We start from the raw sequence: 57,196 nt of genomic DNA on the forward strand, positions 1-57,196 counted from the left end.
GGACTGCGTCCCGACGACGGCTCGCTGGTGGAACTCCGCCAGGGTCGTGGCTCCGACGTACGTGCAGGAACTGCGGACGCCGGACACGATGGTGTCGAGCAGGTCCTCGACGCTCGGCCGCTCCGGGTCGAGGTACATCCGGGCGGTCGAGATGCCCTCGCCGAAGAACCCCTTGCGGGCTCGCTGGAAGGGCGTGTCCTCCGCGGTACGGAGCTTGACCGCGCGGGCGGACGCCATCCCGAAGCTCTCCTTGTAGATCCGGCCGTCGCTGTCGCGATGCGGGTCGCCGGGCGACTCGTAGGTGCCGGCGAACCACGAGCCGATCATCACGCTGGACGCGCCGGCTGCCAGCGCGAGCGCGACGTCGCGCGGATGCCGGACTCCCCCGTCGGCCCAGACGTGCTTGCCGAGCTCGTGGGCTCTGGCCGCACACTCCAGGACGGCCGAGAACTGCGGCCTGCCGACGGCGGTCTGCATCCGGGTCGTGCACATCGCACCCGGACCGACGCCGACCTTCACGATGTCGGCGCCGGCCTCGACGAGATCGCTGACCCCATCCGCGGTGACGACGTTGCCCGCGACGACCGGCACCTGCGGATCCAGGGCCCGGACGGTCCGCAGTACGTCGATCATCCGCTCCTGGTGTCCGTGCGCGGTGTCGATGACGAGTACGTCGATGCCGGCGTCCAGCAGGGCTTTCGCCTTCTGCTCGGCGTCGCCGTTGATGCCGATCGCCGCCGCGACCCGAAGGTTGCCGGAGGCATCGACCGCTGGTTCGTAGAGGGTCGCGCGCAGCGCCCGTTGCCGGGTCAGGATGCCGACGATGCTGCCGTCGCCGTCGACCACCGGCGCCAGCCGGTGCCGGCCGTCGTGCAACTGGTTGAAGGCGTCCTCGGCCGCGATCCCGGCCGGCAGCGTCAGCAACTCGCGGGACATGATCCCCTCGAGCTGGGTGTACCGGTCGACGCCTTCGCAGTCGGCGTCGGTGACGACTCCGACCGCACGGCCGTTGTCGACCACGATGACGGCACCGTGGCCGCGTTTGGGCAGCAGGTTGAGCGCCTCGCCGACGGTCCCGGTCGGCGTCATCACCAGCGGGGTGTCGTAGATGGTGTGCCGCTGCTTGATCCAGGAGACCACCTCGGTCACCACCTCGACCGGGATGTCCTGCGGGATCACCGCCAGCCCGCCGCAGCGCGCGATCGTCTCGGCCATCCGCCGGCCCGACACGGCGGTCATGTTCGCCGCGACGACCGGGATCGACGCCCCGGTCCCGTCCCCGGTCGACAGGTCCACGTCCAGCCGCGACGAGACCGCTGACCTGTTCGGCACCAGGAAGACGTCGTTGAAGGTCAGATCCTGCTCCGGAACCCGCTCACCAAGAAACCGCACGCCGAACTCCTCACCCGTTGGGAGCTCTCACGGTACCCAGTTCGGTGATGCGGGAGCAGCGATTGCACCTTTCTGCACGCCGTGGTGACGATCAGTGGAACAAGAGTCGCTGGCGGTAGCTGGGCGTCGTCTTGTCGTAGTACCGGCCGACCCAGCTGTCGTCGGGGCTCAGGTACGCCGTGGCGTCGGCGGCGTGGAACTTCTGCACGAGATAACGGAAGTAGAAGTGGTTGAAGACCCGCATGAACTCGCCGAGATAGATGTCGGCCACCCGGCTGTCGCCCTGGATGATCAGCATGTTCTCGTCGTTCTCGTGCACCGACGGGTCGCTGAAGTTCCCCGACCCCGAGATCACCAGCGGCTTGTCGCCGAGCGGATCGATCAGCATGAACTTGGTGTGGGTGTACTGCACCATCGGGTTGAGACCGGTGAGCTGTTCCTTGGTCCAGCGGTCCAGGATCGCCGTGTGCAGGAACGAGCCGACTGCGACCTTGACGTCGTGGTCGGTCTCGAAGCGCACGCCACCAGGGCCCTGCTCCTTCTCCAGCACGAGGTAGCGCATCACGTCCGACTCGGGGGCGACCGCCGCGGCGATCTTGTCGTGCACCCCGAAGGCCGCCGTCATGAAGAAGGACTTCTTCGCCTTGGCCGCCTCCCCGGCGTACCAGTCGATCATGTCCAGCGTCGTGCGCGGACTGAAGATCGGCGCGACTCCCGCCGGCGGCGGAATGCTCGGCGTCGGTGTGGCCTCCGTATCGGCCGGACGCAGGCGGTCGTACTGCGGATCGACCGCGATCCGTTGCCAGTAGTCGAAGTACTGGTTCGCGATCTGCGCGTCGCGGACCAGATGGCCGACGTTCGACTGGCCGAAGACGCCACCCCAGGTGATGTTGGTCGAGCCGGTCCAGACCTCCTGCGGAACGCCGTCCTGCAGCAGCACCAGGAACTTGTTGTGCGCGATCGCGCTGTTGGACTTGCGCGGAATCATCGCGTCTTCGAGCCCGGCCGCCTTGATCGCCGGCTCGCTCTGCTGCCAGACCTTCTTCCGCTTCGGATCGTCGCTCGGCTTGCCCCGCCGGTCGTAGACGATCTGTACGTCGACTCCGCGCGCGACGGCAGCCGCAAGCGCCTCCAGCACGGGCGGATAGGTGAACTCGTAAACCGCACCCCGCAACGCGAACCCGGGCCCGGTCGCCTTGTTGATGTACGCGAGCAGCGCCTCTTCCAGCCCCCTGGACAACCAGTCGTACGCCGGATCGCTGCGATCACCTTCTCGCGGCGGCCGGCCGAACTTCTGCGCATAGGCCTGGCTACCGGCCACTCCCCGGTTGAAGTGCACGGCGTGCCGACCGGTGTCGACGGACTCCGTCATCACCTTCACGGTCACGTCCTGGCGTACTTCGAGGTTCTTCGGCTTCCCATAGAGGGCCACCACGCGGTACTCGTAAGGGCGGCCCGGCTTGGCCGTGTAGTCGCCCCAGAGGAAGCTCTGCAGCGGATGTTCGCGCAGGCTCACCGAGGACCCCGGCGGAATCCCGGCCGACAACTCCTTGAACACCTTCATCCCGCGCAACCAGTACCGCTCGTTCTCGACCGGATCGAACCGCTCGATCGCGAACCCCAGCAGGCCTTTCGTCCGCGCCTTCGGCAGGTCCAGCCCGAGCAGCACCACATAGGTGCCCGCGATCGCGTGCACCTTCAACCCTCCCGCGACACCCGCGCGACTACGCATGACTCCCCCAAAGCCGATTCCCCAAGGCAACTGGTCGTCACCGCCAGTCACCACCCTGTTCTGACGGTACTGCGCGGAGTCGGGCATAGCGAGACCTCGGATGATCGCGCCGCTCAGCCGGTTGGAATACTTGGCTCGGTGGATTCAGTACTGCGTTCCGCTGTGGCCGGCGATGTCGAGAAGGTCGCGGAGCTCCGAGCCGTGGTGATGCGGCCCGATCTGGAACGGCTCGGGCGCTACGACGAGCAGCGGGTGAGGCAACGGCTGCGGGACACGTTCTCGCCGCAGTACTCGTCGATCATCGAGGTCGGCGGGTCGTTCGCGGGGAGCGTCACTGTGCGACCGGTCGACGACGGATTGTTGCTCGAGCACTTCTATCTGGCTCCGCCGTTCCAGGGCCGCGGGCTCGGATCGTCGCTGTTGCGCGACTTGCTGGAGCGCATCGACGCCGACGGTCTCCCTGTCCGGTTGAACGTGCTGCAGGGCAGTGCGGCCCGGCGGCTCTACGAGCGCCACGACTTCGTGGTGGAGTCCGAGGACGCGATCGACGTCTTCATGGTGCGCCTACCTCGCAGTACGAGCTAGGTCGCGGGACCACCGCCGTACCCGAACTCGTTGCCGTCCGGGTCGTTGTAGGTGACCTTCCGTACGCCGTTGTCGTAGGTCTCCCGCTCGACCGGCTCGATTCCGCGCGCGCTGATGCCGTCGATCACCGGGTCCAGGTCTTCCAGGAACACCGTGTTCACCGCATGACCGGCCCGCTCAGGCGCCTCGATGATGTAGACGTAGCGATGCTCGGCGATCTCCCACACCGCCTCCTCGTCATTGGGCAAGAACGCCGGCGGCCCACCCAGGAACCGCTCGTACCACGCCTTCGCCGCCCCGATCTCCCGCACCGCGATCCCGGCAAACAAGTCAATCGTCATCCTCTCAGTACACCCCACCACCGGCTCTCCGCGAAGCGCGTCCCCGCCAGGCCGAAGGTCGATCAGTTGTAGAACCGGCGGGCGCTGGTGCCGATTCGGGTGACGTCGGTGCCGTAGATGTGGAGGGAGATGGCGGTGGTGTCGCCGGTGTTGTGGACGCGGTGGATGTCGCCGGGGGGCGCGAAGCCCCTGACGTCGCCGGTGTGGTTGTCGCTGCGGCCGACCAGGTTGAGGTCGGCGTCGTACAGCTCCTCGTGCTCGGTGCCCTGGATGACGCCGAAGACGCACCAGGTCACGTGGTCGTGGATCCGCGTCAACTGCCCCGGCCGCCAGACGAGCGCGATGATCGAGAACGAGCTGTCGGGTTCGACGTACAAGGTGTGGCTTGTGTACCGATCGGGTGAGCCGAGTCGCTGCTGTGCCGTCAGTACTGCGGGAGTCGGCAGGTGCCGGCGTAACTGGTCGGCGACGAGCTCGGCTGTGCCCGACCAGTCGGTGCGGGCAGCGACCGCCGTACGGACGCCATCGATGAGTTCGGTCATCGACGCACTCGCTCGGCACGGCTCGTCACCGGGGCGGCCAAAGAGCTGCACTACTCGCAGCCGACGGTCAGTCACCACCTCGCCCGGCTCGAGGCGGAGACCGGTGCGCAACTACTGCAGAAGGTCGGCCGCGGCGTGCGGCTCACGCAGGCAGGGCAACTCCTCGCCGACCGCGCCGCCGAGATCATCGGCCGGGTCGACGCCGCCGATGCGGAACTCGCGGCTCACGTCGGGCTCACCGCCGGGCGGGTCCGGTTGGCCGGCTTCTCTTCGGCGATCGGATCCTTCGTACCCCGAGCGGCGGCCGCCCTCGCCGCCGGCTACCCGGGCCTGCAGATCACCCTCACGGACACCCATCCGATCGAAGCGCTCGACCTGCTGCGCGCGGGCCGGATCGAGGTCGCGATCATCTTCCGGTACGACGAGAGCGAACCCGAGCCGCCCGGCGTACGCCTGCATCACCTGCTCGACGACCCCATCTACCTGCTCACTCCGAAGCGCGTGAAGAACCTGGCCGCTCTGCGCGACGCCACCTGGATCGCCGGTTGTGAACGTTGCCGCAGTCATCTACTTTCCGTCTGCGACGCCGAGGGCTTCGAACCCGACGTCCGCTACACGACCGACGACATGGTCGTCATGCAGGAACTCGTCGCAGCCGGCCTCGGCGTCACCACCATCCCCGGTCTCGCCCTCCAGGCCCACCGCACCAAGAAGATCGTCGCCACCCGGCTCCCCGGCTCCAACCGCCACGTCTACGCCGCCACGTACGGCGAACCCCCCGACCCACCCGCCACCACCGCCCTCCTCACAGCCCTGACCCAAGCCACCGCCGGCTAGCTCCGATCCCCCGGGCCGTCATCAGCTGAACGAGTGCGGGCGGATACGGCAGGCCCGTGGCCATCACCGCCCGCCGCGTCCTCGTCAACGGCGGGCCCGGAATCATCGCCTGATCCACCACCACCGGCAAAACCCCTCACCGTCATGTGCGCTTTCCGGCTCGGCCACCGCAGAGGGCTAGTGGATCCACTGGGGGGCACGGGGGACGGACCCCAGCGTGTCGACCAGGGTGTTTCACGGGCGCGTGGCGGACGAGACGTCGACATGCTGGTGTGCGTCCAGGGAGCTGGTTTCGCTCGGACCTGGATGTCTTCGTGCCGGTTCCGATTGAGAGGCAGTGCGTGACATGACCACGCTCGAACGGCAAGTGAGCCATGCGATCCGACCGTTCACCGTCCGTTTCCGCGACGCGGCGCTCGACGATCTGCGCCGCCGGCTGAGGGCGACGCGCTGGCCCGCCCGGGAGCTCGTCGGCGATCGCTCGCAGGGGGTGCAGCTGGCCACGATGCGGGCGCTGGGCAAGTACTGGGAGAAGGACTACGACCTACGGCGAGTGCAGTCCCGGCTGAACGCGCTGCCCCAGTTCACCACCGAGATCGACGGCGTGAACATCCACTTCGTCCACGTCAGGTCCAAGCATCCGGACGCGCTGCCGCTGATCATGACTCACGGCTGGCCGGGATCGGTCATCGAGATGCTCGACTCCGTCGGCCCGCTGACCAACCCGACCGCGCACGGCGGCACTCCGGCGGACGCATTCCATCTCGTGCTGCCGTCACTGCCGGGGTACGGCTTCTCGGCCGAGCCTGCCGAGGTCGGCTGGGACCTTGTGCGCACCGCCCGGGCCTGGGCAGTGCTGATGCGCCGGCTCGGCTACGACCGCTACGTGGCGCAGGGCGGTGACGTCGGCGCCGGTGTCACCGACGCGCTCGGACGGCTGGGCCCGCAGGGGCTGGTCGGCATCCACACCAACCTGCTGGTGCCGGCGCTCAACGACCCCACCTCGCTGCCGGACGACACCGAGGAGGAACGCGCCGCGCTCGCCGCGATCAAGGTCTTCCAGACCAGCGGCAACGGGTACTTCGTGGAGATGGCGACCCGGCCGGAGACGATCGGGTACGCGCTGCTGGACTCGCCGTCCGCGCTCGCCGCCTGGATGATCGACCACGACACCGACGCCTACTACAAGATCGCCGGCGCCTTCGTCGACGACAACCCCTCGGGCAACCTCACCCGGGACCACATCCTCGACGACATCACCGCCTACTGGCTGACCGGCACCGGAGCGTCAACGGCCCGGTCGTACTGGGAGGCGTACGGGCCGGACGCGCCTGCCGCGGGCGGCCCGCCGCTGCCGGATCCACGGGTTCCGGTCGGGTTCAGCACGTTCCCCGGCGAGATCTGGCGGACACCACGCAGCTGGGCCGAAAAGGCCTACCCCACGCTCAACTACTTCGGGGTAGCGGAACGCGGCGGCCACTTCGCTGCCTGGGAAGAGCCGGAACTGTTCGCGGCGGAACTTCGGGCCGCGTTCCGTCCACTGCGATAGCCGCAGGCCACGAACCCGAACACCGCAGCCACGCCGACAGTGGCGCGCAGCGAGCTGAGTGCGCCGCCCGTACATCGAACCTTGAGGTGGAGAACCATGACTTCGTCCGCATCCCAACCCACTCGACGGCAGGTGCTGCAGGGCGGCCTCGCGGCCGGCGTCACCGTCGCCGCGTACGCCGCGCTCGGCCAGGCGCCGGCGAGCGCGGCACCGTCCACCGGCCCGACCGGGATTCGCCCGTTCCGGGTCGCGATCCGGCGTGAACAGGTGGCCGACATGCGCCGCCGCATCGCCGCAACCCGGTGGCCGTCTGCCGAGCTCGTCTCCGACCGCTCGCAAGGCGTACAGCTGGCAACCGCTCAGGCCCTGGCCCGGTACTGGGCGAGGAGCTACGACTGGCGGCGGTTCGAGGCGAAACTCAACGCGCTGCCGCAGTTCACGACGGAGATCGACGGCGTCGACGTGCACTTCATCCACGTCCGCTCGCGGCACCGCAACGCACTGCCGCTCGTCATGACCCACGGCTGGCCCGGCTCGATCGTCGAACTGCTGGAGACGGTCGGCCCCCTCACGAATCCGACCGCACACGGCGGCACGGCGGCGGACGCATTCCATCTGGTACTGCCGTCGATCCCGGGCTACGGCTTCTCCGGCAAACCGACCGAACTTGGCTGGGACACCAACCGAACGGCCCGCGCCTGGGCTGAACTCATGCGCCGCCTCGGCTACACCCGCTACGTCGCCCAAGGCGGTGACGTCGGCGCGGCCGTCACCGACAACATCGGCCGCCTGGCACCCGCGGGACTACTCGGCATCCACCTGAACCTGCTGGTCCCGGCGTTGGCCGGCACCGGCACTCTGCCGAAGACGACCGACGAGGAGAAGGCCGCACTCGCCGCACTCCAGGTCTTTTCGACGAGCGGCAAGGGCTACCTGGTCGAGCAGTCGACGCGGCCGCAGACGATCGGTTACGCACTGCTGGACTCCCCGGTCGCGCTGGCGGCCTGGATGCTCGACCACGACACCGACAGCTACCTCAAGATCTCCCGCGCCTTCCGCGGCGGCTCGCCGTCGGGCAACCTCACCCGCGACCACGTCCTCGACAACGTCTCGGTGTACTGGCTGACCGGCACCGGGGAGTCGGCTGCCCGCACCTACTGGGAGAGAGCGCAGACCGCCGCCGCGGGCCGCACCCCTGCGCCGGTGACCGTCCCAGTCGCGTTCAGCGCCTTCCCGGGCGAAATCTTCCAGGCACCGCGCACCTGGGCCGAGAGCAGCTATCCGACCCTCAGCTACTACAACAAGCCCGCGCGAGGCGGACACTTCGCCGCCTGGGAGGAGCCCGAAGTGTTCACTCAGGAAATTCGTGCCGCCTTCCGATCACTTCGCTGACCCGAGTAGCGCGGCGGACGACCAACCCCGGCCGGAGGACCGGCCCGAAAGTCAGGAGCAGCAGGACATGGGTGCGACAGAACAATTCCACATCAACGAGGTCTCCCCGGCCTACTGGCGGGTGACCTTCGACAACGGCCCGGTCAATCTGCTGGATCCCGACACCGTCGAGCAGCTCGGCGCGCTCATCGGACGCATGGAGAACGACCCGGACCTCACGGTTGTCGTCTTCCGCAGTGACAAACCGGGGTACTTCATGGCCCACTGGGATTTCCTGGCCGACACCGCCCGCGTGGCGGGAATGCGGCCCGGCCCGACGGGCCTGCATCCGTACGTAGACAACTTCGTGCGGCTGAGCAGGCTGCCGGTAGCCACGATCTCGGAGATCCGCGGGCGGACCCGTGGCGCCGGCAGCGAGTTCGTTCTCGCCACCGACATCCGCTTCGCGTCGGAGAAGGCGGTCCTGGGGCAGTTCGAGGTCGGTGTCGGCGCCGTCCCCGGCGGAGGTCCGATGGCACGGCTGGGGCGCCTGGTCGGCCGCGGCCGTGCGCTGGAGATCCTGCTCGGCGGCGACGACATTCCCGCCGACCTGGCCGCTGAGTACGGCTATGTGAACCGGGTCGTCCCGGACACTGACCTCGAGGCTTTCACCGACGCGTTGGCCCGCCGAATCGCAGCCTTCGACAAAGTCGCGGTCAGCGGCATCAAGAAGCTCGTCGACGCGGCCACCCTGCCAGGCGACGAAGAATTCGCGGCCGGGCTTGCCGCCTACTTCGCCACCGCGGGCCGCCCGCAGCACCGGCCCTTCGTCCAGCTCCTGCTCGACAAGGGACTCCAGCAGCCCGACGGCATCGAGGTCAACCTCGGTGCTGCGATCGGAGAGCTGCAACAGACCCCGTCGGCCGGCTGAAGTCATCGAACCGCCTGGTGCGCGTGAGCCAGGTGGCCGTCGTCGCGGGTCCTTCCCCCTGTACGGCGGAGTGGCGGACTTGCCCGCCTCGCATGGCAAGATCGGGTGGTGCAGATCGGGATGCTAGGGCCGTTCGAGGTTCGTACCGGCGACGGCGTCCTCGCCGAGGTGCCGGGGGCTCGGTTGCGGGGACTGTTGGTGGCGTTGGCGCTCAGGCCGGGGCAGGTGGTTCCGAAGGCGACGCTCGTCGACTGGATCTGGGGTGAGCAGCCGCCGGCCGAGGCTGCGAATGCCCTGCAGCGCTTGGTTTCCCGGCTGCGAAAGGTGCTGCCGATCGAGGGGCATCCGGACGGCTACCGGCTGGCCGTGGAGCCGGACGCTGTCGACGCCGTACGGTTCGAGCGCCTCCTCGGTCAGAGCCGCGGCGGCGAGCGGATCGAGCTGCTTCGCGAGGCGCTGAGCTTGTGGCGTGGCGATGCGCTGCAGGACATCGGTTTGCAGGACAGCGGCGCGTTCGACGCCGCGGTCACCCGGCTCGAAGGACTACGCCTGGCGGCCCTGGAGGACCGGTTCGATGCGGAGATCAGCCTCGGCCACGGCGCCGACCTGGTCACCGAACTGACCGATCTGGTCGCTGCCCACCCTGTCCGGGAACGGCTCGTCGCAGCGCTGATGCGTGCCCTCGTTGCGGCAGGACGGGACTCCGAAGCACTGGGCGTCTACCAACGCACGAGAGAAGCCCTGGCCGACGAGCTGGGCGTGGACCCATCGGCGGACTTGTCCGCAGTGCACGTCGCGTTGCTGCGCGGCGAATTGAGTAAGCCCGCGGACGCCGCCCTCGAGACCAACCTCCGCGCCGAGCTGACCAGCTTTGTCGGCAAGGAGGCTGACGTCGCCGAGGTTCGCGAGCTCATCGGCGGGCATCGGCTGACGACGCTGATCGGTCCGGGCGGCGCCGGGAAGACCAGGCTGGCAACGGAAACCGGACAGACACTGCACGGCGAGCTACCGGACGGCGTCTGGCTGGTGGAGCTCGCGCCGATCGGGGCCGACGGTGACGTGGCGCAGGCGACGCTCGCTGCGCTCGGCTTGCGTGACGCGCTGTTGAGCGACACGTCGGATCTGCAGCCGACCGACCGCGCGATCGCAGCGCTTCGCGAGCGGGAGGCGCTGCTGATTCTGGACAACTGCGAGCACGTGATCGAGTCCGCGGCGGCGTTCGCCCACCGGGTCCTCGGCGAATGTCCGCGGTTGCGAATCCTCGCGACGAGCAGGGAGCCACTCGGCATCACCGGTGAAGCGCTGTGGCGGGTCGTGCCGTTGTCTCTGCCGTCGGCGGAAGCGGATCCCAAGGAGATCGAGTCCTCGCCGGCTGTCCGGCTGCTGCGGGACCGGGCGAGCGCAGTACAGAAGGAACTCGCAGCCGATGCCCGGACGTTGGCGACCATGGCACGTGTCTGCCGGGCACTGGACGGCATGCCGCTCGCCATCGAACTGGCCGCGGCCCGGTTGCGCACCATGTCTCTCGATCAGCTCGCCGAGCGGCTCGACGACGTCTTCCGCCTGCTGACGGGCGGCAGCCGCACTGCGCTCCCCCGGCAGCGGACGCTGCGCGCGGTGATCGACTGGAGCTGGGCGCTGCTGAGCGATGCCGAACGGGCCGTACTGCGAAGGCTCTCGGTGTTCGCAGGTGGCGCGAGTCCGGAGGCAGCCGAGCGAGTCTGCTCCGGCGACACGGTCGAGGCAGGCGAGGTGTTCGAGCTGCTGACCGCGCTGACCGAGAAGTCGCTGGTCGTCGCCGACATCGACGCCGCACCGCGGTACCGGATGCTCGGCACGATCAAGGAGTACGCCGGGCAGCGGCTCGCGGAGGCGGGCGAGGCCGAGTCGGCGCGCCGTGCTCATCTCGCCTACTTCACAGAGCTCGCCGAGACCGCGGAGCCGCATCTTCGCCGCGCCGACCAGCTGGAATGGCTTGCGGTGCTCCGGGCCGAGCACGACAACCTCAGTACGGCGATGCGCGGTGCGATCTCGGTCGGCGAGGCCCAGGAGGCGATGCGGCTCGCGGCGTACGCCGGCTGGTACTGGTGGCTCAGCGGCCACAAGGCCGAGGGCAACGATCTGGTCATGGCGGCCACCAGGGCGCCTGGCGAAGTTACCGATGAGATCCGGGCGAGGGTGTACGCACTGGTCGTGTTGTTCCTGAACTCGGGGCCGGGCGACCAGCGCGTGGCCAAGGAGTGGATCCACGAGGCCCACCGGATCAGCCGGCGCCTTCAGGCGGCGCCCGCGTTCCTGGAGCTGGTCGACCCGCTGGAGCGGATGCTGGAAGGGCCAGGTGACTTCCTGTCCGCCTGGGAACCCTTGCTGGACAACGAAGACCCGTGGGTCCGCGCGCTGACCCGGCTGCAACTCGGCAAGCTGCGGATCGTGCTCGGCCATGCCGGGCGGGAGGCGGACGACAATCTCGAGCTCGCCCTGACGGAGTTCCGGTCACTCGGCGAGCGGTTCGGCATCTCGTTCGCCCTGAGTGAGCTGGCGGAACGGATGGCCGTCCGCGGGGATTTCGCCGGCGCGTGCGAGTACTACGATCAGGCGGCCGCGGTGGTCATCGAAGTCGGTGCCGTGGAGGATGTCCTGCCGATCCGCTCGCGCCAGGCTCAGCTGTACTGGCTCCTGGGTGACAAGGAATCGAGCGACGCCGCGATGGCCGAAGCGCGGCGGTACGCCGAACGGGTCACCTGGCCGGGCTCCTTGGGCATGCTGGCCCTCACGAAGGCAGAACTGGCCCGCTGGGGCGGCGACACCGCGGAGGCACGCCACCAGGTCGGCGTCGCGCGAGAGATCCTGGGTGACGAGGCGGAGCAGCCGGGCATCCGGGCGGTGACCCACAGCCTGCTCGGCTTCCTCGCCACCGATCCAGCCGTTGCCCGTGAACACTACGCTGCCGCGTGCCGGTCGGCGGCCGAAGGTGGGCACGCACCGGCGACGGCACAGGTGCTGGTCGGCGTGGCAGAGCTTGCCTTGCGCAACGACCAGTACGAGCAGGCCGCGCGACTGGTTGCCGCAGCCATCGGCGTACGGGGACTGCCTGATCGGTCCCAACCCGATGAGGCCAGGATCGAGCAGGCAGCGCTGAGCCGCCTCGGCGAAGCGAAGTTCGCGGAGGCGGCTCGAGAAGGCGCGGAGTCGAACTGGAGTCAGCTGGTCGAGATCACGCTCGCTTCGTGAAGGTGGAGCGCGCCCAGAAGTAGCCGACGAGGGAGATCGCGACGCACCAGGCGACGGCGGTGATCGCGTCGCTGGACGACGGCGTACCGGCGAGCAGGCCGCGCAGGGTCTCGATGATCGGCGTGAAGGGCTGGTACTCCGCGAACTGCCGGACGCCCGGGCCCATCTTCTCCGCCGGCACGATCGCGCTGCTGAAGAACGGCAGCATGATCAGCGGTACTGCGGCCAGCCCCGCGGTCTCCGGCGACTTCGCGAACAACCCGAGGGCGACCGTGAACCAGCCGGTGGCCACGCCGAGCAGTACGACGATGCCGAGCACACCCAGCCAGTCGGTGAAGCTCGCGGACGGCCGGAAGCCGAGTGCGAAGGCGACCCCGACGAGGACCACGATGGCGACCAGGTTGGTCAGCACGCTCGCGACGACCTTGCCGGTCAGTACCGCGCCGCGGGGTACGTCCATCACCTTGAACCGGTTGATGATGCCCTTCGTCATGTCCGCGTTCGCCGAGGTCGCGGTGGCGCCGAGGCCGTAGCAGACGGCCAGCAGCATCATCCCCGGCGTCGCGTAGTCGACGTAGTCGACACCGACGGAGAAGGCGTCGCCGAGCAGGTACACGAACATGAACAGCATCACGACCGGCATCAGGATCGCGTTGAAGACCGACGTGGGGTTGCGGGCGATGTGCTTGAAGTCGCGACGCAGCATGACGATCGAGGGGGACTTGGTGCTCATTTCGCGACTACCTCCGTGGAGTGGCCCGTCAGGGCGAGGAAAACGTCATCGAGATCGGGGGTGTGCACGGAGAACTCCTCCGCGCTGAGTGCGTACTCGTCGAGCCGGTCGAGCACGGCCCGCAGCGACCTGGTGCCGCCGTCGCTGGGGACCTTGAGGGCCAGCGCCTCGTCGTCCCGGGTGGAGTCGGGGAAGATCGCGGCCGCCTCGTCGAGCTCGGCCTCCGTGCTGAAGCGCAACCGGACGTGGGTGCCGGGGAGCTGCCGCTTGAGCTCCTCAGGGGTGCCCTGGGCAACCAACTTGCCCTGGTCCAGGACGGCGATCCGGTCGGCCAGCTGGTCGGCCTCCTCGAGGTACTGCGTGGTGAGGAACACCGTCACGCCATCGGCCACCAGGTCGCGGATGATCGCCCACATCGTCCGCCGGCTGCGCGGGTCCAGCCCGGTCGTCGGCTCGTCGAGGAAGATGATCCGCGGGTTGCCGACCAGCGTCATCGCCAGGTCCAGCTTGCGCCGCATACCGCCGGAGTACGTCGAGGCCGGTTTGTGCGCCGACTCGGCCAGATCGAAGCGCTCGAGCAGGTCCGTCACCGTGCGCTGATCGGCGCCGGAGGTGAGATCCACCATCAACTGGAGGTTCTCCTGCCCGGTCAGCAGTTCGTCGACGGCCGCGAACTGCCCGGTGACGCCGATCGACGCCCGCACCGCCTTGGCCTCGGTCGCCACGTCGTGCCCTGCGACCCGGATGTTGCCGGCGTCCGCCTGGATCAGCGTGGTCAGCACGTTGACCGTCGTCGTCTTGCCCGCCCCGTTCGGCCCCAGCAACGAGAACACCGTCCCGGCCGGCACCTCCAGATCGATGCCGTCCAGCACGACCTTGTCCTTGAATCCCTTACGCAGCCCGGAAACCGCGATCGCCATATCTGTCATGCCTTGAGCTTCCCGGCCCGCCCGGACACCGCCCTGACACGCCCCTGACACGCCCTCTGACACCGACGTCGCGGGCCGCTCCGGGTGGTGTGAGCGGTCTAGAAGAAGCTTTTCGGCTGAACGGCGAGGGTGAAATCGTCGGCCGTGGCGGCGCCACCGGCGTCGCCTTCGATCCGGACGACGTCGAGGCCCACGTCCACGCACATCTCGCGGGCCGACGTCTGCGTGTGCCAATGCAGGACCCAGTCACGATCCGCGCTTTCGACGGCTCCGTCCGGACTCCGTCGCTCATAGCGAACCGTCGTGACCCTCGTGCGGAGAACCGGGTCATACGTCTCGGACAGCGGCGTGTAGACGAGGGTCGCGCCCTCGTCGTCGACTGCCTCGCGCTGCCGGCCGAGCTCGGCTTCCGGAGTGGGGCCCGGAATCCAGAGCGGGATCATCGCCTGTCCGTCAGGAGTCAGGTGCTGCCGAATCGCCGCGAGCGCTCGACGGGCGGTCTCGTCGTCGGGCAGCAGGTTGAAGGTCGGCCCGGCCAGGTAGATCGAGCGATACCGCCGCGGCAGGCTCAGATCCTCCATCCGCTGGTGGTAGAGCGTGACCTCGACGCCCGTCGCAGCCGCATTGGCGCGACACCGCTCCAGCATGTCGGCCGACGAATCCACGCCGTCGACCTCAAGCCCGGCCTGCCGCAACGAAAGTAGCGGCTCCCCATCTCCACACCCGATCTCCAGACCAGGCTCACCAGCCGCGCCAACAAAGTCGGCGTACGGCTTCGGGTCGAAGCTGGTCGACTTCAGCTTGGAGTACGCGTCGACAACGATCCCCGTATAGAACTCAGCGGCATCCATTGCCCCGCAGCGTAGACCCCCGCGAAACCACTGACAACCAACTTCTCATTTACGTGCCTCCGGCAACGACCGCTCGTCGAAGGGCGGCAACTCCGCCAGTTTCAGAACACTCGCCGGCGGAAAGTCCGGCCAGGAGCCCAGCACAGCTTGGTCGAGATTGCGCAGATGCGTGTCGACAAAGCGCTGAGTACTGCGCAACACCCGGAGCGCCGTCGCAGCATCGATCGAACCGTCCTCGATCGCGTCGGCGAACTCGTCAAGATCAAGCATCTCGTAGCGAAAACTCCCCGGCGGCACGAGGATGTCCACCTTGAGATCGTGAACCACCAGTTGGTTCGGCTCCGTTTCCTCCACCTCGACCAGATCGACGTACCAGCCACCCTCGAGCGCACCGGTGAAGGTGTTCGGCCTCATGACCTGAACTCCTTCGTCGACCAGCACGAAGCAGCGATCGACCGTCGGCCGCCCGGGCGCCTGCCACTGCGGGAGAATCGGCACGTCGTACGCCACGACGTTGTCCCCACTCCGCACACCTGCACACCATTGGCCGGTGCGATGGTAGACCCGCACATCCTCGAGAATCACTCGGACAGTATTGCCGGACCTACATAGTCTTAGCTCTTGCTCGCGAAGACTTCTTGGAGCCAACTCAAGATTGTCTCGAGCGCCTCCGGATCGAGCCTGGTCCCCTCCGCGTTGTAGCCGTTCCCCGGAGACGCCACCACCTCCTCAGGAGTGCGGGTGTCCTCCTTGAAGACATGATTCGCGTTCGGCGGGAAGGCAAACGTCACGTTCGCCTTCCCCGCGGCCGCCGCCTGCAGCGGATCCCCGTCGGCATGAGCGTCGACCTGCAGATCGTTGCCGCCGATCAGCACGAGAGTCGGAATCTCCATCTCCGGCAGGCGATCGACGGCAGACTCGGCCCACAACTCACGCGCGAGCGGAAGATTCGCGGGCGTCTCGAAGCTGGCGAGCACCATCCGCACACTCTCGGGCAGCCGCGGATCAGGATCCATCGGCAGCCCCGCTTCATAACGCTCGGTCGCCTCCCGTACCGCGGGCATCAGCTCGTCGCCACCGGGAATCTGCGATGCCTGCAATGCAAGTTGCGCCAACAGCAGCTCACCGACCGGCCTCCCCGGCGGCGCGGCAAGCACGATCCCGGCGAACGGCACATCCTGCACGCTGGTCGCGTAGTGCAGCACATGCAACGTCCCCTCACTGTTGCCAAGGCCAACAATCCGCGACGCATCAACCCCCTCATCAGCAGCCAGTACGCCGACAGCCGCCACCAGTTCGTCGAGATGCGACCCCATACTCAGCCGGCCGATCAGCTTGGGCACGTTCTCCATCGCATGCGGCCCCGACGCCCGCTTGTCGTACCGCAACGAAGCAATCCCCGCCTCGGCAAACGCCTCCGCGAACAACCGCCCCGACCCATTACTGCCAGGCAACAACGGCGAACACCAGTTCCGATCAGTAGGCCCACTCCCAGCAACCATCACCACCGCCGGAAACGGCCCATCCCCTTCGGGCCGGACGAGACTGCCATACATCGCAATCCCATCCGACTCCCAACTCACCTCAGCCGCAGTCGCCATACGCCATTCGACCACACCCCACCACCGGAGGCCCCCACAGATCAGCGACCGCCTCATGCCGGAAACGCATAGCCGCTCCGTAGAAGCAAATTCTTGAAGTTGCTACGAGCGGGCCGATCGCGGCAGAAGCGGACGTTGCATTTCGATGACGGCAAGCCCGCGGCGAAATGATGTGTGCAAGGTTTTGCTGTGATGTCTCTTCATTCGCCAGGGCGCGCCCGCTGGCGAGCCAAGGCCGCGGCCGGCTTGTTGGCGGCTGCGTTCATGACGGCCTTGGCCGGGTGCGAGACCGTTGCGGGCGCTGGGTCGACAGGCATCAGTGTCGATGCGCAGGCTCGACCGGTGATCGTGTTCGCTGTCTGCAACGACCACATCGATGGGGCAACGATCTACCGGGATCGCACCAAGGCCGACCCAACCGGAGAGGACACGACGGTCTCAGTCGCTAGCTGGGACGCGGTCTCGCCAGTGACGCCGACGACTGCGATGCATGCCATGTTGAACAGCGTCGCGCCGTCCCGGTCGTGGTCCCGCACGGGTAGTTCTGAGCCACTGAGACCTGGTGTCGTCTATCAGGCCTACGGATGGACGCGCGACAACACTTGGTTCACGGGTCACGTCGAGTTCACCCTGGAACGTCTCTCCAGACTGACGCCCGGTCAAGTGCTTACGCAGACCTACATCCCTTCCAAAGACCAAGACGTGGACACCGTGCAGTCCTACGAGCAGTTCAGCGCCGAGGCGTGCAAGGGAACGCGTTGAAACCTACGTCTCTCGTGAACCGAGCCATCTCCCGTTCAAGGTGGCTGACCTGGCCGTCGGTGACGAGCAGATAGGTCGCTCGGTAGGAGGCAAGCCGCACCCTCGGCAAGCGCTGCGACGGAGGAGCGGCGCGCGGGCTACACGTAGTACAAGCAGAAGGCCGGTCTCCCCGAGTGGATGACGGCCTCAGCACTTAGCACGTTCAGGAGACACGGGTCAGTGCCTCGCCACACGAGGCTAGCCGTGCACGGACGGGCAATGCTGCATCAACGTGATCTCAATCGACCAACTCCGGGTCGAACATGAACTTGCGGACGTCTTGCGCACACCGGCAGGCAACCGCGATCTCGGCCGCCCACTCCAGCGCCGCCTCCCGGGTCGGTACGTCGACGATCAACACACCGCCGATGAGTTCCTTGCTCTCCGGGTACGGCCCGTCGGTGACCGTCCCGTCAACGGCAACCACGGCAGCCTCCACGTCGCCGTCGTCATACCGCAGCCCGCCCGCAAAGACGAACACCCCGGCATCCTTGGCCTCCTGGCACACCGCGTGCGCGGCCTTACCCACCTCGGCCCAGTCTCCCGCCGGGATGTGGTCCATCGAGCCCTTCTCGAACGAGATCAGGTACTTCGGCATCTCATCACTCCTAGTCCCAGCAGCCTTCCTCCGGCCACTCTCACCCTTGCTACGAACACCTCGCACCGAATCCGACAAGCTACCGACAGAAATTCTCACGCCGAGTCGCTCCACAGCCCACGTCGCCGGCTCCACATCCGATCCACGAGCATCCTCCCCTGAGGTGAGCGACCGACCTCGCCCGAATGCCTGAAGCGAGTGGCCGACTCGCCCGAACGGCAGACATTGCCGTCCGTCTGACACCGGTGATCGGGCGGATCGTCCGTCAGGAAGCAAGCCGCACCCTGGGCACGAGCCGCGACAGAGGAGCGGCGGCCTGGGCGGGCGGCAGCGTCGGAGTGTGAGCGACCCAGGAGCGAGCACGCAGACGCGTGGGCTACACGCAGTACAAGCAGAAGGCCGGTCACCCGAGTGGGTTGACCGGCCTAGTTGCTACTGGGTGGAGGTTCTAGTTCGTTACTCCAACCATTCCCATCTGGCGGAGCGGCTACGCAAAGTAGCAGAGGCTGCAACGAGTGATCCTGCGCGTGCCTACTCGACTGCACCATCACGCAAAGTAATTATACCATTACAAGAACGGTTGACCGAAGAAACCGTTCGTGGGATTGCTGAGCTCTACCAGGCAGGGGAGTCGAGCGGTCGGCTCGGGGAGATGTACTGCTTGCCGAAGAGTGTCGTCCTCGACGTACTTCGCAAGGCAGGCGTGCAGGTTCGACTGCCCCGGATGAGTTCGGCGGAGATTAGGGAAGCAGCGAGACTGTACGGCACTGGCCTGTCACTAGCGGAGGTTGGTAAGCGAATGGGGCGCGGCTACTCCACGATCCACAAGGCACTTCACCGGGCTGGAGTGCGGCTGCGAGATACACATGGACGGCCCTAGCTGGCAGCAACCGCCGGGAGGTTATATCCCGTTACTCGAACCATGCCCCACTACTGGAAAAGCTCGAGAATCTGGCAACATCCATAGCATTTGAAACAACACTCGAAAAACCGGTGACCGAAACCACGCCGACCCCACGAGTCCACAAGCTGGACGAGCGGCTCGACAGCGAGACGGTGGCCAAGATCGTCGCCGAGTACGAGGCGGGCGGATCATCGGAGTCAATCGGCGCGCTCTTCTGCTTGAGCAAGAGAAGTGTCATCAAGATCCTCCGTGAAGCAGGAATCAAGGTTCGATACCCGCGGATGACCGAAGCAGAGCTCAGACGAGCGACGATGCTCTACAACAGCGGATCGTCTCTTGTGGGGGTCGGCAACCGACTGGGACGCGAGCACTCGACCGTCTACAAGGCGCTGAAGCGGGCACGCGTGAGAATGCGAGACACCCACGGCCGATAGATCCCACTCACCAGCCGTCCAGCCGAAACCAACCCGACCGCGCTCCGAACCATGTCCAACATGGCGACTATCGGGGCGTGTCGACGTCCAGCATCTTGAGCAAAGACGTCACATGCATCAGTGACAGCGTTGCGTTGATCTTTGTGTACTGACGTCGCGATACGCCATGAGCGCTGGCATGCCGGCTAAACGTATGCGGTATCTTGTGGCCCTTGTCAGGCCAGTACTCGCCATGGGCAGCCCACACAGCGCCGAGGACAATCGCCACACGAATGGGATAATCCTCCATATCGAGGCGCGTCTTTTGGCTCGTTACCGTTTTTCGAGCCGGGCTACTGAACTCTGCGCGAAGCACACTGTCAAGCAGGTTTGCGCTGAGTGCCTGGGACGGCGCAGGGCTTCCGCCGAGGAGCGACACGGCCGACAGGCGTGCGAACTGCACATGCTCACCAAGGCTCGGATCCTCGATGCTGTCGAGTACCTGGACGCAAGACTCCCCTATGATCTTCCAGTTTCGCCCAATGACATTCCGACGCTGGGCGGGCGTGGGAGCAGCAAACACTTTCTCCAGTACAGCCTTCGGCGGAACCCATGCGAGCGGTAGACCTTCATCCAGCAGTAGCGTCTCAAGTAGGTCGACACTTAAACCGTTAGCTCCGTGCCAGTTTGGTGGCAGGATTCGCTCGGCCACTCGACGTAGCTGTTCAAAAATCTTGCCGAACTGTTCGCGCTGTAATAGATGCGTAGCCTCGAGCGCTGGCTTCAGGCCCGAGAGTAACGTCTCATTAAACTCGGCGAGATTTGGGAAGAGTGTCTCATAGTCGATCTTCAGCGGAGGAAGCACAAAGTTCGGCAGGACCTTAGGTATGTTGGCTGCGGCGGCCCTCACTATGCCTTCGACCTGTGGCGCAATTCGGGCCGCAATGACCCTATTGACCTCATTAAGCTGCGGCTGCGCAGCCCTTATAGCATCAGCTAGTCTCTTTTGGAGCTCTGGTGATAAGTCGCCGATACGTATATCGCCCAGCGTTTTGCCCGATCGAGTGTCCTTGTTGTCGTTCATTGGCCCCTATTGTGACACATGAGGCGAGTTGTCGCTATCTAGGCGACCACGCGGGAAGCTGATACGAGCTAGCGTCATCAAGAACAAAAGCGACACTATGACGAGCGCGAGTCACAGCAACGTAGAAACCGCATGATGTCTTCGGAGCCAGGGGATCGCCAGACTTCAGGAATTTTGCGATGGGCTTCGTGGGGTATATCAGCACTCGTTCAGTAGTGATCCCCTTAACAACGCCGAAGTTCCTAAACGGAAGGTCTACGTTGGCCGCGGTCCTCCTACTCTCGCGGAGACAGAGCGGATCGTACCGCTCGACATAGGCAGTGACATGATCGGGTTCGAGCACGAACACGCCATCGTGAGTCGTCGCTTCATTCGCCATCGACTCTGTCGCAGGGAAGTTGAGAGTCGCCGGGAATATGGTGTCTGAGAACGCCGCTATCTGCTGATTGGAGCGCCACGTCTGGACAGACTTCTCCACATCGAGCAAACCAGATTTCTCGTGCTTGGCGAACCAGTCAAGCTTCTTGAGGCCGCGATACTGCTTGAGGTTCGGGTCCTGGGAGTTAGTCTCAAGGACCGATTGTCGAATGTCCCCGACCATCGTGAGGTCAATTCGTGACTGCATGATTTCCTCTAACATATAGAGATCGCAGCCGGTCAAGTCTTGAACCTCATCGATGTAGATCTCGTCATAAATCCGCTGCAGACGGCTAATCGCCATACCCTTGCTTGCTTTCGACGCTTCGGTAGCAAGTTTAGAAAGATACAGCTTGTAGGCGCGACCGTCTCCGTCGAGATGCCGCTGTTCGCCCTTGGTATACCATCCATTGGGCGGCTTGCCGTCGAAGTTGAGCCCTCGTAGCCGCCGGCCAGGATAGACGAGTGGCAGAAATGGGCGGATCCAGTGCCGAAGCAGGAAGGAGTACCACCCCATGACCTCCGGGACTTCCCCGGCAGGACATGCAGCTCGGAGGCGGCTCTCCAACTCTAGTTGACCAGCAAGTGTGAAGGTGATCGTCAAGATGCGACGCCCCTCGGGAGCCTTCGCGCAGGCATCTACAATTGACTGGGTCTTCCGCGACCCCGCAACCGCCAAGACCACCTTATTCATGCGACGAAGTCGATCGCGTCTAGCAAGTACTTCGGGAAGTTCACTTGAGCCTTCGACTCAGCAATACGTAGGGCCGCCTCGGTCTTGTTGCTGGTCATGTACTCCGGAACTGTCTTGTCGCCCGTGTAGTTCAGGAGGGTCCTGACGTGCGCCTCGCCGCCGTTCGCTTTGATCAGCTGCGGCTCAAGCGTCCTCCCGTCGATCGGATCGCCGATGAACAACTCCCGAACACCGTTCTCGAGGTACTGGGCGTACAGATCCCTCCAGTGAGAGGGTGCCTTGTTGTCGTTGTCCCGGAGTGCAGCGAGGCGTCGGTCAAGTGCAGCGCACACCGCCAAGCTCCGAGCGAGGGCAACACCGCCCATCGAGATCACATCCACGCCGCGAGCGATCGGCGGCACACCATGCTTGTCCTGAAAGGCTCGCTCGAACAACATCTCATCGGATGGGCCTTCGACGAGAACTATCTTCTCCGCCAGGACGAGCCTCAGCGTGTCGTAGCCCGACAACTTCTTGAAGTACTTGACGGTACCGGTCGAAAGCTCTGCGAACTGCATCGTCTTGCCTGCGTGCAGGAGGATCAGTTTATCCAAGCCAAGTCGGTTGAGAACGAACGAGCTGTGAGTCGTAAGGAAGACCTGCCGACTACCCGCAAGTGTCTCGATCCGGGAAACCAGCTTCGTCAGGCTCGTGTGAGACAGATGGTTCTCGGGCTCCTCAACCAGCACAAACGCCGTACCGGTGGCACTACGGTTCATCGCCAGAGCGACTTTGATAGCCGCTTGTTGCCCCTGGCCGGCCATCGCAAATGGCACATCAGCCACCTGCGGCACGATGCCAGATTCCCACGAGGCACTAGAAGACTGGTCCATCTGGAGGCCGATGGCTCGATCGTGGATTCCCGGCGCTTCGGCTGCTATTCGCTCATTGACCGTATTGAGGGTTGTGCGTGTGATGGTGTGGCGAGCGTTTCGGTGAGCAACTGAAATCGCCGCCCGCTCCTTCGCGTCCACATAGTCGCCGAGCATCTCGCGCGTGTGGTAGTCCACCCCTGACGTCGATCGAATGGTCCGCGAGTCGATGACCGACACGCCGAGGTCCTTCGGTCGGCGTTTCAAGGGTCCATCGGAAAAGTCGAGCCATTCAACATCGTAGAACTCGACTGGCAGAATGTCCGGACGGTCCTCGCTTGCGAGGTACTCGGCGCACTCGACCGCGAAATCGCTCGACGGCGTGATCTTAATCCTCACACCTGGCACAGCTTCTTGCCGAGAGTTGTGGACGCCGAGAAGCGGCTGCAAAGCATCATCATCGTTCGTGAGGTACAGCTCGATGAGAATTTCCGGCAGCGGTAGTGGCTGATCAGTCGCAAGAGACCTGAAGTACTCAGCCACTACATCTTGGTTGAACCAGTACGGATTCAGCTCTTCCCGAGCCCACCTACCACTGATCCTCCCCGTCAGCGCCATGGCAATTGCTTCCATCAGCGTCGACTTCCCAGCTTCGTTATCGCCGACGATGATGTTCATGCCCTGATGAGGCTGTAAGTCGAGATCCTTGAACAGCCGGTATCCCTTGATGACGATTCGATCGATCATAAATGCTCCTATTATCGCACAGATTGCGCGATAATAGTAAGTTTTATATATACCGAAGCAACGCCATATGAACACGATATGACAATGGCTTCGCAACGCAAGCGCGTTGGCATAGTTCACCCACCCCTAGGTATCGATTGCGAGCACCCCCGCTCGCCTCCACCACGAGCAGTATCGCCCGATCACGCTCAGTTGCCAAGTGTCAGCTCACGCCGTCCATCTCAAAGAGGCCAACTCCGACCACCAGGACGACTAAGGTCGTGCCGTGAGCCGCGACTACACCAAACCGACACTCAAGCTTCTCTTCGGCCGCGCAACGCACTGTGCTTACCCCAATTGCACCTCGCCCCTGATCTTCGAGGATCGCGGGCGCTTAACGGTATCCGTGGACATCGCACACATCCGGTCCGAGTCGCCTGACGGCCCGCGATACGACTCCACCTACCCAGAGCCGTTGATCGACTCAGAAGAGAATCTCTTGCTGCTCTGCGGGATCCATCACCGACCCGTCGACCAGCACGAGGTGGACTATCCGGTCTCTGAGCTTCTCGAATGGAAGCGCCGACAGGTCACCGCTAGCTCTGGTAGGCAGCTCTCCGAACAGCAGCTCGAACAGATCGTGCAGCAGGTACAACAGTCGCTCGCAACACTGACCGAAGTGAAGCTCGCCGTTCAGCCGGTCGGGTTGGTCCTGGTAAATCACGGGTGGCTGAGCGTCCCGCTTGAAGGCCTCGGGGCGACCACACTCTCCAAGCCGGACCAGGGGCAGTACCTGGGCGTCGAGGTCACCAACGAAGGGCTCGTGCCAGTGACAGTCAATGCCGTCGGCATCGACGTCGACATCGATGCATCACCCTTCTACGCCAGCTACCAATTTCTGCTGGACGACTCGTCGTTCCTGCCCTCACGACGGCTCGAGGGCAAGTCGAGTGCCTCATGGCCAGCGCATATCCCTACTGTCCAGGCGAGCATCTTGGAGATCGCGAAGACGTATAGACGAGTGCCGCGTCGTTTCCGGTGCTTCGTCAAGCCTGGCGCAGGCGACCGAGCGGAGGGTACGTGGATGTCCATCCTGCATCTACCGATCTGGAAGTCGGACATCACCGAGGAGCGGCTCCTCGACGTCAATACGTCGGCTGCCGAGAGCCAGCAATGGGAGTCCGGCCAGGGCACGTCCTGAACATGGGGGTTGGCCTCGGTGTCGGCAGGGTTCACGAAGCCGAGCTCCTCGTCGCTCGCGACCTGTAGGACCTCGCGCAGGCCTTCGCGGTAGTCCGTGTGGGGCCATCGAGCAACGCCGCGGATGAGCCGCGGTGACGCACCCTTGGGTAGTGTCGTAGCGTGACGGCTCATGGCGGTACGGAATCCACGCTCTGGAAGATCCATGGCGAGCGGCTGATCGATGACACCCGCCGGCTGCGGTTGAGCATCGCGTCGGTCGAGCTACCCGATGGTGTCCAGTTCGAGCAGTACGTCCTGCGGATGCCCAAGGCCGCCATGATGGTGGTGCTGGATGACAAGCAAGAGAACGTGTTGATGATGTGGCGACACCGCTTCATCATCGACCGCTGGGTCTGGGAGCTGCCAGGCGGCTATGTCGATCCTGACGAGGATCCGGCGGTGACGGCGGCGCGGGAGGTTGAGGAGGAGACCGGGTGGCGGCCGCGGAATGTCAAGCCGCTGGTGTCTCTGCAGCCCTCGGTAGGAACGACAGACGCCGAGAACCTGCTGTTCGTGTCCTACGGTGCCGACTACGTCGGTGAGCCGGAGGACATCAACGAAGCGGAACGGATCGACTGGGTGCCGCTCGACTCGATCCGCGAACGTATCGACACTGGCCAGATCATCGGCGCGGCGTCCCTCGTCGGTCTGCTGCACGTGCTGGCGTTCCAGGCCGGCTGATCTCGTCCAGCGGTGACACCCCGATCTCGATCAAGCTCTCGAACAGAGAGCTGACAGGCTTGACCTTCTGGTATGGCGCCAATTGCGTGCCCAGGTCCAGCAGGTAGCTGCCGCCGCGCATCGATCGCACCGACGCAGCGAGTGTCGTTGCCTCCATTCCAAGCGCGCAGGACTCCTCCAGCCGACGCTGGTCCGCCAGGATGGTGGCGAGGATGGCTGTGTTGAACAGACGGCCGCGCTCGTACCCGTCGGTCATCTCGAGGGAGCGCCGGGCGAAGGGTTCAGCATCCTCGGCAAGCCCCAGATCGCGAAAGGCGTGTGCGAATTTTGCTGCCAAGTAGGCGTGGTCGAAGTAGATGAGCCAGTGCGGTCGCTCTTCAGCGTCCGACTTATTGAACGCCTCCTCGGCGCGGCTCAGTGCAGCCAGACAACCGGTCTTGTCGCCCTGCAGCGCGAGGCCATGGGCTTCCATGACAGCCGCCTCAGCTTGCAGGAGCTTCGAGCCTGATCGTTTCGCGCTGTGCTGAGCTGCGAGCGCCAGGTCGACGGCGCTGTCGGGGGCACCGTGGAAGGCCGCCTGATGACTCATCCCGGCCAACATCTCGCTGGCGAGCCGTTCATCGTCGGCCTCATGACAGAGACGCAGCGCCTGACGCAGATGAGTGTGACCGTCGCCATGGTGGCCGGTGTCATATGCCATCCAGCCAGCTAAGTGGTGGAGTTCGGCGGCAGCCGCGAACAGGTCGGATCGGCCTCCGCCCGAGGTGCTCTCCCGCAACAGTGGTGTGACCGTCGAGTTCAGATACGAGCTCACGACCGAACGGCTGTGACCGCCGCCGTACCGGTTGTCGAGGCGACGGAAGACCTGCGTCATCTCGCGAATCTCGGTGCTGGCCTCTGGTCTTCCTCGGCTGATACGCCGGTTCGGGCTGGGCGCTGTCCCTGTCAGCAGGCTGGCCCCCACCGCAGTGAGACCCACGCCGGCCGACTTGATGAACTGCCTCCGATGCACTCCGTCTCCTTCGGCAGGTGATTGAGTCTGCACGATAGAGCGGCGGTCGGGGCGCGTGTATGCGTCGATGCCATGCTGGCTGTCGTGGTACTCGGCTGGCGCATGCGACGCTGTCGGACCGGCATGCTCGTTCCCAAGCCCGACGGGCCGAGCCGTCAGGTTGAACCACAGCAACTGCTCTGGGATGTGCAGGGCCTGGGCCCAGCGATCGAGCTTGTCGAGGTCGTGCACTGGTATCGCGCTGCGCTCGATCCGGCTGACCTGCCCCTGAGTGAGTCCGAGCCATTGGCCGACGAGCGCTTGCGTCGGTTCAGGGCGCTGGAGCTTGCGGTAGGCCAGTAGCAGCTTGCCGAAGTGTCGCTCAGCCGCAGCCTCGGCAAGGGCGTCAGCCTCCCAGAAGTCAGCTGAGAGACGCGGCGCCGCACGGGTCAGCTCGGGGGCACGCCGCTGGCACGGTCCACACTGGTCACCATCGTTGTCCGCTGCCAGATATGCACCGCATGAGGGACACAGCCGCCGCTGGGAGCGCGTCACAGGGGCAACACTACCCGTGACCATCTGCCGGTATGCGCGGCACGCATATCTTGCCTCGACCCCGCCGCGCATATGTATCGCCGTCGTTTCCCACCACGCAGCGTCATTGGATGGTGGTCGTCCGATAACCCAATCGACGGGGGTGAGGACCATGTATCACCTGATGTGGCCCCTCTGGCTGCTGGCCAGTGTGCTCTACGCCTTGATGCTCCGCGACATCGTCCGGGAGGTGCGCGGCGAATGACGACGCTCGCGGAGACTCCACAGCCGACCGAGCGGCGTGTGCGCGTCTGGTTCGGTGAGCATGTCATCGCGGACTACACCGCGGAGCCTGCCAAGGCCATTCGGTACCAGGCGGCCATGACGCGGCGTTTCTACAGCCTGCGCGTGACGATTGAGCCGGCTGTTCCGGTGGTGAACCAAGATGCTGCCGACTCGTGAACGGCCTGCACCGCCGCGGATGGTGGTCCCGGTTCTGGGAGCGCCTGATGGTCAGATTCCGCCGATGGATGGACGAGGAGCGGTGACCGACTACACGCGCCCGCTGCTCCTGGGGTACGCCCGACGTGACCTATATCTATCGGACCAGCACGTCGAGCGGCTGAAAGTTGAGTTGACGACCTTCGCGGCGGTCGAGGGCTTCGCCATGGGCTCGACGTATGTGGAGCAACGAGAGACCGCGCCAGCAGCCTTCAGCGCGCTGGTCGAGTCGCTGAACCGCTACGAACTCACCGCCGTCGTGATCCCGGACTGGCGGCACCTGGCCCTCATAGGTGAGCCGGAGCGCGTCAAACGAGAGTTCGAGCGGGTCACGGGGGCGCGCTTCATGCTCTACGACACCCCTTGAACTGGCGGAACCGGTGGGGAGTCGTCGTCCTCAGCCCCTCACGTGCAGCGGATCGTCTGCACACCCACCGGTTCCGTCATCGAGCGATCCCTGTCCGAGCTTCCTCCCCCGAGACCCCTGTCTCGGGCAGGGATCTTCAAGCCGGCTGGCGCGGGGCGTGAGGCGAGTCCCGTCCTGCGCCAGCCGTTCCAAACACCGAGGCCCGGACGGGGTCCTCGGTCACCAGCTGGCCGGAGGTTGGGCGTGAGCGCCTGGGCGAGCAACCTCCGGCCAGCCTTCCCATCGGCACTAGTGAGGCAGGCAGAACATGTCCCAAGTCGAACAGCTCAAGATGCAGCTCCACGGCCTAGCTGACCAATCCCGGCAAGGTGCGGGCAGCCTGGCGGGCTTCAAACAGCGCTTCGAGCAGTCCAGCCAGCAGATCCAGGCACTCATCCGCGGTACTGCGACGAGGGCCGACCAAGACATCGCCACCATGCTCGACGCGGCGGCCAAGTCCGTCGACCAAGCGGTGCAGTCGCTTCAGATTGCAGAGGCAGGCTGCCGCAGCTACGCCGACCAGATCTAGCCGGCCGAGGCGATCGGCATGCCCTCCGAGCTGCAACGGGTCGCACAGGAGCTACTCGACTCGTTGAACCAGATCGAGCGCATCGTGCCGTACCTGCACGACCGGGCACGAAAGTACCGCGAGGCTGCCGGATGGATCGGCGGTCTGAGCAGCAACCAGAACGCGCGCATGGCGGCGATGCAACTAGACGAGGCAGCTCGGCGCTCTGAGGAAGCCGCCCACTACCTGTTGCAGGCACATGCCCGCGGACGATCCTGGGTTGAGCAGATGGTCAGCGGTGCCCGGACAGCCGAACCGGCCGGTGATTCAACAGCCCCGAGGCCAGACGCGTCAGGCGGGAGCCCGCCGCCCGCAGAACGCCGGCAGAACGAGGACCAGGGCGAGCCGGAAGCGAAAAAGCCCGACAAGGCCGCGGGCGCCGGCGATGATGTCAGCCCGAAGGACGGGGCACCGGGAGGGCGAAGGATCACGGACGAGGAGGGCCACCGGATACAGCGCAAGTTGCCGATTCGAGAAGAGGTCCCCGTCACCAGCCCCAAGACCCGGGGAAAGTGGATTGACGAGAACGGCAACGAAGAAGATCTCGCTAGCGGTGAGCATGACGAGTTCGAGGACGTTAGAGACTTCCTTCGCGGGAAGGGTCTTCTACCACCAAAGGGCAATGTCACCACGCCGTCGCATGTCGAAGTAAAATTCGCTATGCGGATGCGCCAACGTGGACTGATGCATGAAACCATCATCGTGAACAAATTACCCTGTACCGGCAAGTGGGGATGCGAGAGGTTCCTACGCTATATCCTTCCACCGGGAGCCACCCTGACGGTCTTCGGTCCAGATGGATTCAAACGCACGTACACAGTACCTGACCTGAACAAGACGGAGCAACCATGAGCAACGTTGAGGTGTATTTCAAGAACGGCCACGGTGACGACCCGCTCATCCTCACCAACGCCGATGATGCCGACGCGCTGATTGACGCAATGCTGACAGAGTCCTTCAACAACTCAGTTGCAGCGCTCTACGACCTTGACCGCCCCTCTGTTGAGGGTGCTCCCGATATCCCCGACCACGAGCTCCGTGTTGCGGTCGATGCGAAGGAAAACGTTGGCGGTATCCGCTACGCCGGCGGCGACCACGATGACGTGAGGTACGTACCGGGAGCCACGAGCGACCGCGACGAGATGTTCTATGTCTACATGGATCACGGCGAGGGCTGGCCGAAGGACTCGGTCGTCAGCATCGAGCAGGTGCGCCAGGCGGTACGGGAGTTCGTCGAGGGGAACGGCTCGCGGCCGACGTCATTCGAGTGGCGGGAATGGCCAGACGGCGTGATCTGAGGGCACATAATGCCAGGGCTTGCGGAACCGTCACAACTAGGCCCACCACTGACTCATCTCTTACCTCAACCTTGGATACTCCGATGCTTCAAGGGCGCAAGGGTTCTACCGCCTCACTATTCAGGCAACTTGACAAACGTTCCAGTGGTCGCCGATGTCATCTGAACCAGATCCTTCGGTGAGAGTTCAATCTCAATACCTGTAGCACCTCCGCCGACCAGCACAGTTGGATAGTTCAGCACTGCCTCATCCAGCAGAACCGGGATATCGGCAGGAGCCCCGAGGGGGGAGACACCATTACGTGGGTAGCCGAGACTCGAATTGAGAGCTTCCGGCGATGCCACCTCCATTCGGCCATAGCCTAGAGCCGCGGAGGCTGCCTTAAAATCAACACGTGCATCAGACGAGCAGCACAAGAGGGCGCGGCGTGGACTTGCGGACTTCTCAGTCAAGAACAATGTTTTTGTGATCTGCGACTGAGGAATGCCCAATGCGAGAGCAAAGTCACTTGGACTTTCGATCGCCGCGGAGAGAGCATCGTGGTCGCGAATAACATATTTCGCCCCACCGGCCGTGAGGGCATTCTTAACATTCTCATGGATAGTATTCATGTTTTTACTATATCATCCTGCAAGTCGTTTGATTAGATCGTCCCGCACTCGGCTCGGAATCATAGGGGCAAATTGCGCAAGGTATGCTTCTAAGTGATGGGGTGAACCGACCAGGAACGGCAAGTCGAACGGAACCATGTATCGGATTGCCAAGAGCGGAACCGGCGCGACGAGAGGACGGAACCCGTCGTTCCAGAGGCCAGGTTGCTCGCAAGCCGGGTGGAACTGTCCGACCATCAGGCCTTGGGTCACGAAATCATCTTTCAATACCGCTTGCAGCCTGTCGAGTTCGGTTGAATTGTTCGGGTCAAAGAATGGCAGTGCGACCAGGATTGTGAGCAGTTGCTTCTCCTTTTCGTTCAGAGATACAGCCAGCTCGGCATGCCAGTCCTTATATTCGAGGACTTCTTCTGCCAGATCCTCGATGCTCGCCTCTGTCTCCCGGCACGCCAAATAGAACAAGTTGCGGTCGATCGAAGGACGAGTGAAGGGACACACTGGTCCGGTACGTCCGAGATCGGGGTGACCATTCACCAGAAACTTTTGGGACCAGTCGGCAACGATCTGCAGAGTCTGGATCGAGGAATCACCGGAGGTATCAGTTTCAAGGTCGTGAATTGACCATAGGTACCGCCCATTACGCCATCGCACAGTTGTCTGCCCTTCTCGCGGCAAGCATCACATCCACCGTGGATGTTGCGAGAAGGCTAGAAACCTTACTGCCTGCTTGCCGAGTGGCGAGCAGGCGGACGGCAGGGCTACCAGACCCAAGCGAAGCCGTATGACCACTGCGGCGTCAAGCCCTCGAATGAGTGGCTGTAGAAGCCACTCTCAGCGATCTCGAACTCCCCACCCGATGGTGGGTGCTCTGCGTCGATCGTGTCCTGAACGGCGAAGCGCCAGATCTTGCCGGGGAGCTTTGGTGCCCGGAACTGAGCGCCGAGCTTCATGTCGCAGGCTCCGCCGCGAGTGTTGTGGAACACCAAGATCGGTCGGACTGGCTGATCACTGGTGACGAGTATGCGGAAGGTGAGGATATGGGGGTTCTCGTCTGTTGGTGAAAGGTCTCGGCCGAGGTCGAAGTACGCCTGAAGGGCGCCGGTAGGGCTCTCGCGGACTTCGGCGAGTGTGCCTCCGCTGATTGCTTCAGCTCTGAGCACGCCAGGTCGACGATCTGAGCTGTAGGTGTGGCCCGTGTAGTACATCCGGGTTCCCGGTGTCACGGCTCGGATGACGGCAACACACTTGAACTCCTCGATGACACCTCGCCCGTCGATCGTGCAGTACGCCTCGTTGGCCTCCACGAAGTAGTGTCGCTGAACCTCGCTGTGATCGGTCACCTGGCTCATGTCACGTGGTGGAGCGAGTTCGAGCGGCTCCGATTGGCTGCCTTGCCGCCGGCCTCGCGCCATGTCATCAGTTGCCGCCCGCATCTGGCGATAGAGCGATCGGAGCAGCGCACCATCGCCGCCCAACGCGATGTAGGCCTCCACCAGTTCTTCGGACGGTGCCGTGTGCCCGTTCTCCACGTTCGAGATGTGTCCCGATCTGAAGAATTTGTCGGCCTCCCCGTCTTTGGGAATACGTCGAGAGCTGACGCCCAAATCGTCACGCGTCCGACGTAGCGCTGCGCCTAGGCGCACGTGGGCATCACTGATACGGGCTCGATCTGACCCACCCGGGCTATTCACTGCAACACCTCCGGGAATTCGCGGGTTCCGGAGTATCGATCGTGTTCGCGGATCAACTCTGCCAGGAAGACTCGCATCGAGGAATCGATTTCGGACTCGCTGAGGTCTCGTAGTTGTGTGCGCACCTGAAGGTAGTGCCGCTCTGCGATTGTGTTAATTATCGCTTCTGCCAGATCTTGGTCGAGCTTAACGGCGGTCCTGATCAGAGTTGCAGTAGCTACGGCATTCCCATCTGAGCAGACGAGGCGTACGACGTTGCCGAGTTCACGACTCCAAGCCTCTTTCCCTAGACCAAAGAACCCGCCTTGCGCTAGGCGCTCTAAATAGTCATTGAGGAACACACCGGCTCCTCGTGGCTCAGATTGGCCATACTTCCGCAGGTAATCGCAGACCACTATGAAAGACATGACGCCGACGAAGACTTCTTCGTTCTCCAGTTCGTACAAGCCAAGAGTCCGCACCGTTGGCCAATACCTCTCGTCGGCATCAGCGCGGAGGCACAGGATACGCAGCATTGCGGTCGCGCATTCAGCACCGGTGGATACGGCAACAGGAGGATCGGTCGCCTTTCTGACTACGGGTGGCGTATCCTCAGGCCGGACTTCGATGAATCGAGCTAGATACTCCAACTGTCCGGATACGTCCCCGGTTGGAGTTTCCTTCCAAAGATGCTTAATCAGCGGGTTGAGGAGTTCTGGATCATCGAGGGATTCGAGAACCGGCCGCAACTCTTGCCAGGGGATACCGCTCGCCCTAGCTCCCATCAGCGTTCCCAACAAGGAAACGCCCTCCCGCCTTGCCTGTTGGTCGCCTGCGAGCAGCTGGCGTGCGTGCGCCAGAAGTTGAGGTCCATGTCGGTCTAGCCGACCTTCGCGTCGTTCGGCAGACGTGATGATCTTATTGAGGTTCGCAATTCGGTTGGTTTGGGCTGCGACTGAAACAACCGCGTTAAAGACAGTCTCACTCCTGGGCATGTGCATAGCCTGTGTAGAGAACAAGACGTCAAGTTGATGACGGGAGAGCGATCCTGGGTTCCGTTCGATCGCCCTCATGAACCGTTCGGCAGCAAGCGCATGATGATCTGCCGCCGCAGGTGCTATCCGCAGTAAACGATCGTCAGCTGTCCAGTCTTGAGATTCGAGTTGGTTGGGAAAAACGCGAGCAAGGGTGCCGTGCGGAAGCGCAGCCTGTGCGAACAGGTCCAGCAGAAGCGCTTGACGGCTGTCGATTCGACGCTTTTGGGCGGCATAGCCGACGGTCGCAAGGGCAGCCCTTGCTGCTTCTTCGAGCACCACGGAACTTCGTGAGGTCGAGTCGACGATAGTCCGAAGCACTACCTGACCGACCGAATCACGTACCCGCGGAACAGTTGCGTTTAGTAACGCTTCGACACCCGATGTAATCCAGGCGTCATCCGTAGAATCTACGATGAACTGTCCTATGGCGCACAGGTCGCATTCGACCTCGAACGTGGATATCCCCGCATCAGGATTGGTCGCCTGAGTGAGGAATCCACGCCATTCACCCAAGTCTGACCATGTATTTGCGCGGCGCCATTCGGCTGCGATCAGGCGACCCAGCCTGACAGCATCTGGGTGGTGCGACCTGGTTTCCGTGTCGAGTGTCCTGACTACTTCTTTCAGAAACTGCGGATCGCCGATCTCGGGCCATTGTTCGACTAGGTAATCGAGTTCGATGGGTGCGCTACTACCGGTCTGGGTCAGCATTGCCACGAGCGTTGCACGGACTAGCGAGCGCGCCTGTGGTGCGATGTTCTTCAAGACCGCGAGCAGGCCATGGCGCAGACTGTCTTCAAGAGATCCGTCGATCGCTTGGAGAGGGTCGAGATAGGCCAGTGCATCGGCGACGTCGCCAGGCACTCTCAGTGCGAGCCGAGCCAGCGCGTGCAAGACAGACGCTCGTACCTGCGGTTCAGCGGTCGTTTGCCAGATGAGCATGAGTTGGCTGATGGTCTGGCCGGGGGTCTTCGTCGCAATCGTCGGCAGGATTCGGCTGGCGCGTTCTAGCGCCGCTGGACCAACGCTCCGCAGTCTCGTGATTGCGTCTGTCAGCAAGTCTGGATGGTGCGCCCACGCCACAACCCCGATCGCCCGAACAGCTTCGGTGTTGGCGCTGACAAGTGCGTCGGCCGCGCGCTGCGCCGGCTGACGTAGGAGCGGGTTTCTGCCTGCAAGGATGAGCGTCTGTTCGAGGACCGCGCCGACGAACAGGTCGCCGCCGTGATCCGTGGTTCTAGCTACGAGGGTGTCGATCTTTGCTGCAGCGGATGCTGCAAGTACGCCTTTGGCTGCGGCGAACTCGAACATGGTCTGGTGGAAGTACCCAAGCTGCTCTCCGTTGCGTACCAGCGTTCCGCGCTCAAGCAGAATGTCAATTCCGGTACGAATGGTTTCTGATGCGACGATTGGGTCGACGGTATGGGTTACCTCGTACAGCGTGTTCACAGCCAGTTCCGGCAATCCACATGCGAGTAGCGCTAGCCCAGTCCGTCCCGACAACGCACTCAGATCTTCGACAGGGTTGGCCCGCAACGCGATGGCCGTCTCCGATCGAGCATCGCGCCTCACCCTTCGATCCCAATAAGCTTCAAACAGTCCAGTCACATCTACGTCGGTGAGCTCGGGCTCCGCTGGTGTCGAGAGGTCGAAGAGCATCCGAAGTAGCAGTGGACTGCGGCAGACCTCAGTAACCGGCAGTCCACGTGCCGTAGCCCGCCTTATGTGTTCAGCGATATCGGCTGCGGGAACCTGTGGGCAGAACCGACCCGCTAGTGCGGTCACAGCCTTGTCGAGTTCGACGTCGTCGTATGGCTGAAGATCCTCACGCCGCAGCTCGTCGTGGCTGAGCTGCGTGACCTCTTGAGGTCTGGTCGAATAGACGCCGCTGAAGCCTCGCACCGTTAGCGCATCGACCAGGCGCAGAAGTGCTTGCCGCGAGGACTCCTCATGCAGCATGAGGTCAACAGTGTCGAGCAGGAGGATGGGCTGTCGATCAGCCCGCCGGATCTCCTCGAAGGCCTCGATGATCGCCTCGGCCGGCCGCAGTGCAGCATCCTGCTGTAATAGCCAGGTTGTCGGAAGCAGGACAGTGACGAACCCGTCATGCTCGGCAAGTGCCCGGTGCAAGGACCACAGCAGACTACTCTTGCCGCTACCCGCTTCGCCGACGACCGCTCGAGGCCAAGGATGTGTGGTGCGCTGGATCTTGGTGAGCAACTCAGGCTCGACGGTGCGGGTCACATAAAGCTGGGCGTCGACTTGCACCTCGCGAACGTACGAGGACGAGACCTGGAGTAGTTCTTGAACTCGGGTTGACCACTCGGATCGTCCATCGCGACGAGCCATTGCTGCGCGAAGCAGCTCGGGCCGGCGCAGTGCCTCCCGAACGGCCCTAGCAAGCTCCGCAGCGTACTCGTCTCGCTGGTTGCGTCCAGATCGCTCGTTTTGGGGTCGTGTTGCCCGGGTGGTGTCGATTGCCCGCTCGTACTGCCATTTCGCCCAGGAGAATCGGCAAATTTGAGAATCAAGATCCACGTGTTTGCCGCGGTGCGCCTCCTGAATCTGCTTGAACTCGCCCCCATCCGGGCCGCCATCGAGGTAGAAGTAGCCCTTCGCCCCTGCCAAGGCTGCAGCCTGGGCAGTCCTCAGCGCCGGTTGTGACCGGTCAGGCGAGGTGGCGAGGTCGATCGCAGCGCCAACCAGTCGCTTGAGCGCATCGTCGTCAACCCGCGGCACGGCGTAGGTCGTGGCCAAGTCGTAGAGCACGGGGCACGTCGTCACAGTTAGCTTTTCAGTGTTCCGCTCGAACTGGGCCCGTAACTCAGCGTCAAGCGCCGCGTCGTCCAGGTCCATGGATCGCATCCTACTGACTACTGCTCTCGCAGGTTGTTGTGGAAAGACCTACACAGCAAACAGAGGTCGCAGGCGTTGGAATACTTGCATTTTTGTTGGAACCTGTCATAAGTAGGTGCGGAGATTGGCTTCTTGCAAAGGAGGCCGGTCATGGCACCTGTCACCGCTGAAGACGCTGAGATCTGGATGAGTCGCACTGCGCTCGATTTCCTGGATCAGTCCGTCGCAAGCGAAGTAGCTAGACGTGCGCAGCTCCTGGACGACGAAGATGTCCAGGGACTGTGGTGGCTATCGCAGTACCTACACGTGTGGATCCTCAAAGGCCCTGGCCTGGCGTACTGCTCACGCCCCGCGGTGGGGCATTACCCCCATCCCTACGAGTTCTGCCTCGATGTGCTCGCCCGTGCGATCCACTACAACGGCGGCCGAGAGTGCATCTCTCGGTTCCCCTCGATGTGGCACGACTGCGGGCTGCACCAGCGAACCGCTCCGCCCTTCATCACGAAGCCGGAGTTCGAGCAGATCCTGCTAGCCGGCCAAGACGAACGCAGTCGGCTACACAGCGAGTACATCGCATCACAGCAGCTCGACAGCTGACGTATTTCAACCCTTACACCCGCCAATCTCCAACACCCGCCCAGGCAGCCTGGGCGGGTTTTCCATTTCCCTCTCAGACGAGGACCCAATGCTTTCCAGTCGCCCTTCCAGTCATTCCATTGAACCTTCCAATAGATCGCTCGCAGTGCACACACACCGGCTCTTACGTTGTCGCTGTCCACAACGGAAAGGCCCACTCAAAGGGCGATCAAAATGGAATCGAGGTGAACCAAAATGGAGTGGCACTGCCTCATGGGAGACAACAGCGGCAACCAGGACACCACCCCGACGCTGCTCGCCATCGTCATGGCGATGTTCTTCTTCCCGGGCATTCGCTGCTAAGCGGAAGACGGGCTTAACGGTTGGTCGCCACGAGCCCGCCTCCGCCTCTAGCAGGCAGCCTGCGACAGCAGGGCTTACCTGTTTCAAGGGTACGCCCCTCACCTAGGAGGTGAAAAGGCCGGTGGGCCTGGTCGGGCAAATACCGCCGACCGGGCCCACTGCATTTCGCCCCAATTGCTGATTTGGCGTGGTTTGTGGTTGGAGCCAAACCGCGCCATCCACAGCAGCATTTCAAGACCGTGCACCAGCAGAAGGGCGCATTACCGTGAGACTTCCTACAATCCTCTTGCGCACGTACATCCTCTTTAGTCTTGTGTTCGTAGCCCTGCTCGTAGGCTGCGGCTCGCAACCCGGCGTCGACCACCTCAGCGTGGACAAGGTGACTCTCAAGAGCTGCCCGAAAGACATGAGGTATGCCACCAAGATCGACCTGGACGTTAGCGGCAGCGGCCGGACGCCTGAGCTGGACGGCCCCCGTCTCAACATCATCAAGGAACAGGCCCGCACCACCGCGATCTGCGGCGGACATCTGCTCGTGACCGTGTTCTCCGCGACCAGCGCGGCCACGGTCGCCCTGTACGACGATGAGCTCACGCTCCCGGGCGCGACCGACAACGCCCGGCTCCGCCGCGTCTCCAAGCTGATCGACGACATCAGCGAGAAGGTCACCGCGGCCTACCCACCGGCGATCAAGAAGGTGTCGCCAGCCCACAGCGACATCACCGCACAGTTCCGATTAGCCGCCGAGTACCGCACCCAGCTCGGCTCGGACTACCGCCTGCGTCTGGTCATCCTGACGGACGGACTACAGACCGTCGGCCGCCGGGTGACGACGCCTATTGAAATCGCCCAGGCCCGCGCGGTCGGCATGACCGTCAACGTCCCCCGCTTGCCCGACGCCACCGTCACGGTCGCCGGTGTCGGCAAGGTGGCAGCCGGGTCGGCTCCCAGCTCAGGGATGACAAACGCCCTCATCGGTTTCTGGGACGGTGTCTGTCGCCGTTCCCAAGCCGCGCAGTGCACCATCGTCACCGACTACATCGCGGGCCGGTGACACCGTGAGCCGCCACGACCTACACGCTGTGGATGCAGCGACCGAAGAGGCCGACTCGATCATCCTCCAGCAGATCGACCGCGCCGGAGCTGTCCCCCGGCCGGACAACATCAAGGAGTTCCACTCCGAACGCGAGTATCACGCCAAGGCGCAGACCCAGACCGAGACATACACAGCGGACGGGGAGGCTGCCGCCCGCGACGCGGCGGTGACCGCGGCTGGCCTGGAGTCGGCCGCCACCGCCGCAACCGGCCTCATCACTGGAGCAGCGTCGAGCGTCGAGACGGCGCGGGAACAGCTCGCCCACGCGCTGCGCACGCTCGGCCACCTCGCCCGGCGGGACACGCCGGCCAAAGTTCGCTACTGGATCTGCCTCGTTGCGCTTTGCCTTGGTGACACGGCCGGGATCCTCGGCGCGGCCATCACCTTGGGCGAAATCCCGCTCGTGGCACTCGGGCAGGCGGTCGCTACCGGCGTCGCCGCCATCACCGCGGGACAGGCCGGAGCCGACCTCAAGGACCTCCGTCTAGCCCGCATCCGGCAACGCGACCTCGAGGAACTGACTGAGGACGAGCAGCGCTATCGCCAATTCTTCATTGGCGTCGAGGCCGGCGTTTCCACCATGAAGCTGATCGGAGCCTTGAGCGCGACCATCGTCGCGATCATCAGCGTCGGCATCTTCTGCCTCAGGCTGTCCGTCGAGGGTCTGACCTCGGGCATCGCCTTCGGCATGCTGGCCGCCGCCACAGCCCTCGGCTCGTTCTTGGCGAATTACAGCTACGCCGACGAGATCGCCGACTACCTCGCCCGCACGGAGCGCACGTACGCCAAGGCGATCAAGACGCACAGCAAGCTCGCCGCTGATCCGGCCGTCCAGAAGCGGGCGGAAGCTCTTGCCGGTGCGGCGTCGATCAAGACGGAGCACACTCACCGTGGGCGGGCGGCATGGTGGCAGCTCCAGGCACTGTCAGCACGTATCCTCCGTCGCAATCCAGGGGTTGCTGGCCACGGTGTAGCCGCTGAGCAGCCGGAGGTCATCGGGCGACGATTCCGCGGTGATGCCGCATGATCCGCACCGTTCAAATCCGACCAGCTCATCTACTGGCAGCCGAGCTGCGCTGGACCTCCGGCAGCGTGGCGACCAACCGGCCGAAGGTGTCCTACCAGCTCGGCAACCCCGGCCGCCCGTCGCCGGAGCCGACACTCACGATCGTCATCACGGACGACTCCGGCTCGGTCATCGGCCCGGCCGGAGCCGACCCGGTCTCCAACCGCTACGAAGAGGCCTGGCGCGCTTTCCGAGCGATCGGTCGGCGCGGTGCCGGGCACGAACTCGGCGCGGTGCTGCACTTCGACACCCCAACCAGCGGCGACGTCCCACCGATGCCACTCACCAGGGTCGGACTGCAACGGCTGCGCTCCGGTCTCCATGTCCCGCGCGACGCTGCCGGCACCAGCTGCCTCGGCGCTTCCCTCAAGGCCGCTACGGACATGGCGGACCGCTACGCGAACTACGAGGCCACCTTGATCGTGCTTAGCGACTTCGAGTTGTACGACGACAACGTCTCCCATGTGCTCGATGACCTGGCCGACTTCCCCGGCGACGTCCACGCCGTCATCCTCGGCGGAACACGAATGGACGGCGTTCTCCACGACCGAATCCACGTCACCCGGGCGAACTACGACGACCCGCCCGGAACCGTCGCACGGGCCGTTTTCGGCGGTCTGACGGCACGCCGTCCCGGTAGTTGGGTGGCCGACCAATGACCGACGACCCGGCCCCTAACCGCGACCCGTTCCGCTGGATCTGGCGCGCCAGCTTGTTCCTCTTCGGCTCTGTCGTGCTGCTCAACCTCGCCGTCGCCTACCTCAAGCCGATCATGCCGTGGCTCATCGGCGCGGCGGGCATCGCGCTCGTGCTGTGGGTCGTGGTCGCGGTCATCCGATGGCGACAGAATCGTTGGTGAATAAACAACGAAATATTGCATATAAACAATAGGGCGACCACCAGGGAACGGCCTGTTCCTATCGATGTTGTGGAATCTTGAAAAACTATTGGCCGTTGCGTGCGTGCAACATATAACTAATACAGAATGTTGCACGCACGCAACGGAAAGGAGGATATATATATGAGCAAGAAAAGAAGGGGTAAGAACCCGAGAGATACACGCGAGTACAGGCTGTCAGTCCGTGCCGTGCGACGTGAAACTCCAGACATCAACAAGCTGGCTCGCGCCATCATCGACCTAGCGATGGCGCAGGCCGAACGCGAAGCACAAGCCGAGCAGGAAGCTCAAACAGTGACCGAAGTCGCCGACGACGACAAATCGAGGGACGCCAGTGAATAGACACCTCGATGAACTGGTCTGGTTGCAACTACACTTCCAACGGCCAGTTGCACCGCTCCGTGTACTAGAACTTCTCCAGCTCTGGAGCGGCGACCCGCGTAACCCACGGCTCGTGCTGGAGGCGCGATCCGGACGGACCTTGCAGCTTTTGCTAGGGGTCCCCCGTCGAGCCGAGAGCAACATCAAGGCAAGCATTCACGGGTTGATCTCCGGCACCCGCTTCACGACCGACGACGTGCACCGGCCGCCCGTGTCGCATGCGGCGTCAGTTCGACTGACCAGCCATAGCCGAGCACTGCGCACCGACGACCCCGAACCGTCGACGCGCGCCATCCTGGCCGCGCTCGGACGAGTAGCCGGTAGCGAGGAGGTGGTGCTACAGCTCGTCCTCGGCCCCCGCAAAGCGGCCCGAGCAGTTCCGGCCCGACAGGCACCATCCTCGGTGCTCGGCCCATGGCCGGCGGATCGGACCGACAGCGAAGCCCGCAACGCCCTACGCGCCAAGCAGAAGCTGTCCGGCTTCGACTGCGCCATCCGACTCGGTGTCACAGCCCAGAGCCCACAGCGCCGCCAAACCCTTATCGCGGGCATCTTGAGCGCGCTGCGCACCACGGAAATGCCGGGCGTCCGCATCCGCCTCGTCCGTGAAACGTCCCGGAAGATCAACGCCGGGCAGAGCCCGTGGTGGTGGCCGCTCGCCCTCAACAGCGCCGAAGTCCTCGGCCTCATCGGCTGGCCCATCGGTGACTCGGACTTCCCCGGCGTTCCCGGACTGCACCCCCGTCTCCTCCCGCCATCCGACCAGTTGGCCGCGACGCCGGATCGAGTCGTGGCCAGCGCGACCGCTCCCGGTCACAGCGAGGCCATCGGTCTCGACGTGGGCGGATCCCTTCGACACACCTGGGTGCTCGGCCCGAACGGCACCGGCAAGTCGACCTTGCTCGCCAACCTGGCCGCGCAGGACATCAGCGCCGGGCGCGGCGTCATCGTGATCGAGCCGAAAGGCGACTTGGTCACCGACATCCTCGAGCGGATACCAGCACACCGGATGAACGACGTGGTCATCCTCGACCCGACCGACAACACCCCTGTCGGGCTCAATCCGCTCAGCGGTAGCGGCCGCGAAGAGACCCGAGTCGAAGGGCTGCTCAGCGTCTTCCGCTCGCTCTACGCCGACTCATGGGGACCACGCACACAAGACGTCGTGCACTCGTCACTTCTCACGCTGGCACGGCGCGGTGACGCCTCGATCGCTATGGTGCCGCTGCTGCTGACCAACACTGGCTTTCGCCGCTCTGTCGTGCGTCGAGTCGCTGCTGCCGATTCCGTTGCTCTTGGCCCGTTCTGGGACTGGTATGACGCGCTGTCGGACGGCGAGCGCGCCACCGTCATCGCGCCGGTGATGAACAAGCTCCGCCCGTTCCTGCTGAACCCTGGTCTCCGCGCCATGGTTGGGCAACGGCAACCGCGGATCACCATGAGCCAGATTCTGCAGGAAGGCAAGATTCTGCTTATCCCGCTCCGCAAGCAGATCGTTGGCGCCGAGGCATCCCGGCTGATCGGGTCACTCGCCGTCGCGGAGCTGTGGCAGGCCATCCAAGGCCGGCTCGCGCTCCCAGCCGGAGCACGGCGACCGGTTATGGTCTACATCGACGAGGTACAGGATTACCTCCATCTACCGACCGACATGGCCGACGCCCTGGCCCAAGCTCGCGGGCTAGGTGCCGGGTTCACGCTGGCTCACCAGTACGCCACGCAGCTGTCGCCCGCGATGCGCGCCGGCTTCGTCGGCAACATCCGCTCGCGCATCGCCTTCCAACTCGCCCACGACGACGCCACCCTGCTCTCCCGCGGTCATCCAGAACTCACCGCCGACGACTTCACCGCCCTGCCCGCCTTCCACGTCTACGCCAGCCTGGCCACCAGCAACGGCCAGGTGACGCCCTACGCGTCCGGCCGGACCTCGGCACTCCCCTCGCCATCCAGCGTTCCCGACGCCCTGCGTCGCCTCAGTCAGACCAAGTACGGCCAGGCCCTGGATCAGGTCGAGCGTGAGCTTGCCGAGCTGGTCGAAGTGGAAGCCGCCAGCACCGATACGACAGGTGGCAGCGGCCGGAAACGGAGGACGTCATGACCGACTTCCCCGACACCCCAGAGCTTCGCATCGCTCATCCTGTCGCGTCGAGCAACAATCCACATACCCACAGGTCGGTCGGCGAAGACTCCCGATTAAGTGTCCGGAATAGTTCTCCCATCTCCGATGATCAACTACCCGCCACCCACCCCAGCAAGCAGCGAACCGGCCGCCTCGACCTCGCCAGTCTCCGCCACAACCTCAGTGCCCGAGATCTCGCGATTTTGCGCTCGATCTCGGCCCACCGGTTCCTGACCACCAAACACGTCCGCGCCCTGCACTTCAGCGACCACGCCTCCGAACTCAGCGCCACCCGCAGCAGCAACCGAGTCCTCCGCCGACTCAGTCGAGACAAGCTGATCGCCGCTCTCGATCGACGCGTCGGCGGCGTCCGCGCTGGATCTGCTGGGTACGTCTGGCGCGTCACCGCTGCCGCGTACCGACTACTCCAGACCGAAGACGGTGAGGGTGTCTCGCGCCGGTACCGGGAACCGTCCCAACGGCTGCTCGCTCACACCCTGGCCATCGCGGACACCCACGCTGCGCTCAACCGGGCCGCAGGCGGTGACAGCCTCGAACTCGTCACCGTGCAGGTCGAGCCCGGGAGCTGGCGACGCTTTCTCGGCATCGGCGGCGAGTCCCGGCTCCTGCGCCCAGACCTGGCCGTGGTCACCGCGCAGGGCGACTACGAGGACCACTGGTTCATCGAGGTCGACCTCGGCACCGAGCACCCACCGACCGTCGTCCGCAAGTGCCACCTGTACGAGGACTACCGCCGCAGCGGCAACGAGCAAGACGCCCACGGGCTGTTTCCCCGCGTGCTCTGGATCGTCCCGAACCAGCAGCGCGCCGACAAGCTCACGGCGGCGATCGCCGACGCCAAGCTCGACCCGGACCTGTTCCGGGTCGTCACCACCGACCAGCTCATACCAGCCGTGATCGGAGGCGCGGCATGATCCGGCCTCCACGAAACAAGATTTTGATTGGCGACGCGCTGGAGCAACTGCGCCGTCTGCCGAGCGAATCAGTAGACATGGCCCTGACCTCGCCCCCGTACTACCAGTTAAGAAACTACGGGGTGACCGGACAACTTGGGCAAGAAGCCAACATCCACGAGTGGGTCAGCAATCTCACCGCGGTTGCCGCAGAGGTTCGCAGAGTCCTCACCCCGACCGGAACATTTTGGCTCAACGTGGCGGACCGGTACTCGATCCACGACAAGGAGGGCTCTCCGAGGAAGAGCCTGCTCCTGGGGCCGGCGCGACTGTCAGCCGCCCTCGCGGCAGACGGCTGGTTGGTGCGGAATCAGATCATCTGGAGCAAGACCAACCCCATGCCGTCAAGCGTCCCCGACCGGCTGACCACCACCTACGAGGTCGTCTATCTGCTCACCAAGCAGCGAAGCTACTTCTTCGACCTCGACGCCATCCGCGTTCCGCACACCAGCAAGGCCACCACGCCGCAGGCATCCGCCAAGGACAGCATCCCGAGACAGTGGCGCGCTCGCAGTACCGACAACATCCGCGGATTGGTGTCACTCAAACAGGCGGGCATCGTGGGACACCCGCTCGGCAAGAACCCCGGTGACGTCTGGCAACTGCCGACCAGCAGCTACCGAGGCGCGCACTTCGCCACCTTCCCAGAGCGTCTAGCCGAACGGGCCATTCTTGCCGGCAGCCCTGAGGCGAGATGTTCCAACTGCTTCAAGCCACACCGGCGGATCACGCGGCGACTCGGCGCTACCGCCATCCGCGGGGCACTCCTGGCGACCTGCACCTGTCAGGCTCCGAGCGAACCGGCCATCGTGCTCGATCCGTTCATGGGTGCTGGCACGACTGCGGTTGCCGCTGAGAAGCATGGCCGCGACTGGCTGGGCGTCGAGTTGAAGCCTGAGTTCGCAGAACTAGCGGACAGTCGTATCGCCGCCGCCAGATCTTCCCGAGCATCCCCGGAGAGCACGGCCGCATGACGGCCGCGCTCTTCCAAACCCAACTACAACACCGAAAGGAGGTGACATGAGTGAACAACTACCCCCACCACAACCAAACGGCGAACACGGCGTCAACACCTACGGCACCGACGATCCAGAGAAGCAAGCCGAGATCGAGGCCGCCCGCACCGCGGCGGCCGAGGAGCGCCGAACCAACCGAGAGAAGCTGGAACGCTACGTCAGCTACGGCCTCAACGAAGAGGATGCCGCCGGACTCATCGAGCACGAAGAAATGCTGGCTGCTCGCCGGGAAGCTCTCGCGGCCAGCAATCCCGAAGAGGGCGAAGCGGACAAGCGCGCCCGTCCGCGGATCTACGTCCGTTCCCTGGTCGACCACGCCGAAGGCCATGACATCGGGGACTGGATCGACGCCGGCCAAGACCTCGAGGACATCCAGCGTGACGTGCACTCGATCTTGTCCCGCTCGCTGCACGCGCACTGGACCGGCGAACCAGCCGACGAGTGGGCCATCCACGACCAAGAAGGCTTCGGGCACATCGAGTTGTCGGAGCACGAGCCTTTGGAAGTCGTCTGCGCGATCGGGAAGGGCATCCATGAGCACGGCTTGGCCTTCGCCGCCTGGGCGGAGATTCACAACCAGCTCAACGGTGGCATCGACATCCACACACTGGCCCGCTTCTCCGACGCGTACCTCGGTGACTTCGAGAACGCCGAGGCGTACGCCGAGCACATCGTCGAGGAGATGAACGGTGATGCCGCGCTGGCCGAGCTCCCGGACTGGCTACGCGAGATCGTCCGCCTGGACTACCAACGCATGGTCGAACAGCTGAACACGGCGCCCGACGTACACATCGTGGATCACGACCGCGGCGTCTGGGTGTTCGACTGCCGAGTCTGATTCCCCCGCTGCACATTGGCAACTCGATACGGAGACCGACCGCTCGTCGGTGCCGTGCAGCCGTTAAGTCATCCCATCCCGAGATGGCCGGCTGCACCAACACCGAGGAGGTAACTCGCTATGAGCGAGGAAGAGAACCCGACCAGGCCGCAGAGCTACAAGACGATCGGGGTGAAGCTCCAACACCCGATCCACGCTCAGCTGAGTGCCGTCACCGAGATCGACGACATCCCACTTCAGGTGGCGTTGGTCAGGGGCGCAAAGCTCCTGATCGAGTCCAGGCGAACCGATCCGAAGTTCCAAGCCAAGGTTGCCGCCCGATCCGAACGGATCAAGCGAGAGGCCGAGGCGCAGGTGCTCGCGATCTCTTCGCTGCTCGACGCCGGTACGCCAGACGCTGTCCCCACTCCCGAAGAGGGGGCACGCCTGGAACAACTGGAAGCGGCAATCAGCCTGGGCGAACAGGCGGCCGAGCTCGCGGCAGAGGTTTCCACACCGGAAGCTGACGCCGCCGAGGACGCCACCACCTCGAACGACGGTACGTCGTCGGACGAGGAGACAGCCGGGCCGCCGGCCGAGTCGGAAGCCAAGAAGACGACCCGGCGGCGGGCGTCCACTGCGAAGAGCTGAGTGCTCTTCGGTGACCACCGTCCCACTCCCCTGAGGGGTTGAGCGGGACAACCATCCACGGGTGGGAGGCGAGAGCGCACGATGCGCCCGCCTCCCACCCAATAATCCCGAAATCATACAAGGAAAGGCTTTCCTTGTTGCGTCAATTTTCGTTGTGAAATCGGCCATTGTCGTTGCACGCGTGCAACGACCGGCGGATAATTAGAACGAAAGGAATTGAATTAATACAGGGAGCGCGTGATGAGCACAGAGGAACATTTAAAACTAGCTAACATTATCAAGGAAGCACGGCAGGAGAAGGGATACTCAGCAAGTGAGCTTGCCCGCCGTGCAGGGCTACAGCCCAGCACCGTGACCAGAATCGAGGCAGCGCAACTTCAGCATCCGCAGCCCGAGACCCTGATAGTTATAGCTCACGCGCTTGAAAAGCCGACATCAGATCTGTTTGCCTGTCTCAACTGGTTGCCGAAAGAGCAGCTACCTAGCTTTACCCCCTACTTGCGAGCGAAGTACGCAGATCTGCCGGAGCAAGTTCTGGAGAAGCTAGAGAACCATGTCGCCAAAGTCGTCCGGCGCTACGGCTACGAAACCAACGGGCCGGAGCCTGGGCAAGACGAATTCTAAATTTTAATCAGCTTACCCGAGAGGAGGAATCATTATGACCGATGAATTAACTACGAGCGTGCTTGCAGACCTCCGCTCGGTGATACCAAGTCACAAGGTCACATTTACTCAGGCGAAGCGCATTGCGGAGCAGCAAGCCAATCGGCTCCTCGCTCTGAGCGGTGTCACAACCGGTCCTCAGCCGAGCGGAAGTCTCATCGGCAGGTTGCCACGCATCCGCATCGTCACCGACGAACTTCCTGCCAGCGTCAGTGGCACGACTCATTGGAGCGGCTCTCACTGGATCATCGTGCTCAACCAAGCGGACCCGGTCGCACGCCAGCGGTTCACCCTGATGCACGAGTTTAAACACATCATCGATCATGGCCGAGTTGATCAGCTATACACCGGCAACAACCGATACACAGCAGCTGAGCAAGCCGAACGATCGGCCGACTACTTCGCGGCCTGCTTTCTAATGCCGAAGAGGTTGGTCAAAGCAGCGTGGTCCCGGGGTCTCCAAACGTCGGCACGCCTAGCTCAAGAGTTTGGCGTATCGACGCTGGCCATGGAAGTTCGCCTCAATCAGACCCGAATCAATGCGGTTCGAGACACCGGCCTGAAGTTGCCTTCCTACGCGATGACGAATGCTCGGCACGCCATGACGATTCGTCCGCTCACCGCAGAAGGAGCGTAGACATGTCACTCGCTCAAGACGCCATCAGTAGCACTCAGCTCGAAAGGCGCAAACGATTCGTTCTCTACCTTCGAGTGTCAACGCCTTCGCAGGTGAATACCGACTACGACCCCGAAGGTATCTCGATCCCTGCTCAACGAGAAGCCGGCCTACGCAAGGGTGCCGCACTCGACGCCGACCTAGTCCGCGAGTTCATCGAGCCGGGCCGTAGCGGAACCTCAGTTGATAAGCGTCCCGTCTTCCAAGAAATGCTGGCATGGATCAAAGAGCAAGGTGACATCGACTATGTGATCGTCTACACATTCTCCCGAGCCTTCCGAAACGCTCTCGACGCCGGAATCACCAAACGGACGCTCGGCAAGTACGGCACTCGGGTCGTCTCGACAACTCTTGACCTAGGCGAGAGCCCAGAAAGCGCAATGATCGAGACGATCATGCATGCCGTTGATCAGTACCAGTCCGAGCAGAGCGGTGCTGACATCCGGTACAAGATGGGTCAGAAGGCGATCAAGGGCGGCACGATCGGCCGCGCCCGCATCGGCTACTTGAACAGCATCGAGGAGTTCGAGGGTCGAACCGTCCGCACGATTGTGCTCGATCCTCAACGCGGGCCATTGGTGCGCCGCATGTTCAAGCTGTTCGCCACGGATGAGTACAGCATCACAGACCTTCACGAGGAGGCTGAACGCATCGGGCTGACAACACGCCCCACCAAACGGTGGCCCGAACAGACACCGTCTGAGAACCAGCTGCGCGCCATCCTTGCTGACCCGTATTACGTCGGACTTGTTACCTACGAGGGCCAGCAATACCCCGGGCGCCACGAGGCCATCATCGATGCCGCAACCTTTCAGGTCGTCCAGGACATACTCGCTACCCGCGCCCGTCGCGGGAGCCGAGACCGTGTCACGACCCACTACCTCCGCGGCAAGCTGTTCTGCGAGCGGTGCTTCCAGAACGGCCGGCCCGGGACACGCCTCATCTTCACCGAATCGAAGGGTAACGGCGGCTACTACAGTTACTTCGTCTGCCGAATGAAGCAGGAGGGCATCTGCGACCTTCCCGTGCTGCCAGTCGAGCGCGTCGAACAATCCATCATCGACCACTACGCCACCGAGCAGCTGCCGCCAGAGTTCTCCGCCATGGTCGGCGACCAAGCGCGGGAAGCCATCCTCCATGACCGCAAGGATCTCGACACTCGACGTAAACAAGCAGCCAAGCGCCTCCGTGAGCTCGACGTTCAAGAAGAGCGTCTGATCGACTTGGCGGCCGATGGCACCATCCAGTCAGGGAAGCTGCGGGATCGGCTCAAGAAGCTCGCCGTCCAGCGAGTACAGCTGACCGAGGAACAGCAGTCCTCAACTGAGACTCTGACTCAGGGGCTCAAGGTCCTGAACGCCGTGCTCCACTTCCTCGAAGATCCGCAAGCCATGTACAAGGCAGCCGCCGACGTGACGCGCCGACGGATGAACAGCGCCTTCTACGATGCCCTCTACATCGCACGCGATGCGGTCGGACATGTCGAGCGAACAGCGATCTTCGAGGAGGTCATCACTGCGTACACCGATCGACCCACGACTGCGCCATCGCGCGAGGGAGGGGCCTCAGACGCAAACAGACGCCCCGATCCGAAGATCGGGGCGTCTGTGCCGTTTACCCTGAGAGACGCACTCGCCACCTCTGGTGGTTATTCCGTGGATCACGGTTTGAGTACGCCTGTCATGGTGGAGCTTAGGGGATTCGAACCCCTGACCTCTTCCATGCCATGGATTTCCCCTGCGCTGCAGGCACTTCGTTCCGCCTGTATTCCAGTCCACTGACGTCCAGCGTTGTCCAAGCCGATGCACGGTCGTAGCCTCCCGATTAGCCTCCCCAACCCGAGAGATGCCCCGGCCCTGCGGGGCATATCTCCTTCTAGGCGGGCGCCTCCCGGCCACCTGCAAGTCGGCAAGCGCCGACCTCACGCGGACCACCCTCGCGGCCCGGCACCGATCAACGACGCTCACGGCGCACCCCAGTGCCCCAGCACCAACCCCTCCTGCATCGATTGTCCGGTCAGCTGGGCAACGCTTCGAGGGCGCGCTTCGTGCGTCGCAAAGAGATTGAGCAAGCAGCTCCTCCTTGGCCAGCACACGCTCGCCTCGGCCCCGCGGCGCTGCGCTCGTACCCAGCGCGGCGAACTAGTCGCCTGCGTCGGCTACTTCCCCAGCCTCTCCGGTCCAGTAGGCGAGGTTGCCGCGGGTGGTCAAGGTGTCCGGGTGCTCGGGGCCAAGGACGCGCTCGAAGATGGGCAGCAGCTCGGCGAACTGGTCGCGAGCCCCGGCCGCGTCCCCCGCCTGCCCGGACCAAGAGGCGAGGTTGTTGCGGGTGGTCAGGGTGCCCGGGTGCTCGGGGCCAAGGAGCCGCTCGAAGATGGGCAGCAGCTCGGCGAACTGGTCGCGAGCCCCGGCCGCGTCCCCCGCCTGCCCGGACCAAGAGGCGAGGTTGCCGCGGGTGATCAGGGTGCTCGGGTGCTCGGGGCCAAGGAGCCGCTCGAAGATGGACAGCAGCTCGGCGAACTGGTCGCGAGCCCCGGCCGCGTCCCCCAGCTGCCCGGACCAAGAGGCGAGGTTGCCGCGGGTGATCAAGGTGTCCGGGTGCTCGGGGCCAAGGAGCCGCTCGAAGATGGACAGCAGCTCGGCGAACTGGTCGCGAGCCCCGGCCGCGTCCCCCGCCTGCCCGGACCAAGAGGCGAGGTTGTTGCGGGTGGTCAGGGTGCTCGGGTGCTCGGGGCCAAGGACGCGCTCGCGGATGGACAGCAGCTCGGCGAACTGGTCGCGAGCCCCGGCCGCGTCCCCCGCCTCCCCGGACCAAGAGGCGAGGTTGTTGCGGGTGATCAGGGTGCTCGGGTGCTCGGGGCCAAGGACGCGCTCGCGGATGGACACCAGCTCGGCGAACTGGTCGCGAGCCCCGGCCGCGTCCCCCGCCTCCCCAGTCCGGGCAGCGAGGTTATTGCGAGCGGTCAGGGTGCCCGGGTGCTCGGGGCCAAGGAGCCGCTCGAAAATGGGCAGCAGCTCGGCGAACTGGTCGAGAGCCTCGACCAGTTCTCCAGCCTGCCCGGTCCAGTAGGCGAGTTCATTGCGAGCGGCCAGAGCGTCACGATGTTCTGGTCCGCCGGTGTCACTTTGCAGGTGGGCGTCAGCGATCAGCTGGAACAGGTCCCGTGCCGCAGTGGGGTTGCCGCTATGGCCGCTGTAGAGCGCGATCCTCCACATGCCACTGCTGATCAGGTCTAGGACAGCGCGGGCGTGGGGCAGCAATAGCGCGAACACCGGCCACCCCTCGGGCAGGTCAGGGTCGGCCGGGATCGCGGCCTCGACTAGTGCGCCGGCAGCCTGCCGCCATTGACCAACCGCGTTGGCGGGTTCTTGGGCGAGGGTGACGTGCTGGACTAGGCGGTGTACCGACACCATGCCGTTTCCTGCCGCCGTGAGCAGTGAGTAGCGCCGCAGCGCGGCGGCAGCGTCTCCGACTGCGACCGGATCGCCCAAGAGCTGACCAATGGCGTCGGTGACGCTTGGCGCGAGCTGGTCGGCAAGTTGTTCGTCGGCGAGCAGCAGAGTTAGCGGCACAGGGTCGGGAGCGAGACAGGCGAGTAGCCGTAACAGTCCCGCCGCTCCGGGTGAAGACGCGCCCAGTTGCTGCAACGCCAGCGACCAGGTGGTGGCAACCGTCTCGTCGTATCCGGTCGGCTCTCCTCGAGCCAGGAGTTCATCGCGGCGCTCCCGGAAAGCGACCAGGTATCCCGCCAGGGTGCCGACAGTGGCTTGGATGTAGGCCGCGGCCTGTTCCAGAGCCAGCGGCAGTCCGCCCAACTCATCGGCCAACTCCAAGGCCGCCTTCCGGTCCGGGTCGCCGGTCCGGTTAACAAGAAACTCCGCCGCCACCTTCCGGTCGAGCATCGGCACGTCTAGGGACTGCCCGGGCGGCCAGATCTGATCCCGGCTGGTGATCAGCACTCGTCCCCGGCCAGCCGGGGGAAGGAACGACGCGACTGAGGAGCGGCTTGGCGCATTGTCGAAAACCAGCATCCACTCGGCCGGGTAGGCACGCAGTGCGCCGTGGACCGCGGCGACCGGGTCTGCCGTATCGAGCAACTCCCGGACCCCAAGCTGGGCCGCGAGTTCACCAAAGCTGGCCGCCAGCACCGCCGGGTCCTCCGCGGGCAGCTGCCATCCCACTCCGACCTCGGCCAGATGCCTGTGCGCGTACTCCAGCGCGATGCTGGTCTTACCCACGCCACCTAGCCCGCACAGCGTCACAATCCGCGGACCGGAGTCGGCCGGCCCGGCCGCCAGCATGACGTCCAGCTCCTCCAGAAGACCTTCTCGTCCAGCCAGGAATACCGGCCGCGGCGCGAGCCGCACCGGCTGGCTCGCCACACGGCGGCGGTGATAGTCCACCCGGCCCACGGCGACACCGCCGCGGGTCGCGGCCGTGGCACCCGGCGCGAGCGTCCACGAATCCCCGGACTCGGCTAGACGTTCGCCTGGCCCGGCTGAGGAGGGTTTCCGGTCGAGATCGACCCCTGGACATTGTCGGCCACGACCCCGCCCCGATCGGCCATCTTCACCCCCCCGGTGATGTTCATGTCTCGTCCGGCCGCCAGCGAATGATCAGCGGCCGAGACCTGCGCCTGGATCTGCTCCACCAGGGCACGCATATCGCCCTCGACACCAGGGTCATCTTCCAGCAAGTCGGCTAGCCGCGTCGTCCACCGCGCTTCGAGGGCCGCTCGGGCCCGTTCCAGGTCCGCGCCCGTAGCCCCGGCAAGCTGCTCACGCGTTTCATCTAGCCGCCGCTCAGCAGCCTCCACCTTCTCCGGATCACCGCGCCCCAGCAGCCGCGCAAACCCACTCTTCGCGGCCCCCCACGCATCGGTCACCGCCGCCGTTACCACCGTATTCCCAGCCAGCGCCGCCAGCGCCAACAATGCCTCCAACAACGGCATGCTCCCCCACCCCTTCAGTCCGAAGCCCAACCATCGCATAGCACGCACCCCCGCGCTATCAGCAAGTCGCAACGTACTGGTCCTCATAGACATACATCTGCCGAACACCGCCAGCGATCTGCAGTGCTGAATCTGCGCTACGACCAGAACGGTGAACGACCCGACAGTCGCGCGTGGTACCGCGATCCGGCTCGGTATCTCGAGCGACGGATCAAGCCGAGTCGATTCGAGGTCGCTCTGCTGCACATGTGGGTCCGCGAACCTGACGGCATCTACGGGTACCTGAGCCTCCTGGAGCGCGACCGGTGCGAAGGCGGGCCGCTGGGTGCTGGCCGTCGCCCTCAAGCCACTGCTGCCGGACGAAATCGCCGCCTTCCATGCCGACCAAGCTGCCAGGGCGACACGGCAATCGGTCCTTCCTGGCGATTGCTAATGGGGCATTGCTCAGCGCTGGCGGATGACTGCCTGGAGTCCATTCCGTGCCCATCCGACCTTTACCACCGTCTAGACTGACGCTGGTCGTCTGCAGTCTATGGAATATTGTTCATCTCCAGCCATGTGAAGGAAATGCCGCAGGCTTCGGCTGTGGAGCGCGGCTCTCGCGACGCTCATTTTGCGGCATATTCGGTCGCTATCTTTCACCTTCTGGTAAGTGAATCCCCCGGCCATCATATCGTTCATTAGCTTGTAGCCGTCGACCTTGTCGGCGCGATTCGGTTCCACCTTTCTTCGGTGTGCTTGTGTAACGTCGAACCGTGCAGGTTGGGCCTTCAGCGCGTCGAGATCTGCGATAAGCCAGTTCTCGAACGCGCGGTCTTTAAGTATGAAATGGGTGTCAAGTATTGCGCCAGAATTCTGCAGGACGATTTGAAGAGCGGTGGCGATCGCACCAGGGCAATCGTCCTTCTGTTCTCTATCCAGTAATACTAGAGCGAGGTCGGCGCGCTTCACATTCTTAGCGATCATCAGCAATTTCCTGCACTCGCGGATGATGATTCTCGGGTGAGCGTCTGGTGTGACCGAGAGTCTAAGCGGACTCAAGAATATATTCCCAGTACGCGCCCTCAGTTGGGGATATAGATAAGCGAGACTGCCATATTCGCTGTCGCCTTCCGTGATTACGGCGAGGCGTTTGCTCCTACTCATCTTCGTCCGTGCTGGGTCCGAAGCCCAGAGGCATGGCATCGGGTATTAGGCCGCTGTCGTAGACGTCGAAGGCCGTCATCTCGCCTTCCTTGATCAAGTCCCTCACTTGCGGCGCGTAGTCCAACAGTCTCCGCAGCGAGCTGCGTCCGCTGCCTATCGTCATCAGGCGGATGCAATTCGGCGACACATAATCAAGCAATACTGGCGAATGCGTGGTGAGGACAATCTGCTTTGGCGCCTCACGGCAAAGGTCGATGAACTGTCTGAGTATCCACGGGTGAACGGAGTTCTCAGGTTCCTCGATAACGAGTAGAGGAGTTCGGCGATCATAAAGCGCGACAAACAAGGCTAACGCCTGCATGGTTCCATCCGACAGGTCGCTGCTACTCCAATTGCGTTGAACATCTCGTTCCTTGAACTGGAGAACCAGGCGCCTATCCTCGGTGTAGGCGATATCTATTGATTCCAGGGCGGGGAAAATTGAGCGCATTAAGTTCTCAACTTGCGCCCATGCTCGTGGGTCCTTCTGCTTCATCCATACGGACGCTCCAGGCAGGTTTTCTCCATAGCGTTCAAGTTCCGAGTTTGGGGTCGCAACGCCGGGCGCCCTGACGCTTGATGGTGATATCTGGAAGATCCGCATCCGCGCTAGTCTGCTGATGAATATTCGTAGTATGCCCGATAGATATAATGGCGCATCGAAGATTAGTGAGCTGCTAGGCGTTTCGCGCTCCACAATATTTTTGATTGCGCGGTCACTGCTGAATGGGCGAAACATCCGGCTCACTGCCTCGTCCCGTCTAAACCGGGAGGGGGGTGAATAGTCGTAGCTAACACGCCCTTGTCCGTCCCTGAAAACTATCAACCACAAGCGGTCTTCATTGGTTATAGTGATTGTCTCTTCGACGACCGCGTAGTCAGCCAGGACGGATTGGCTGGAAGTCTTGAAAGAGAAGGAGTGTGAAATCTCAAACTCCATATCTCTGGGTACGGTTGTTCCGCGCGACTCTGTCTCGGTAAAGCCGAATTCGCCGGCGGTCAGCTTTGCTACGACTTCGATACTGATAGGCCGAGTTGCCCGCCTGCTACGCCGATGCGCGAGGTTGTCGTATCCGCCAGCCCGACTCACGGCAATCTCCAAGCCGTGGCGGTAAATCTCGCCGACAAGGTTGATCGCACTCACGAGATTCGTTTTGCCTGAACCGTTTGGGCCAGTAATGACGGTGAAGTGGTCCAAGTCGCAGGCGACGTCGTAGAGGGAGCGCAGGGTTCTAAATCCGACACGAACAATCTCCATCGGCTCACCCTAGGGCTCGGGTGAACTCAAGTCGAGATCGAACCAATACCAAAGGTAGTCCTGGTGCCGAACTGTGTTCGATGCCCTCGAGTCGAAGGCGCTGTGAACGGCCGTCGATGACCTAGGTGCAGGTATCGGCGGCGCCGAGTCGGGTGCTGTTTACGGCCGAACAACCTCGGTCTCGTCGGCCCATCTAGCGACCACCGACAAGACGGCCACGTGCTCAAGGCCGACCTGTTCTGTCCATTCGTCGTCCGTGTGTGTGGCGACGTTTCGGATACCCGCGAACGCGCCCTGTGCGAGGAGGTGCAAACCTTCCTGCCGAGACCGCCAGGTCTTCGAGGTCCTGTCGCCGGGGTAATGAAGCCGCACCTGATGGCCCGTTGGTTCCGCTGGCGAGAACAGTTGGGCGACAAGCTCGCGTTCAGTCAGGGGGGATGCAGCCTTCTGGGCGATGTGAGCCGATAGCGAAACCGCGGCCTGGCCAACCGCGACACGGTACTGACCCGTGTCCCATAAGGCAGAGGCAGCGGGCCAGACATGCGGATGGAACTGATCCGCAACTAGCGATGGTGCTTCTGGCGCTAGATTGAGTGCCCACAGCTCTTGATCTCGGAGGATGCCGAGCGCCTCGCGGACAGCGCGCAGAGTCGGGTGTACACCCACGTACGCCTGAGGTTCAGTGATGCGCGGGGGAAGGGCGGGATCCAATTGCTTTACGATCTGACGGATCGTTGGCAGGGTGGTGGAGATCGCGGCGCCTATCTCCTTGGAGCTATCCGCTCGAAGGTCACGGTTGTCATAGGCCAAGAGAACTTTCTCGAAGGTCTCAAGACGCTCACGCATCCATTCGTAGTTCACCTCGGCGAGCTTACAGATCCGGAACGGCGATGGTCTCGCCCTGAGGTTCGGCGCAGGGGAGAGATGCCCGCCGCTGCTGGCCGGGGGCATCTCCTGATCCAGTCGCAGAGGTGTGTGTGTCACATGCGTGCCACCGCTTCGGACCTATGCAGTGTTTCCGCAGACGGGCGGGCTCCTCTCTCTGCTCTGTAAATCTGTCGACCTTTGCCTACCCAGGTTCGAAGCCTCCGGGCGATGGGACCTAGGCCCGTTTCGTGCTCGTAGCAGAGAGATGCCCCCGCCGGCGTCAATCGTCTGACTCGTCCTGAGGGTCGTGATGTATGGGGCCGTAGTCGGCCTCCAGCTCCCGAGCCAGTTCGGCCTGGCCCTGCCGGTCGGCAGGGCCCTCTTCGGCAATTTCCCGCAATGCATCCATCGTGTCCATCTGCCGTAGCGTGCGACGTACGGCCTCGGGATTGTCCTCCAGTTCCTGTGGGTGCTGCGGCGCAGGATTAGCAGCCTCGACTGCTAGCTTGTGCTTGTCGTCAGCGGCGTCGCTCATTCGCTCATCCTGTCAGCCCTCAGCACACCAGGGTAAGTGGGAATCGTTGGCTCATATCGGCCAGCCCGTGACGGGAGGAAACCTCCGGAGATCTCTCAGCGTATGGACAACAAGGTCCTCGATGAAGTCGTCACGACGCTTCGTCTTGCGCAGAACCTCAGCTTGATGGTTCTCCGTGATGATCGCATCAACGTACGGCGTAGCCGAGAAGATAATGATGTCGAATGCGTCTGACCGAATCGCCCGCCGTGAGGAATCCGCATAGAATTTGTGGAAAATGGTATACAGACTTGCCTTCAAAGATGGGGAAGGCGTCGATGTCCACTACAGTTTCATTGAGCATCATCCCCTGGGCAAAGTCGTGAGCACGCCACCCGAGCTGCTGGAGCCCAGCGATCTGCAGGAAGAGGCGCAGTTCCGACGACGTATATGCGCCACCCGCGGCCGGAAAGTTGGGGATGAGAGAACTGATGCCATCGACGATTTCATCTTGGACGCTATTCCAGTGGCGCTCCTGCTCAAGAATCGACTCCGTGCTGAATCCAATAGTGAGCGCTTGACCTAGCTGGACGCCATCTGAGCCGAGTTGGCCGACGAAGCCCGTCAGGCAGGGTTCGACACGGCTAGCATCTGGATAGCACCGAACCTCTTCTTGCAAAAGCTGCTCGTGACTCTTCAGCAGGATGCATGGGAGCGGACTAAATTGTTCAATAAACTTCCGGTAGATGTCCGCGTCGCGACGCAACTCAAGCAACGTGAAGGCCGAGAAGCTAGGAATGTAGAACGGCGCTATCGAACACGACCAGGCGAGAAATCTGCCGAGTAACTCAGGCTGCTTGACCATCTCGCTAACCGCATTCGTGTCGAGTAGGCACAGCCTGTAATCAGTCCCATTCAAAGTTATCATCACTCACCTGGCGTGCCGCCGTGTTCCGTCTGGTTGTCACTCAGTTAGTCACTCAGGCAGCGCCCGTCGAGCGACGGAGTCCCAGGTAAGTCTCTCGACGAGAACCCTCCGCTTCACTCCGAGACGTCCAGCCAGCCACCACCTAAAAACAAGAATCGATTGCCAATACCCGTCCGCCAGGTCACGGAACTCTGGCATTTCACGGTTCGCGTGCTTCACACCGTTATAGAGATTGGACATCGATTTAATCCAACTGGATCGATCCACCGGCAGCGGATGACAACAACTGTCCGCTATATTGCCGAGCCGTTGATAGAAGTGCTGCTTTCCTGCGGCGCTCTCACTGACGCCTTTTTCAAGTGCCAGCAGAAAACCCAAGGCCTCCAGGCCAATGCCCAACTGTGCAACATGTGTCGAGACTGGGGCTCCCTGCAGATCGAGCAGGCTGAGTATCGGGTCAATTGCGCGAGCCATGCGATCTCTGAGCCCAAGCCATCGTGCGACGCCCCGACTACCCACATCATCGAAATGGAACAAGAATAGTGGTCCACCACCTATTGTCAATGGTGCTGCAATCTTGGTAAGCGAGGTCTCCACCGGATACCACAGTTGACCATGCGCTTTACCATCAAGCGTGCGCGCTGGATCATCATTCCGGGTCGCCTGGTGGCCCTGAAAGGTAAATCGCCGCC

The 57,196-nt window shown here is 63.6% G+C and carries 56 protein-coding genes and 1 pseudogene (2 of these 57 only partly in view); 31 read left to right on the forward strand and 26 right to left on the reverse strand.

The window, feature by feature from the left end:
- Positions 1-1,392 carry the 5' portion of a GuaB1 family IMP dehydrogenase-related protein gene (locus EV138_RS05255; protein ID WP_133977300.1) on the reverse strand. The gene continues 45 nt to the left of window position 1, outside the view, so 1,392 of the gene's 1,437 nt are visible here — the first part of the coding sequence; the start codon lies at positions 1,390-1,392; the stop codon falls past the left edge of the window.
- Positions 1,393-1,483: 91 nt separating this feature from the next.
- Positions 1,484-3,124 (reverse strand): phospholipase D-like domain-containing protein, encoded by a 1,641-nt coding sequence (locus EV138_RS05260; RefSeq protein WP_166678493.1) that lies wholly within the window; start codon positions 3,122-3,124, stop codon positions 1,484-1,486.
- Positions 3,125-3,262: 138 nt separating this feature from the next.
- Between EV138_RS05260 and EV138_RS05265 the strand changes: the two genes are divergently transcribed.
- The gene (locus EV138_RS05265) at positions 3,263-3,709 is read left to right on the forward strand and encodes a GNAT family N-acetyltransferase (RefSeq protein WP_238157970.1); all 447 of its coding nucleotides are present in this window, start codon (positions 3,263-3,265) and stop codon (positions 3,707-3,709) included.
- Here the strand turns inward: EV138_RS05265 and EV138_RS05270 are convergent.
- A complete protein-coding gene (locus tag EV138_RS05270; RefSeq protein ID WP_133977302.1) occupies positions 3,706-4,050 on the reverse strand; it encodes a VOC family protein in 345 nt (114 codons plus the stop codon). The two genes, EV138_RS05265 and EV138_RS05270, sit on opposite strands and share 4 nt — an antisense overlap.
- A gap of 62 nt (positions 4,051-4,112) precedes the next feature.
- Positions 4,113-4,592: a cysteine dioxygenase family protein gene (locus EV138_RS05275; RefSeq protein WP_133977303.1), complete on the reverse strand. Its 480-nt coding sequence runs from the start codon at positions 4,590-4,592 to the stop codon at positions 4,113-4,115.
- 45 nt (positions 4,593-4,637) lie between these two features.
- Here EV138_RS05275 and EV138_RS37895 point away from each other — a divergent pair.
- The 6 genes and pseudogenes from EV138_RS37895 to EV138_RS05300 all read left to right on the forward strand — a co-directional run.
- Positions 4,638-4,691, forward strand: a pseudogene (locus EV138_RS37895) (helix-turn-helix domain-containing protein); the annotation flags it as partial.
- A gap of 36 nt (positions 4,692-4,727) precedes the next feature.
- The gene (locus tag EV138_RS05280; protein ID WP_238157971.1) at positions 4,728-5,429 is read left to right on the forward strand and encodes a LysR substrate-binding domain-containing protein; all 702 of its coding nucleotides are present in this window, start codon (positions 4,728-4,730) and stop codon (positions 5,427-5,429) included.
- Positions 5,430-5,775: 346 nt separating this feature from the next.
- Positions 5,776-6,978 carry an epoxide hydrolase family protein gene (locus EV138_RS05285; RefSeq protein WP_133977304.1) on the forward strand — a complete coding sequence of 401 codons (1,203 nt, stop codon included), beginning with the start codon at positions 5,776-5,778 and terminating at the stop codon, positions 6,976-6,978.
- 96 nt (positions 6,979-7,074) lie between these two features.
- Positions 7,075-8,370 carry an epoxide hydrolase family protein gene (locus EV138_RS05290; RefSeq protein ID WP_133977305.1) on the forward strand — a complete coding sequence of 432 codons (1,296 nt, stop codon included), beginning with the start codon at positions 7,075-7,077 and terminating at the stop codon, positions 8,368-8,370.
- A 67-nt stretch (positions 8,371-8,437) separates the two neighbouring features.
- A complete protein-coding gene (locus EV138_RS05295) occupies positions 8,438-9,280 on the forward strand; it encodes an enoyl-CoA hydratase/isomerase family protein (protein WP_133977306.1) in 843 nt (280 codons plus the stop codon).
- A 108-nt stretch (positions 9,281-9,388) separates the two neighbouring features.
- The gene (locus EV138_RS05300) at positions 9,389-12,511 is read left to right on the forward strand and encodes an AfsR/SARP family transcriptional regulator (RefSeq protein ID WP_133977307.1); all 3,123 of its coding nucleotides are present in this window, start codon (positions 9,389-9,391) and stop codon (positions 12,509-12,511) included.
- Here EV138_RS05300 and EV138_RS05305 read toward each other — a convergent pair.
- The 5 genes from EV138_RS05305 to EV138_RS05325 form a co-directional block, all read right to left on the reverse strand.
- Positions 12,495-13,244, reverse strand: a complete 750-nt coding sequence (locus tag EV138_RS05305) for an ABC transporter permease (RefSeq protein ID WP_133977308.1) — start codon at positions 13,242-13,244, stop codon at positions 12,495-12,497. The two genes, EV138_RS05300 and EV138_RS05305, sit on opposite strands and share 17 nt — an antisense overlap.
- Complete coding sequence (locus EV138_RS05310) at positions 13,241-14,173, reverse strand: ATP-binding cassette domain-containing protein (protein WP_133977309.1); 933 nt, start codon at positions 14,171-14,173, stop codon at positions 13,241-13,243. Before EV138_RS05310 ends, EV138_RS05305 begins: the two co-directional genes overlap by 4 nt.
- A gap of 98 nt (positions 14,174-14,271) precedes the next feature.
- Complete coding sequence (locus EV138_RS05315; protein ID WP_133977310.1) at positions 14,272-15,024, reverse strand: class I SAM-dependent methyltransferase; 753 nt, start codon at positions 15,022-15,024, stop codon at positions 14,272-14,274.
- A 45-nt stretch (positions 15,025-15,069) separates the two neighbouring features.
- Positions 15,070-15,555 carry a DUF402 domain-containing protein gene (locus EV138_RS05320; protein WP_133977311.1) on the reverse strand — a complete coding sequence of 162 codons (486 nt, stop codon included), beginning with the start codon at positions 15,553-15,555 and terminating at the stop codon, positions 15,070-15,072.
- Between the two features lie 83 nt (positions 15,556-15,638).
- Positions 15,639-16,682, reverse strand: a complete 1,044-nt coding sequence (locus EV138_RS05325; protein WP_369410722.1) for an alpha/beta hydrolase family protein — start codon at positions 16,680-16,682, stop codon at positions 15,639-15,641.
- Positions 16,683-16,817: 135 nt separating this feature from the next.
- Here EV138_RS05325 and EV138_RS05330 point away from each other — a divergent pair, with 135 nt between their 5' ends.
- Positions 16,818-17,387: a hypothetical protein gene (locus EV138_RS05330; protein ID WP_133977312.1), complete on the forward strand. Its 570-nt coding sequence runs from the start codon at positions 16,818-16,820 to the stop codon at positions 17,385-17,387.
- Positions 17,388-17,664: 277 nt separating this feature from the next.
- On the opposite strand, the gene EV138_RS05335 is transcribed toward EV138_RS05330, so the two are convergent.
- Positions 17,665-18,024: a YciI family protein gene (locus EV138_RS05335; RefSeq protein WP_133977313.1), complete on the reverse strand. Its 360-nt coding sequence runs from the start codon at positions 18,022-18,024 to the stop codon at positions 17,665-17,667.
- A gap of 724 nt (positions 18,025-18,748) precedes the next feature.
- On the opposite strand from EV138_RS05335, the gene EV138_RS38560 reads away from it, so the two are divergent.
- Both EV138_RS38560 and EV138_RS05345 read left to right on the forward strand, forming a co-directional pair.
- Positions 18,749-18,904 carry a helix-turn-helix domain-containing protein gene (locus EV138_RS38560; RefSeq protein ID WP_369410824.1) on the forward strand — a complete coding sequence of 52 codons (156 nt, stop codon included), beginning with the start codon at positions 18,749-18,751 and terminating at the stop codon, positions 18,902-18,904.
- Between the two features lie 113 nt (positions 18,905-19,017).
- Positions 19,018-19,362, forward strand: coding sequence for a helix-turn-helix domain-containing protein (locus tag EV138_RS05345; RefSeq protein ID WP_133977315.1), 345 nt, complete (start codon positions 19,018-19,020; stop codon positions 19,360-19,362).
- Positions 19,363-19,429: 67 nt separating this feature from the next.
- On the opposite strand, the gene EV138_RS05350 is transcribed toward EV138_RS05345, so the two are convergent.
- The 3 genes from EV138_RS05350 to EV138_RS05360 are packed head-to-tail and all read right to left on the reverse strand — an operon-like array spanning position 19,430 to position 23,134.
- Positions 19,430-20,425: a hypothetical protein gene (locus EV138_RS05350; protein ID WP_133977316.1), complete on the reverse strand. Its 996-nt coding sequence runs from the start codon at positions 20,423-20,425 to the stop codon at positions 19,430-19,432.
- A gap of 34 nt (positions 20,426-20,459) precedes the next feature.
- The gene (locus tag EV138_RS05355; protein ID WP_133977317.1) at positions 20,460-21,536 is read right to left on the reverse strand and encodes a UvrD-helicase domain-containing protein; all 1,077 of its coding nucleotides are present in this window, start codon (positions 21,534-21,536) and stop codon (positions 20,460-20,462) included.
- Entirely contained in the window at positions 21,533-23,134 is a 1,602-nt protein-coding gene (locus EV138_RS05360; RefSeq protein WP_133977318.1) for an ATP-dependent nuclease, read from the reverse strand. Before EV138_RS05360 ends, EV138_RS05355 begins: the two co-directional genes overlap by 4 nt.
- Positions 23,135-23,399: 265 nt before the next feature.
- On the opposite strand from EV138_RS05360, the gene EV138_RS37185 reads away from it, so the two are divergent.
- Complete coding sequence (locus EV138_RS37185; RefSeq protein WP_166678494.1) at positions 23,400-24,314, forward strand: HNH endonuclease family protein; 915 nt, start codon at positions 23,400-23,402, stop codon at positions 24,312-24,314.
- A gap of 161 nt (positions 24,315-24,475) precedes the next feature.
- Positions 24,476-25,036, forward strand: coding sequence for an NUDIX hydrolase (locus EV138_RS05370; protein WP_133977320.1), 561 nt, complete (start codon positions 24,476-24,478; stop codon positions 25,034-25,036).
- On the opposite strand, the gene EV138_RS37575 is transcribed toward EV138_RS05370, so the two are convergent.
- Complete coding sequence (locus EV138_RS37575; RefSeq protein WP_202866624.1) at positions 24,978-26,582, reverse strand: helix-turn-helix domain-containing protein; 1,605 nt, start codon at positions 26,580-26,582, stop codon at positions 24,978-24,980. The two genes, EV138_RS05370 and EV138_RS37575, sit on opposite strands and share 59 nt — an antisense overlap.
- A gap of 240 nt (positions 26,583-26,822) precedes the next feature.
- Here EV138_RS37575 and EV138_RS05380 point away from each other — a divergent pair, with 240 nt between their 5' ends.
- The 5 genes from EV138_RS05380 (at position 26,823) to EV138_RS05400 (ending at position 29,334) form a co-directional block, all read left to right on the forward strand.
- Complete coding sequence (locus EV138_RS05380; RefSeq protein WP_133977321.1) at positions 26,823-27,023, forward strand: hypothetical protein; 201 nt, start codon at positions 26,823-26,825, stop codon at positions 27,021-27,023.
- A gap of 64 nt (positions 27,024-27,087) precedes the next feature.
- Entirely contained in the window at positions 27,088-27,429 is a 342-nt protein-coding gene (locus tag EV138_RS05385; RefSeq protein WP_133977322.1) for a hypothetical protein, read from the forward strand.
- A 307-nt stretch (positions 27,430-27,736) separates the two neighbouring features.
- Complete coding sequence (locus EV138_RS05390) at positions 27,737-27,997, forward strand: hypothetical protein (protein ID WP_133977323.1); 261 nt, start codon at positions 27,737-27,739, stop codon at positions 27,995-27,997.
- An 18-nt stretch (positions 27,998-28,015) separates the two neighbouring features.
- A complete protein-coding gene (locus EV138_RS05395) occupies positions 28,016-28,888 on the forward strand; it encodes a DddA-like double-stranded DNA deaminase toxin (protein ID WP_133977324.1) in 873 nt (290 codons plus the stop codon).
- On the forward strand, positions 28,885-29,334 hold the full coding sequence (locus EV138_RS05400; protein WP_133977325.1) for an Imm1 family immunity protein: 450 nt from the start codon (positions 28,885-28,887) through the stop codon (positions 29,332-29,334). The genes EV138_RS05395 and EV138_RS05400 overlap by 4 nt, the downstream gene beginning before the upstream one ends.
- Before the next feature lie 116 nt (positions 29,335-29,450).
- On the opposite strand, the gene EV138_RS05405 is transcribed toward EV138_RS05400, so the two are convergent.
- The 4 genes from EV138_RS05405 to EV138_RS05420 all read right to left on the reverse strand — a co-directional run bounded on the left by EV138_RS05405 (position 29,451) and on the right by EV138_RS05420 (position 35,508).
- Complete coding sequence (locus EV138_RS05405; protein WP_133977326.1) at positions 29,451-29,945, reverse strand: aminoacyl-tRNA deacylase; 495 nt, start codon at positions 29,943-29,945, stop codon at positions 29,451-29,453.
- Positions 29,946-29,957: 12 nt separating this feature from the next.
- A complete protein-coding gene (locus EV138_RS05410; RefSeq protein WP_133977327.1) occupies positions 29,958-30,596 on the reverse strand; it encodes a DUF6875 domain-containing protein in 639 nt (212 codons plus the stop codon).
- A 107-nt stretch (positions 30,597-30,703) separates the two neighbouring features.
- A complete protein-coding gene (locus EV138_RS05415; protein WP_133977328.1) occupies positions 30,704-31,474 on the reverse strand; it encodes a hypothetical protein in 771 nt (256 codons plus the stop codon).
- 158 nt (positions 31,475-31,632) lie between these two features.
- Positions 31,633-35,508, reverse strand: a complete 3,876-nt coding sequence (locus EV138_RS05420; RefSeq protein ID WP_133977329.1) for an NACHT domain-containing protein — start codon at positions 35,506-35,508, stop codon at positions 31,633-31,635.
- A gap of 150 nt (positions 35,509-35,658) precedes the next feature.
- Here EV138_RS05420 and EV138_RS05425 point away from each other — a divergent pair, with 150 nt between their 5' ends.
- From EV138_RS05425 to EV138_RS05490, 14 genes are all read left to right on the forward strand, one after another.
- Positions 35,659-36,105: a hypothetical protein gene (locus EV138_RS05425; protein WP_133977330.1), complete on the forward strand. Its 447-nt coding sequence runs from the start codon at positions 35,659-35,661 to the stop codon at positions 36,103-36,105.
- A 628-nt stretch (positions 36,106-36,733) separates the two neighbouring features.
- On the forward strand, positions 36,734-37,501 hold the full coding sequence (locus EV138_RS05430) for a hypothetical protein (protein WP_133977331.1): 768 nt from the start codon (positions 36,734-36,736) through the stop codon (positions 37,499-37,501).
- A gap of 28 nt (positions 37,502-37,529) precedes the next feature.
- Positions 37,530-38,570, forward strand: coding sequence for a hypothetical protein (locus tag EV138_RS05435; RefSeq protein WP_133977332.1), 1,041 nt, complete (start codon positions 37,530-37,532; stop codon positions 38,568-38,570).
- Positions 38,567-39,268 carry a VWA domain-containing protein gene (locus EV138_RS05440; RefSeq protein ID WP_133977333.1) on the forward strand — a complete coding sequence of 234 codons (702 nt, stop codon included), beginning with the start codon at positions 38,567-38,569 and terminating at the stop codon, positions 39,266-39,268. The genes EV138_RS05435 and EV138_RS05440 overlap by 4 nt, the downstream gene beginning before the upstream one ends.
- The gene (locus EV138_RS05445) at positions 39,265-39,468 is read left to right on the forward strand and encodes a hypothetical protein (protein WP_133977334.1); all 204 of its coding nucleotides are present in this window, start codon (positions 39,265-39,267) and stop codon (positions 39,466-39,468) included. The genes EV138_RS05440 and EV138_RS05445 overlap by 4 nt, the downstream gene beginning before the upstream one ends.
- A gap of 162 nt (positions 39,469-39,630) precedes the next feature.
- Entirely contained in the window at positions 39,631-39,849 is a 219-nt protein-coding gene (locus EV138_RS05450) for a hypothetical protein (RefSeq protein WP_133977335.1), read from the forward strand.
- Positions 39,842-41,983 carry a type IV secretory system conjugative DNA transfer family protein gene (locus EV138_RS05455; protein ID WP_133977336.1) on the forward strand — a complete coding sequence of 714 codons (2,142 nt, stop codon included), beginning with the start codon at positions 39,842-39,844 and terminating at the stop codon, positions 41,981-41,983. The genes EV138_RS05450 and EV138_RS05455 overlap by 8 nt, the downstream gene beginning before the upstream one ends.
- Positions 41,980-42,939 (forward strand): replication-relaxation family protein, encoded by a 960-nt coding sequence (locus tag EV138_RS05460; protein WP_133977337.1) that lies wholly within the window; start codon positions 41,980-41,982, stop codon positions 42,937-42,939. The genes EV138_RS05455 and EV138_RS05460 overlap by 4 nt, the downstream gene beginning before the upstream one ends.
- Entirely contained in the window at positions 42,936-43,952 is a 1,017-nt protein-coding gene (locus EV138_RS05465) for a DNA-methyltransferase (RefSeq protein ID WP_133977338.1), read from the forward strand. The genes EV138_RS05460 and EV138_RS05465 overlap by 4 nt, the downstream gene beginning before the upstream one ends.
- Positions 43,953-43,998: 46 nt before the next feature.
- Positions 43,999-44,832, forward strand: coding sequence for an antirestriction protein ArdA (locus tag EV138_RS05470; protein WP_133977339.1), 834 nt, complete (start codon positions 43,999-44,001; stop codon positions 44,830-44,832).
- A gap of 120 nt (positions 44,833-44,952) precedes the next feature.
- Complete coding sequence (locus EV138_RS05475) at positions 44,953-45,462, forward strand: hypothetical protein (RefSeq protein WP_133977340.1); 510 nt, start codon at positions 44,953-44,955, stop codon at positions 45,460-45,462.
- Positions 45,463-45,702: 240 nt separating this feature from the next.
- On the forward strand, positions 45,703-46,086 hold the full coding sequence (locus EV138_RS05480) for a helix-turn-helix domain-containing protein (RefSeq protein ID WP_133977341.1): 384 nt from the start codon (positions 45,703-45,705) through the stop codon (positions 46,084-46,086).
- A gap of 34 nt (positions 46,087-46,120) precedes the next feature.
- The gene (locus EV138_RS05485; protein ID WP_133977342.1) at positions 46,121-46,762 is read left to right on the forward strand and encodes an ImmA/IrrE family metallo-endopeptidase; all 642 of its coding nucleotides are present in this window, start codon (positions 46,121-46,123) and stop codon (positions 46,760-46,762) included.
- A 2-nt stretch (positions 46,763-46,764) separates the two neighbouring features.
- Positions 46,765-48,582, forward strand: coding sequence for a recombinase family protein (locus EV138_RS05490; protein ID WP_133977343.1), 1,818 nt, complete (start codon positions 46,765-46,767; stop codon positions 48,580-48,582).
- A 360-nt stretch (positions 48,583-48,942) separates the two neighbouring features.
- On the opposite strand, the gene EV138_RS05495 is transcribed toward EV138_RS05490, so the two are convergent.
- From EV138_RS05495 to EV138_RS05530, 8 genes are all read right to left on the reverse strand, one after another.
- On the reverse strand, positions 48,943-51,039 hold the full coding sequence (locus EV138_RS05495; protein ID WP_166678495.1) for a tetratricopeptide repeat protein: 2,097 nt from the start codon (positions 51,037-51,039) through the stop codon (positions 48,943-48,945).
- A 239-nt stretch (positions 51,040-51,278) separates the two neighbouring features.
- Positions 51,279-51,752, reverse strand: coding sequence for a hypothetical protein (locus tag EV138_RS05500; protein WP_133977345.1), 474 nt, complete (start codon positions 51,750-51,752; stop codon positions 51,279-51,281).
- A gap of 504 nt (positions 51,753-52,256) precedes the next feature.
- Entirely contained in the window at positions 52,257-52,937 is a 681-nt protein-coding gene (locus EV138_RS05505; protein ID WP_133977346.1) for a DUF4276 family protein, read from the reverse strand.
- Complete coding sequence (locus EV138_RS05510) at positions 52,891-54,195, reverse strand: AAA family ATPase (protein ID WP_133977347.1); 1,305 nt, start codon at positions 54,193-54,195, stop codon at positions 52,891-52,893. The genes EV138_RS05505 and EV138_RS05510 overlap by 47 nt, the downstream gene beginning before the upstream one ends.
- Positions 54,196-54,354: 159 nt before the next feature.
- Positions 54,355-55,056, reverse strand: coding sequence for a TIGR02391 family protein (locus EV138_RS05515; RefSeq protein WP_166678497.1), 702 nt, complete (start codon positions 55,054-55,056; stop codon positions 54,355-54,357).
- A gap of 286 nt (positions 55,057-55,342) precedes the next feature.
- On the reverse strand, positions 55,343-55,597 hold the full coding sequence (locus EV138_RS05520; RefSeq protein ID WP_133977349.1) for a hypothetical protein: 255 nt from the start codon (positions 55,595-55,597) through the stop codon (positions 55,343-55,345).
- A gap of 187 nt (positions 55,598-55,784) precedes the next feature.
- The gene (locus EV138_RS05525) at positions 55,785-56,441 is read right to left on the reverse strand and encodes a hypothetical protein (RefSeq protein WP_133977350.1); all 657 of its coding nucleotides are present in this window, start codon (positions 56,439-56,441) and stop codon (positions 55,785-55,787) included.
- A 111-nt stretch (positions 56,442-56,552) separates the two neighbouring features.
- A protein-coding gene (locus EV138_RS05530; protein ID WP_133977351.1) for an ApeA N-terminal domain 1-containing protein crosses the window boundary here: on the reverse strand, positions 56,553-57,196 show its 3' portion. Its footprint extends 703 nt past the window's final position; 644 of the gene's 1,347 nt are visible here — the last part of the coding sequence; its start codon lies beyond the right edge, outside the window — the gene reads right to left on this strand; the stop codon is at positions 56,553-56,555.

This window comes from Kribbella voronezhensis (assembly GCF_004365175.1).
Taxonomy (GTDB): Bacteria; Actinomycetota; Actinomycetes; order Propionibacteriales; family Kribbellaceae; genus Kribbella; species Kribbella voronezhensis.

What these genes read in the sequence shown, in the direction of transcription:
- EV138_RS05330 (WP_133977312.1), top strand. Translation starts at nt 16,818, where the DNA reads ATGTCTCTTCATTCGCCAGGGCGCGCCCGCTGGCGAGCCAAGGCCGCG.
- EV138_RS05445 (WP_133977334.1), top strand. Translation starts at nt 39,265, where the DNA reads ATGACCGACGACCCGGCCCCTAACCGCGACCCGTTCCGCTGGATCTGG.
- EV138_RS05405 (WP_133977326.1), bottom strand. Translation starts at nt 29,945, where the DNA reads ATGAATACTATCCATGAGAATGTTAAGAATGCCCTCACGGCCGGTGGG.
- EV138_RS05465 (WP_133977338.1), top strand. Translation starts at nt 42,936, where the DNA reads ATGATCCGGCCTCCACGAAACAAGATTTTGATTGGCGACGCGCTGGAG.
- EV138_RS05295 (WP_133977306.1), top strand. Translation starts at nt 8,438, where the DNA reads ATGGGTGCGACAGAACAATTCCACATCAACGAGGTCTCCCCGGCCTAC.
- EV138_RS05305 (WP_133977308.1), bottom strand. Translation starts at nt 13,244, where the DNA reads ATGAGCACCAAGTCCCCCTCGATCGTCATGCTGCGTCGCGACTTCAAG.
- EV138_RS05335 (WP_133977313.1), bottom strand. Translation starts at nt 18,024, where the DNA reads ATGCCGAAGTACCTGATCTCGTTCGAGAAGGGCTCGATGGACCACATC.
- EV138_RS05440 (WP_133977333.1), top strand. Translation starts at nt 38,567, where the DNA reads ATGATCCGCACCGTTCAAATCCGACCAGCTCATCTACTGGCAGCCGAG.
- EV138_RS05510 (WP_133977347.1), bottom strand. Translation starts at nt 54,195, where the DNA reads ATGGAGATTGTTCGTGTCGGATTTAGAACCCTGCGCTCCCTCTACGAC.
- EV138_RS05260 (WP_166678493.1), bottom strand. Translation starts at nt 3,124, where the DNA reads ATGCGTAGTCGCGCGGGTGTCGCGGGAGGGTTGAAGGTGCACGCGATC.
- EV138_RS05420 (WP_133977329.1), bottom strand. Translation starts at nt 35,508, where the DNA reads ATGGACCTGGACGACGCGGCGCTTGACGCTGAGTTACGGGCCCAGTTC.
- EV138_RS05490 (WP_133977343.1), top strand. Translation starts at nt 46,765, where the DNA reads ATGTCACTCGCTCAAGACGCCATCAGTAGCACTCAGCTCGAAAGGCGC.
- EV138_RS05355 (WP_133977317.1), bottom strand. Translation starts at nt 21,536, where the DNA reads ATGAATAAGGTGGTCTTGGCGGTTGCGGGGTCGCGGAAGACCCAGTCA.
- EV138_RS05460 (WP_133977337.1), top strand. Translation starts at nt 41,980, where the DNA reads ATGACCGACTTCCCCGACACCCCAGAGCTTCGCATCGCTCATCCTGTC.
- EV138_RS05380 (WP_133977321.1), top strand. Translation starts at nt 26,823, where the DNA reads ATGACGACGCTCGCGGAGACTCCACAGCCGACCGAGCGGCGTGTGCGC.
- EV138_RS05500 (WP_133977345.1), bottom strand. Translation starts at nt 51,752, where the DNA reads ATGCCGTTGTTGGAGGCATTGTTGGCGCTGGCGGCGCTGGCTGGGAAT.
- EV138_RS05285 (WP_133977304.1), top strand. Translation starts at nt 5,776, where the DNA reads ATGACCACGCTCGAACGGCAAGTGAGCCATGCGATCCGACCGTTCACC.
- EV138_RS05310 (WP_133977309.1), bottom strand. Translation starts at nt 14,173, where the DNA reads ATGACAGATATGGCGATCGCGGTTTCCGGGCTGCGTAAGGGATTCAAG.
- EV138_RS05485 (WP_133977342.1), top strand. Translation starts at nt 46,121, where the DNA reads ATGACCGATGAATTAACTACGAGCGTGCTTGCAGACCTCCGCTCGGTG.
- EV138_RS05400 (WP_133977325.1), top strand. Translation starts at nt 28,885, where the DNA reads ATGAGCAACGTTGAGGTGTATTTCAAGAACGGCCACGGTGACGACCCG.
- EV138_RS05505 (WP_133977346.1), bottom strand. Translation starts at nt 52,937, where the DNA reads ATGCCATGCCTCTGGGCTTCGGACCCAGCACGGACGAAGATGAGTAGG.
- EV138_RS05525 (WP_133977350.1), bottom strand. Translation starts at nt 56,441, where the DNA reads ATGGTCAAGCAGCCTGAGTTACTCGGCAGATTTCTCGCCTGGTCGTGT.
- EV138_RS05480 (WP_133977341.1), top strand. Translation starts at nt 45,703, where the DNA reads ATGAGCACAGAGGAACATTTAAAACTAGCTAACATTATCAAGGAAGCA.
- EV138_RS05385 (WP_133977322.1), top strand. Translation starts at nt 27,088, where the DNA reads ATGGATGGACGAGGAGCGGTGACCGACTACACGCGCCCGCTGCTCCTG.
- EV138_RS05425 (WP_133977330.1), top strand. Translation starts at nt 35,659, where the DNA reads ATGGCACCTGTCACCGCTGAAGACGCTGAGATCTGGATGAGTCGCACT.
- EV138_RS05395 (WP_133977324.1), top strand. Translation starts at nt 28,016, where the DNA reads ATGCCCTCCGAGCTGCAACGGGTCGCACAGGAGCTACTCGACTCGTTG.
- EV138_RS05390 (WP_133977323.1), top strand. Translation starts at nt 27,737, where the DNA reads ATGTCCCAAGTCGAACAGCTCAAGATGCAGCTCCACGGCCTAGCTGAC.
- EV138_RS05315 (WP_133977310.1), bottom strand. Translation starts at nt 15,024, where the DNA reads ATGGATGCCGCTGAGTTCTATACGGGGATCGTTGTCGACGCGTACTCC.
- EV138_RS05450 (WP_133977335.1), top strand. Translation starts at nt 39,631, where the DNA reads ATGAGCAAGAAAAGAAGGGGTAAGAACCCGAGAGATACACGCGAGTAC.
- EV138_RS05470 (WP_133977339.1), top strand. Translation starts at nt 43,999, where the DNA reads ATGAGTGAACAACTACCCCCACCACAACCAAACGGCGAACACGGCGTC.
- EV138_RS05475 (WP_133977340.1), top strand. Translation starts at nt 44,953, where the DNA reads ATGAGCGAGGAAGAGAACCCGACCAGGCCGCAGAGCTACAAGACGATC.
- EV138_RS05275 (WP_133977303.1), bottom strand. Translation starts at nt 4,592, where the DNA reads ATGACCGAACTCATCGATGGCGTCCGTACGGCGGTCGCTGCCCGCACC.
- EV138_RS05350 (WP_133977316.1), bottom strand. Translation starts at nt 20,425, where the DNA reads ATGAACGACAACAAGGACACTCGATCGGGCAAAACGCTGGGCGATATA.
- EV138_RS05270 (WP_133977302.1), bottom strand. Translation starts at nt 4,050, where the DNA reads ATGACGATTGACTTGTTTGCCGGGATCGCGGTGCGGGAGATCGGGGCG.
- EV138_RS05360 (WP_133977318.1), bottom strand. Translation starts at nt 23,134, where the DNA reads ATGATCGATCGAATCGTCATCAAGGGATACCGGCTGTTCAAGGATCTC.
- EV138_RS05325 (WP_369410722.1), bottom strand. Translation starts at nt 16,682, where the DNA reads ATGAGGCGGTCGCTGATCTGTGGGGGCCTCCGGTGGTGGGGTGTGGTC.
- EV138_RS05290 (WP_133977305.1), top strand. Translation starts at nt 7,075, where the DNA reads ATGACTTCGTCCGCATCCCAACCCACTCGACGGCAGGTGCTGCAGGGC.
- EV138_RS05520 (WP_133977349.1), bottom strand. Translation starts at nt 55,597, where the DNA reads ATGAGCGACGCCGCTGACGACAAGCACAAGCTAGCAGTCGAGGCTGCT.
- EV138_RS38560 (WP_369410824.1), top strand. Translation starts at nt 18,749, where the DNA reads ATGAGTTCGGCGGAGATTAGGGAAGCAGCGAGACTGTACGGCACTGGC.